This window comes from Streptomyces sp. NWU339, assembly GCF_003143855.1.
In the GTDB taxonomy this organism is placed as follows: Bacteria; Actinomycetota; Actinomycetes; order Streptomycetales; family Streptomycetaceae; genus Streptomyces.
The window spans coordinates 1-55,304 of sequence record NZ_QFRK01000049.1 but is presented as its reverse complement, the minus strand read 5'-3'; the positions used below and the strand labels follow the sequence as shown (position 1 = coordinate 55,304).

39 protein-coding genes are annotated in these 55,304 nt (G+C 70.4%); 12 read left to right on the top strand and 27 right to left on the bottom strand.

Translation table 11 applies throughout. The features are described 5' to 3' along the window. The 3 genes from DIZ27_RS35690 to DIZ27_RS35680 all read right to left on the bottom strand — a co-directional run. The coding region (locus DIZ27_RS35690; protein ID WP_146229049.1) for an FAD-binding oxidoreductase at window positions 1-1,351 on the bottom strand (1,351 nt) is incomplete at its 3' end. 28 nt (window positions 1,352-1,379) lie between these two features. Beyond that, complete coding sequence (locus DIZ27_RS35685) at window positions 1,380-2,522, bottom strand: enolase C-terminal domain-like protein (protein ID WP_109382566.1); 1,143 nt, start codon at window positions 2,520-2,522, stop codon at window positions 1,380-1,382. Then, complete coding sequence (locus DIZ27_RS35680) at window positions 2,522-2,836, bottom strand: hypothetical protein (protein WP_146229048.1); 315 nt, start codon at window positions 2,834-2,836, stop codon at window positions 2,522-2,524. Before DIZ27_RS35680 ends, DIZ27_RS35685 begins: the two co-directional genes overlap by 1 nt. 135 nt (window positions 2,837-2,971) lie before the next feature. On the opposite strand from DIZ27_RS35680, the gene DIZ27_RS35675 reads away from it, so the two are divergent. Next, complete coding sequence (locus DIZ27_RS35675) at window positions 2,972-4,753, top strand: glycoside hydrolase family 15 protein (RefSeq protein WP_109382564.1); 1,782 nt, start codon at window positions 2,972-2,974, stop codon at window positions 4,751-4,753. On the opposite strand, the gene DIZ27_RS35670 is transcribed toward DIZ27_RS35675, so the two are convergent. Both DIZ27_RS35670 and DIZ27_RS35665 read right to left on the bottom strand, forming a co-directional pair. Beyond that, complete coding sequence (locus DIZ27_RS35670) at window positions 4,725-5,819, bottom strand: SDR family oxidoreductase (RefSeq protein ID WP_109382563.1); 1,095 nt, start codon at window positions 5,817-5,819, stop codon at window positions 4,725-4,727. The genes DIZ27_RS35675 and DIZ27_RS35670 overlap by 29 nt on opposite strands. Further along, window positions 5,816-7,618, bottom strand: coding sequence for a thiamine pyrophosphate-requiring protein (locus DIZ27_RS35665; RefSeq protein WP_109382562.1), 1,803 nt, complete (start codon window positions 7,616-7,618; stop codon window positions 5,816-5,818). Before DIZ27_RS35665 ends, DIZ27_RS35670 begins: the two co-directional genes overlap by 4 nt. Window positions 7,619-7,908: 290 nt before the next feature. Between DIZ27_RS35665 and DIZ27_RS35660 the strand changes: the two genes are divergently transcribed. Continuing rightward, on the top strand, window positions 7,909-8,406 hold the full coding sequence (locus DIZ27_RS35660) for an oxidoreductase (RefSeq protein ID WP_109382561.1): 498 nt from the start codon (window positions 7,909-7,911) through the stop codon (window positions 8,404-8,406). Window positions 8,407-8,440: 34 nt separating this feature from the next. After that, window positions 8,441-10,492, top strand: coding sequence for a molybdopterin-dependent oxidoreductase (locus tag DIZ27_RS35655; protein WP_219933688.1), 2,052 nt, complete (start codon window positions 8,441-8,443; stop codon window positions 10,490-10,492). A gap of 189 nt (window positions 10,493-10,681) precedes the next feature. Here the strand turns inward: DIZ27_RS35655 and DIZ27_RS35640 are convergent, their stop codons facing one another. The 3 genes from DIZ27_RS35640 to hemE all read right to left on the bottom strand — a co-directional run bounded on the left by DIZ27_RS35640 (window position 10,682) and on the right by hemE (window position 13,438). After that, window positions 10,682-11,746: a hypothetical protein gene (locus tag DIZ27_RS35640; protein WP_109382559.1), complete on the bottom strand. Its 1,065-nt coding sequence runs from the start codon at window positions 11,744-11,746 to the stop codon at window positions 10,682-10,684. Window positions 11,747-12,030: 284 nt separating this feature from the next. Next, entirely contained in the window at window positions 12,031-12,252 is a 222-nt protein-coding gene (locus DIZ27_RS35635; protein WP_109382558.1) for a hypothetical protein, read from the bottom strand. Between the two features lie 118 nt (window positions 12,253-12,370). Further along, complete coding sequence (hemE, locus tag DIZ27_RS35630) at window positions 12,371-13,438, bottom strand: uroporphyrinogen decarboxylase (protein WP_109382557.1); 1,068 nt, start codon at window positions 13,436-13,438, stop codon at window positions 12,371-12,373. A gap of 159 nt (window positions 13,439-13,597) precedes the next feature. Here hemE and DIZ27_RS35625 point away from each other — a divergent pair, with 159 nt between their 5' ends. From DIZ27_RS35625 to DIZ27_RS35605, 5 genes are all read left to right on the top strand, one after another. Continuing rightward, window positions 13,598-14,275, top strand: a complete 678-nt coding sequence (locus tag DIZ27_RS35625) for a DUF3000 domain-containing protein (protein WP_109382556.1) — start codon at window positions 13,598-13,600, stop codon at window positions 14,273-14,275. Window positions 14,276-14,544: 269 nt separating this feature from the next. After that, entirely contained in the window at window positions 14,545-15,204 is a 660-nt protein-coding gene (locus DIZ27_RS35620) for a response regulator transcription factor (protein WP_109382555.1), read from the top strand. A 163-nt stretch (window positions 15,205-15,367) separates the two neighbouring features. Then, window positions 15,368-16,666, top strand: a complete 1,299-nt coding sequence (locus DIZ27_RS35615) for a ribonuclease D (RefSeq protein WP_109382554.1) — start codon at window positions 15,368-15,370, stop codon at window positions 16,664-16,666. Between the two features lie 332 nt (window positions 16,667-16,998). Continuing rightward, window positions 16,999-18,216 (top strand): acetyl-CoA C-acyltransferase, encoded by a 1,218-nt coding sequence (locus DIZ27_RS35610; protein WP_109382553.1) that lies wholly within the window; start codon window positions 16,999-17,001, stop codon window positions 18,214-18,216. Then, window positions 18,213-20,342, top strand: coding sequence for a 3-hydroxyacyl-CoA dehydrogenase NAD-binding domain-containing protein (locus tag DIZ27_RS35605; RefSeq protein ID WP_109382552.1), 2,130 nt, complete (start codon window positions 18,213-18,215; stop codon window positions 20,340-20,342). Before DIZ27_RS35610 ends, DIZ27_RS35605 begins: the two co-directional genes overlap by 4 nt. A gap of 166 nt (window positions 20,343-20,508) precedes the next feature. On the opposite strand, the gene DIZ27_RS35600 is transcribed toward DIZ27_RS35605, so the two are convergent. Continuing rightward, window positions 20,509-21,525 carry a hypothetical protein gene (locus DIZ27_RS35600; RefSeq protein ID WP_109382551.1) on the bottom strand — a complete coding sequence of 339 codons (1,017 nt, stop codon included), beginning with the start codon at window positions 21,523-21,525 and terminating at the stop codon, window positions 20,509-20,511. Between the two features lie 68 nt (window positions 21,526-21,593). On the opposite strand from DIZ27_RS35600, the gene DIZ27_RS35595 reads away from it, so the two are divergent. After that, entirely contained in the window at window positions 21,594-21,965 is a 372-nt protein-coding gene (locus DIZ27_RS35595) for an NTP pyrophosphohydrolase (protein ID WP_109382550.1), read from the top strand. A gap of 40 nt (window positions 21,966-22,005) precedes the next feature. Here the strand turns inward: DIZ27_RS35595 and DIZ27_RS35590 are convergent, their stop codons facing one another. The 9 genes from DIZ27_RS35590 to ngcE form a co-directional block, all read right to left on the bottom strand. Next, the gene (locus DIZ27_RS35590; protein WP_109382549.1) at window positions 22,006-23,526 is read right to left on the bottom strand and encodes an amino acid permease; all 1,521 of its coding nucleotides are present in this window, start codon (window positions 23,524-23,526) and stop codon (window positions 22,006-22,008) included. A gap of 149 nt (window positions 23,527-23,675) precedes the next feature. Then, entirely contained in the window at window positions 23,676-25,655 is a 1,980-nt protein-coding gene (dxs, locus tag DIZ27_RS35585; protein ID WP_109382548.1) for a 1-deoxy-D-xylulose-5-phosphate synthase, read from the bottom strand. Window positions 25,656-25,880: 225 nt separating this feature from the next. Then, window positions 25,881-27,170: a sugar ABC transporter permease gene (locus tag DIZ27_RS35580; protein WP_109382547.1), complete on the bottom strand. Its 1,290-nt coding sequence runs from the start codon at window positions 27,168-27,170 to the stop codon at window positions 25,881-25,883. Further along, on the bottom strand, window positions 27,167-27,958 hold the full coding sequence (locus tag DIZ27_RS35575) for an ATP-binding cassette domain-containing protein (protein WP_181383847.1): 792 nt from the start codon (window positions 27,956-27,958) through the stop codon (window positions 27,167-27,169). Before DIZ27_RS35575 ends, DIZ27_RS35580 begins: the two co-directional genes overlap by 4 nt. Before the next feature lie 201 nt (window positions 27,959-28,159). Continuing rightward, window positions 28,160-29,260 (bottom strand): substrate-binding domain-containing protein, encoded by a 1,101-nt coding sequence (locus DIZ27_RS35570; RefSeq protein WP_181383850.1) that lies wholly within the window; start codon window positions 29,258-29,260, stop codon window positions 28,160-28,162. 133 nt (window positions 29,261-29,393) lie between these two features. After that, window positions 29,394-30,605: an ROK family transcriptional regulator gene (locus DIZ27_RS35565; RefSeq protein ID WP_109382544.1), complete on the bottom strand. Its 1,212-nt coding sequence runs from the start codon at window positions 30,603-30,605 to the stop codon at window positions 29,394-29,396. 253 nt (window positions 30,606-30,858) lie between these two features. Continuing rightward, window positions 30,859-31,782 (bottom strand): carbohydrate ABC transporter permease, encoded by a 924-nt coding sequence (locus DIZ27_RS35560; RefSeq protein ID WP_109382543.1) that lies wholly within the window; start codon window positions 31,780-31,782, stop codon window positions 30,859-30,861. A 3-nt stretch (window positions 31,783-31,785) separates the two neighbouring features. Continuing rightward, on the bottom strand, window positions 31,786-32,712 hold the full coding sequence (locus tag DIZ27_RS35555) for a carbohydrate ABC transporter permease (RefSeq protein WP_109382542.1): 927 nt from the start codon (window positions 32,710-32,712) through the stop codon (window positions 31,786-31,788). Window positions 32,713-32,793: 81 nt separating this feature from the next. Beyond that, on the bottom strand, window positions 32,794-34,290 hold the full coding sequence (gene ngcE / locus DIZ27_RS35550) for an N-acetylglucosamine/diacetylchitobiose ABC transporter substrate-binding protein (RefSeq protein WP_109382541.1): 1,497 nt from the start codon (window positions 34,288-34,290) through the stop codon (window positions 32,794-32,796). Between the two features lie 405 nt (window positions 34,291-34,695). Here ngcE and DIZ27_RS35545 point away from each other — a divergent pair, with 405 nt between their 5' ends. After that, window positions 34,696-38,511 (top strand): GH92 family glycosyl hydrolase, encoded by a 3,816-nt coding sequence (locus tag DIZ27_RS35545; protein WP_181383846.1) that lies wholly within the window; start codon window positions 34,696-34,698, stop codon window positions 38,509-38,511. An 86-nt stretch (window positions 38,512-38,597) separates the two neighbouring features. On the opposite strand, the gene DIZ27_RS35540 is transcribed toward DIZ27_RS35545, so the two are convergent. Then, window positions 38,598-39,689, bottom strand: coding sequence for a lytic polysaccharide monooxygenase (locus DIZ27_RS35540; protein WP_109382540.1), 1,092 nt, complete (start codon window positions 39,687-39,689; stop codon window positions 38,598-38,600). Window positions 39,690-39,948: 259 nt separating this feature from the next. Then, the gene (acnA, locus tag DIZ27_RS35535) at window positions 39,949-42,672 is read right to left on the bottom strand and encodes an aconitate hydratase AcnA (protein ID WP_109382539.1); all 2,724 of its coding nucleotides are present in this window, start codon (window positions 42,670-42,672) and stop codon (window positions 39,949-39,951) included. A gap of 377 nt (window positions 42,673-43,049) precedes the next feature. Here acnA and DIZ27_RS35530 point away from each other — a divergent pair, with 377 nt between their 5' ends. Then, window positions 43,050-43,250, top strand: a complete 201-nt coding sequence (locus DIZ27_RS35530) for a DUF4236 domain-containing protein (RefSeq protein WP_181383844.1) — start codon at window positions 43,050-43,052, stop codon at window positions 43,248-43,250. An 82-nt stretch (window positions 43,251-43,332) separates the two neighbouring features. After that, complete coding sequence (locus tag DIZ27_RS35525; RefSeq protein WP_109382537.1) at window positions 43,333-44,862, top strand: UDP-N-acetylglucosamine 1-carboxyvinyltransferase; 1,530 nt, start codon at window positions 43,333-43,335, stop codon at window positions 44,860-44,862. Between the two features lie 242 nt (window positions 44,863-45,104). Here the strand turns inward: DIZ27_RS35525 and DIZ27_RS35520 are convergent, their stop codons facing one another. The 7 genes from DIZ27_RS35520 to benA all read right to left on the bottom strand — a co-directional run bounded on the left by DIZ27_RS35520 (window position 45,105) and on the right by benA (window position 55,074). Beyond that, window positions 45,105-46,421: a benzoate/H(+) symporter BenE family transporter gene (locus DIZ27_RS35520; protein WP_219933687.1), complete on the bottom strand. Its 1,317-nt coding sequence runs from the start codon at window positions 46,419-46,421 to the stop codon at window positions 45,105-45,107. 627 nt (window positions 46,422-47,048) lie between these two features. Next, window positions 47,049-49,862, bottom strand: a complete 2,814-nt coding sequence (locus DIZ27_RS35515; protein ID WP_109382536.1) for a LuxR family transcriptional regulator — start codon at window positions 49,860-49,862, stop codon at window positions 47,049-47,051. Then, the gene (locus DIZ27_RS35510; RefSeq protein WP_109382535.1) at window positions 49,855-51,237 is read right to left on the bottom strand and encodes an MFS transporter; all 1,383 of its coding nucleotides are present in this window, start codon (window positions 51,235-51,237) and stop codon (window positions 49,855-49,857) included. Before DIZ27_RS35510 ends, DIZ27_RS35515 begins: the two co-directional genes overlap by 8 nt. 149 nt (window positions 51,238-51,386) lie before the next feature. Beyond that, entirely contained in the window at window positions 51,387-52,163 is a 777-nt protein-coding gene (benD, locus tag DIZ27_RS35505) for a benzoate diol dehydrogenase BenD (protein WP_109382534.1), read from the bottom strand. Then, a complete protein-coding gene (gene benC, locus DIZ27_RS35500) occupies window positions 52,160-53,191 on the bottom strand; it encodes a benzoate 1,2-dioxygenase electron transfer component BenC (RefSeq protein WP_109382533.1) in 1,032 nt (343 codons plus the stop codon). The genes benD and benC overlap by 4 nt, the downstream gene beginning before the upstream one ends. A gap of 30 nt (window positions 53,192-53,221) precedes the next feature. Beyond that, window positions 53,222-53,728 (bottom strand): benzoate 1,2-dioxygenase small subunit, encoded by a 507-nt coding sequence (benB, locus tag DIZ27_RS35495; protein WP_109382532.1) that lies wholly within the window; start codon window positions 53,726-53,728, stop codon window positions 53,222-53,224. Continuing rightward, a complete protein-coding gene (gene benA / locus DIZ27_RS35490) occupies window positions 53,725-55,074 on the bottom strand; it encodes a benzoate 1,2-dioxygenase large subunit (protein WP_109382531.1) in 1,350 nt (449 codons plus the stop codon). The genes benB and benA overlap by 4 nt, the downstream gene beginning before the upstream one ends. Window positions 55,075-55,304: the final 230 nt, after the last annotated feature.

The following is a 55,304-nucleotide window of genomic DNA, read 5'->3' as shown; positions in this document are numbered from 1 at the left end:
CCTGTGGGCGAKSCGGGACGGCGGAGTCCTCCCAGCCGGGCCAGTGGTCCTTGCCGTCGGGTGGGAACGCGGTCGAGCCGAGACCGCCCTCCCGGATCGCCCACAGGTGCTCGCTGGTGCCGCCCTCCTGTTTGCTCTTGGCGACGCGGATGCGGTCGCGGGCGTACCCCTTGTCGCCCGTGAGCCACTCGATGAACCGGTGGGCCCGGTCGACGGACTCCTCGGTGGTGTCCGCGCCGAACTGGACGACGAGCCAGGCCCCGCCTCCTCGGCGCGGGAGCTCCTTGATGTCCTCGACGTTCATGTTCTGTTCCTGCTGTTCCCGGATGAGCTCGTCGTCCAGGGCCTCCAGACCGATCGGCCGCCACCGCTCGACGATCTCCTCGCAGTGCTCGGCCGCGTCGGCGAGGTCGTCGTACTCCACCACCACGGTGGTGCGCTGCAGCAGGGCGGGGGTGAGCTTGAGGACGGCCCGCAGCACCGTGGCGCAGGTGCTCTCGGTGCCGACCAGGGCGCGGGCGACGTTGAAGCCGCGTTCCGGCAGGAGCTCGTCGAGGTTGTAGCCGGAGACCCGGCGCGGCACCTGCTTCTCCGAGGGGAACCCGGCCCGGATCGCGTCGGCGTACTTGTCCCGCAGGTCGCGCAGCGCGGCGTAGATCTCGCCCTTGCGGCCGCCCGCGGCGATGATCTCGTCGACCCGCTCCTCCTCGTCGACGCCGACCCAGAACCGTGCGCCGTCGTAGGTGACGATCTCCAGGGCCTCGACGTTGTCGCTGGTGCGCGGGCCGGGGCCGTACAGCTGCGACTGCACCGAGTGGATGCCGCAGGAGTTGTTGCCGATGTTGCCGCCGATGACGCACCGGGAGTGGGTGGAGGGGTCGGGTCCGAAGATCAGGCCGTGTTCGCCGGTGTGGCGGTTGAGTTCCTCGTTGATGACGCCCGGTTCGCAGGTGACGAGGCGACGCTCGGGGTCGATCTCGCCGATGGCGGTGAGGTATTTCGAGTGGTCGATGACGACGGCCTCGTTGACCGTCTCGCCGGACAGACTGGTGCCGCCGCCGCGGTTGAGGACGGGGGCGCCGAAGCGGTGGCAGATCCTGTGCACCGCCACGACGTCGTCCGGGGTGCGCGGTACGACGACCCCCACCGGCACCTGCCGGAAGTTGGACGCGTCCTGGGCGTACAGGCCGAGCGTGCCGGTGTCGAAGCGGACCTCGCCCTCGACCGCCTTGTGCAGCGCCCGCTCCAGCTTCCCGACGTCGATGGTCTGCCGGGCGCGCGGCGGTCCCGCGATCCCCGGGTCGGTCTTGGCGGGTACGTCCCGCTCCGTGCCGCGTGTCGCTCTGGCCATGGGTGTCCACTCTCCTCTGCCGTCCTGGTCAGGACGGTCGCGTCCCGTGAACGCGGTAGGGCTCCGCGTCGGCCCACTTGACGTCCAGGCCGATTCCGGGGCGGTCGGTGTCGGGCCGCAGTGCGCCGCCGACGGGCGACAGGGTGCCGTCGAACAACAGGTGCTCGACGCGCACGTGATCATGGAAGTACTCCAGGTGCCGCAGCCGACGCACGGCACAGAAGGCGTGCGCGGACAGCGCGGGGGCGCAGTGCGCGGACAGGTCGAGGTGCCGGGCGGCCGACAGGCCGGCGACCTCCAGCACGCCGGTGACGCCCCCGCACCGGGTGATGTCCGCCTGCAGGCAGTCGACGGCGGGCCCGTCGGTGAGGTTGACGAAGTCCTGGGCGGTGAAGGCGTACTCTCCCGCCGCGATCTCCAGCCGTTCCGGCCCCCGGTCGCGCAGCATCCGCAGCCCTTCGAGATCGGCGGAGGTGACGGGCTCCTCGAACCAGCGCACGTCCCACTCGTCGTGGAACCGCCGCGCCCAGTACAGGGCCTCCTTGCGTGCGAGCGCGCCGTTGGCGTCGGTGAACAGTTCCGGTTCGTCACCGATCGCCTTGCGCACGGCGGTCAGGCGGTCGGCGTCGCGTTCCGGTTGCCGTGAGGTCTTCAGCTTCACCCGCGGGATGCCCTGGCCCACCCAGCCGGCGAGCTGGTCGGTGAGGCGGTCCAGGGGGTAGTTGGTGAAGCCACCGCTCCCGTAGACCGGCACCTGGTCGTGGCAGGCCGGGAGGAGGTGCACCAGCGGAAGGTCCAGCAGCCTGGCCTTGAGGTCCCACAGCGCCACGTCCACGGCGGAGACCGCCATGCTCCCGACGCCGGGACGCCCGGCGTTGCGGATCCGCGCGCCCATCCGCTGCCACAGCGCCGCAGGCGAGGAGGCGGGCTCACCCTTGATCACCGGAGTCAGTTTCGAGTGCACGAACGAGGCGACCGAGGCGTCCCCGTAGGTGTAACCCAGCCCGGTCCTGCCGCCGGCGTGCACCCGGACCAGGACCAGGGTCGTGGAGTCCCACTCCAGGGTGCCGTCCTGCTCCCTGCCCTCGGGACCGTCGGTGGGGACCTCGAAGGCGTGGACGTCGACCGCGTCGACCGTGCACCCCTCCAACGACGTCGTGTCGTCCCGCATCAGTGGCGCCCCGGGAGGTGCCCTGCGTACTCGGTGAGCTCCTGGCGTACGCACTCGGCGGCGCTGTCGAAGCGCTCCGGGCCCGCCTCGGACTCCAGCACCACGGGCCGGTCGAAGGCCGGCTCCCCGCCCCGGGCCGCACCGGTCCTCTTCGGCGCGCCGCGGTGGCCGGGCAGGCCGTTGACGCCCTCACCCGAACAGCCGTACACCCGCTTCGCGCCCCGCTCCTGTGGGCGCCGCGGGACGAAGTCGGCCACCAGCGTCATCGCGTTCTCCTCCGGACGCACCTCTGCCGTCATCAGTAGGTGACCCATGGGCGGGCCGCGTAAACGGTGCCCCCGGTTCTGCCACTCGTGCGGACCGCACGGTGAGTGGTCGGTCCGGGCCGAAGAGCCGCCGGTCGGCGGCGTCACGTTTCCAGCCGGTTCGGTCCGGTTAGGGCCAGTGTCATGAGCTTCCGAGCCCCGGTGCCCGCCGCGACAGGGCACCCCGCCGTCCCGCCCTGGGCCATCCGGGACTACGCCGTGCTGGCCGACGGTGAGCGCGGGGCGCTGGTCGATCCCGAGGGCCGGGTGGTCTGGCTGTGCGCGCCGCGGTGGGACAGCGACGCGGTCTTCAGCGCGCTGATCGCGGGCGCCGGGCACTTCGCGGTGGAACCCGCCGACCGGTGGCACGTGTGGGGCGGTTACTACGAGGAGGGGACCCTCATCCGGGTGAGCCGCTGGGTGACCGCGGACTCCGTGATCGAGTGCCGTGACGCTCTGGCCCTGCCCGCCACGCCGGACCGGCTGGTGCTGCTGCGCCGGATGCGGGTGGAGCGGGGTGAGACGCGACTGCGGCTGAGCCTCGATCCGCGTCCCGGTTTCGGCGCCCACCGTATGACGAACGCCCGACTGGAGGGCGGCGTGTGGACGGCTCAAGGCGACGGACTGCGGCTGTGGCTGCTGGGGGCCCCCGAGGCGGAGTGGGACGGGCAGTCCGGGCTGCGCGGCGAGTTCCGGTTGCGGCGGGGCGAGGAGCACGACCTGGTGCTGGAGCTCGCCTCGGGCCCCACCGGGGGGCGCCTCGAGCCGGGGGAACTGTGGCGGGCGACGGAGCGGGAGTGGCGGCGTGCCGTGCCGGACTGCTCGACGCTCGCCGCACCGCGCGACGCCCGGCACGCGTACGCGGTGCTGCGAGGTCTGACCAGCTCGGCGGGCGGCATGGTCGCCGCCGCCACCACGTCGCTGCCGGAACGGGCCAACACCGGACGCAGCTACGACTACCGCTTCGCCTGGCTGCGCGACCAGTGTTACGCGGGCGTCGCGGTCGCCGCGCACGGACCGCACGAACTGATGGACGGCGCCGTGCGCTTCATCGCCGAACGCGTGCTCGAGGACGGCGAACGGGTCCGGCCCGCCTACACCGTCGACGGTGGGCCGGTGCCCGAGGAGCACGCGCTGCGGCTGCCGGGCTATCCGGGCGGTGGCGACCGGATCGGCAACCGGGCGGCCACCCAGTTCCAGCTCGACACGTTCGGCGAGGCGCTGCAGCTCTTCGCCGCGGCCGCCCGGCACGACCGGCTCACCGCGGAGGCGGAACGCGCGGTGAGCGTGACGGTGGACGCGGTGGAACGCAACTGGCGGCGGCCCGACGCAGGCCTGTGGGAGCTGGAGGACCGGTGGTGGACCCACTCCCGGCTGAGCGTCGTCTCCGGACTGCGGCACATCGCGGACGTGCTGCCCGGCGCGACGGCGCGGCGTTGCACCGAGACCGCCGACGTGATCATGGCCGAGACACTCCGTCGCTGTCTGCGCGCCGACGGCCGCTGGCGCCGGGCCGCCGACGACGACGGAGCCGAGGCCGCCCTGCTGGTGCCACTGGCCCGCGGCTGCCCCTCCGCCGACGACCCCACCAGCGCCGTCACCCGCGCCCACATCGAGGACCGACTGGCCGAGGACGGATACGTGTACCGCTTCGACCACCCCGGCGGTCCTCTGGGCCGGGAGGAGGGCGCCTTCCTGCTGTGCGGGTTCACCATGGCTCTGGCCACGCACCATCTGGGCGACCGCACGGGTGCGTTCCGCTGGTTCGAACGCACCCGGGCGGCCTGCGGGCCGCCCGGGCTGTTCGCGGAGGAGTACGACGTACGGCAGCGTCAGCTGCGCGGCAACCTGCCCCAGGCCTTCGTCCACGCGCTCCTGCTGGAGTGCGCGGTCCGCCTCAACGACGCCTCGACGCTGCCGTTCTGAGCGCGCCCGCCTGAACGCGCCCGCCCACACCGCCGACCACCGCCGCGGCGGCACCGGCCGCGGCGGCGGCCAGCGCGAGCGGCCGGCGGTGGCGGGAGAGCCAGAACTGGAGGCTGCGCGGGTGGGCCTCGTCGTCGAAGACGCCGTGCGCGCCGTAGTCGGCCGGAGCGGTGTCGTCCGGCGGCTTCCAGAGGTTGACCGGCCGCGACGGGTCGACGGGCCGGTCCGTCTGCTGCCCGTCGTAACCGGTCCTGGCCAGGTAGCGGTCCAGCAGCCCGGGGGCGAGCTTCTGCCCGAGCAGGGTGGCGACGGTGGACCCGCCGACCCAGTACTCGCGCCGCTCCGGATGGTCCGCGGCGTACAGGATCGCCTCGGCGGCGACCTCGGGCTGGTAGACGGGCGCCACGGGGCGCGGATGCCGGGGCAGCCGGGTGAGGACCCAGCTGAACTGGGGCGTGTTGAGCCCGGGCATCTGGACCATGGTCACCCGCACCCCGCTGCGGTCGTGCAGCAGTTCGCAGCGCAGCGACGCGGTGAACCCCTGGATGGCGTGCTTGGCCCCGCAGTACACCGCCTGGAGCGGGACGCTGCGCTGGGCCAGGGCCGAACCGACCTGGACGATGGTGCCGCGATCGCGCGGCGTCATGCGCCGCAGAGCGGCCTGGGTGCCGTGCACGAAGCCGAAGTAGGTCACCTCCGTGGCCCGCTTCAGCTCCTCCGGCCTGACCTCCTGGACGGGGGCGAAGACCGTCGTGAAGGCGGCGTTCACCCAGACGTCGATCGGCCCGAGTTCCTCCTCCACCCGGGTCGCGGCGGCGTCCACGGCCTGAGGGTCGGCGACGTCCACGACCAGGGGCAGCGCGCGTCCACCCGCCTGCCGCACCTCGTCGGCCGCCCGTTCCAGGGCGTGCTCGCCCCGCGCGAGCAGGGCCACGGAGCTTCCGCGCGCGCCGAAGGCCCGGGCGGTGGCCCGGCCGACCCCGCCGCTCGCCCCGGTGACGACCACGACGCCCCCGCCCGTCCGGCGGTGCCGTCCGCCGCGCGGGGAGCGCCGCGCGGCGCTCACTTCTTCCCCCGGCCGGGGAGGTGCTCGGCGTACTCGGTGAGCTTCTGGCGTACGCCCTTGGTGGCGATGCCGGTGAGTTCCGGGTCGTGCAGCGCCGCCTTGGCGGCCTTCTTGGCCTGTGTCTTCATGATGTGCGGCGGGATCGGAGCGATCTCCGCGTCGACCTTGAACTCCAGGACCACGGGCCGGTCGGCGGCGAGCGCCTCGTCCCAGGCGGCACCGACCTTCTTGGGGCGGGTGCAGACGATGCCCTTGAGGCCGAGGAGTTCGGCGTAGGCGGCGTAGGGGACGTCGGGGATGGTCTGGGAGCCCGGGTACTTCGGGTCGCCGGCCATGGCGCGCTGCTCCCAGGTGACCTGGTTGAGGTCCTGGTTGTTGAACACGCAGAAGATCAGCGGGGCCGGTCCGGACAGGCGGTCCAGGTACCGCTTGACGGTGATCATCTCGTTCATGCCGTTCATCTGGAACGCGCCGTCCCCGATGAAGGCGATCACCGGCCGGTCCGGGTACGCGAAGCGCGCCGCGATCGCGTACGGCGTCCCCGGGCCCATGGTCGCCAGGGTGCCGGACAGCGAGGCCCGCATGCCGTCGCGGAGCTTGAGGTGGCGTGCCCACCAGTTGGTGCCCGAGCCGGAGTCGGCGGTCAGGATGGCGCCGTCCGGCAGCCGCGGCGAGAGTTCGGCGGCGACGGCCTGGGGGTTGATGGTGTCTCCGAAGTGCTGGTCGGCCCACCGCTCGCACAGGTCGTTCCATTCGACGACGTCCCTCTCGATCTCCTCCCGCCAGGAGCGGTCCTCCTTGCGCTGGAGCATGGGGATCAGGGCGCGCAGGGTCTCCTTGGAGTCACCCACCAGGTGGGCGTCCATGGGATAGCGGATGCCGATCATCCGGCCGTCGATGTCGATCTCCACACCCCGGGCCTGGCCCTCGTCCGGCAGCCACTCCGCGTACGGGAAGCTGCTGCCGATCATGAACAGGGTGTCGCAGCCCTGGATCATGTTGTCGCTGGCCTTGCTGCCCAGCAGCCCGATGGGGCCGGTCACGAACGGCAGGTCGTCCGGCAGCACCTCACGCCCCAGCAGGGCCTTGGCCACGCCGGCCCCCAGCAGCTCCGCGACTTCCACGACCTCGCTCTCCGCCTCCGCGGCGCCCTGGCCGACCAGCATGGCGACCTTCTTGCCGGCGTTGAGGATGTCGGCGGCCTTGCGCAGCTCCCCAAGGTCGGGGAGGACCCGGGGCCGGCTCCAGCCGACGCTGGAGAAGACCGCACCGTGCGTCTTCGGCGGGGAGGGCATGGCGTCCTCCTCCTGCACGTCGTTGGGGATGATGATCGTGGCGACGCCCCGGGTGGTCAGCGCCGTCTTGAAGGCGCGGTCGATGACGTGCCGGGCCTGGCCCGGGTGCACGACCATCTGGCAGAACTCCGACACGTCCGCGAACAGCCGGTCGAGCGCGATCTCCTGCTGGTAGTGGGTGCCCAGCGACAGCCGCTTCTGCTGGCCGACCACCGCCACCACCGGCTGGTGGTCGAGCTTGGCGTCGTACAGACCGTTGAGCAGGTGCACCGCGCCCGGACCGGAGGTCGCCGTGCAGCAGCCGACCTCACCGGTGAACTTCGCGTGCGCGCAGGCCATGAACGCGGCCATCTCCTCGTGCCGCGTCTGGATGAACTCCGGATCGCCGTCGGCCCGGTCGAACGCGCCGAGCAGACCGTTGATGCCGTCGCCCGGATAGCCGTACACCCGCTTCACGCCCCATTCGGACAAGCGCTGGAGCACGTAGTCGGCGACTTGAGTCATGGGACTCTCCTGGGGAGGGATGAAAGACACTTTTGGAGTGCCTTCCCCGAAAGCCTGTGAACCGGACGGCACTCACTCGTTCGGCCGCCCCCGGCAGACGTGCGCGTAGGGCGGGGGAGACCTCCGCGGTGAGCCGGAACGGGTCCGGGACTCGCTCCTGCGCACCGACCAGGAACGGCCGGAGTGCCCTCAGCCGGGGTTACGCCTACGTTGGGTCTCATGCTGGTCACTCACGGATCGCCACCGGTCGGATGCCGGGAGAGCCAGCGCCCGGGCGTCGGTGGTGGACGGTGACGGCCGCGGTGCTGCGGTGGACCGGGGTGGGGAAGGCGGTGTCCTTCTACCGGTACCTCGCCTTCAACCTGCCGGTTCTCACCACACTGTCGGCGCTGGGGCTGCTGCTCGGCTTCGCCGCTGTCCAGTTGTGGACGCTGTTCACCCACCGTGAGGTGCCGGGCTACTTCACCGCGTACCTGGCGCTGCTCGCCGCCGGTTCGGTGCTCGCCGCGGCCGGTGTCGCGCAGGGCTGGGCCGCTCGCGCGGGCGGGCCGCGCCACCGCGGCCGCTTCGCCTGGGCCCTGGGCAGCCTGGTGACGTCGGCTTCCGTCGCGATGTACCTCGTCGGCCGCACTGCGGGGCTTCCGGGTCTCGGGGAGCTGAGGGGACGGTGGGACTACATCCCGGGCACCCTCACGATGGCTCTGGCGGGTCTCTTCGTGGGTCTTCACTTCTCGGTCCTCACCGGACTGAACGTCGCCGCGCCCGACCGCCGTCACTGGCGCGACTGAGCCGGAAGCCGACAGCCCGGACGTGGGAGTTCTCGTGCAGCATTTGGATTACCCCGTGTGGCTGCGGGTCGAGCACTGGCTGAACGTCCTGTTCCTCACGCTGCTCATCCGCAGCGGCATCGAGATCATCGCCACTCACCCCAAGCTCTACTGGCGCAACGACAGCCGGCCGGGCACCGAGTGGGCGCGCTTCACCCGCAAGACCATGCCGAAGGACCGCCTGTACGACACCCTGGACGAGGAGGAGCACTACTCCTCCCTCGTGTCCCTGCCGGGCCACAGGAAGCTGGGGATGGGCAGGCACTGGCACTTCATCAGCGTGATCGGCTGGGTCCTGACCGGCGCCGCCTACTACGTCCTGCTGTTCACGACCGGCCAGTGGCGCCGCTACGTCCCTCAGGACTGGTCACTTTTCTCCACCGCCTGGGACGACCTGCAGACCTACCTCAGCTTCAACCTGCCGCCGCTGCTGCCGGGCGAGCCCCTGGACGCCCTGCAGAAAATCGCGTACGGGGCCGTGATCTTCTTGCTGGCCCCCTTCCAGATCCTCACCGGCGCCGCGCAGTCCCCGGCGGTCGAGGCCCGGTTCCCCTGGTACGTACGGCTGTGGGGCGGACGGCAGGCGGCTCGCAGCCTGCACTTCCTGGGGTTGCTGGCCTTCCTGGGGTTCATCGCCGCCCACCTGACGATGATCGGCCTGTGGGGCTGGTCGGAACTGCACGCACTGATGATCTTCGGTCATGTACAGGACCTGGACTGGGCCGTCGGAGCGTCCCTGGCCGTCCTGGCCGGCATCGTCGCAGTGCACGTCGCGGCCACGGTGGTCAGCCTGAAACGGCCGCGCACCGTGCAACGCGCTCTCGGGGCCGTGATCACACCGGTCCGCCGGGCACTGCTGCGACCACTGAAGTCGACCCAGGCCTACCCGGGCCGCGAGGTGTCCGTCGAGCACCGGGTCAACGGGAAACCGCCGTGTTCCCTCCAGTACAAGACGATGGCGGTGCACGGTTTCGTGGACTGGCGGCTCGAGGTCGGCGGACTGGTGGAACGCCCCATGGTCTTCTCCCTGGAGGACCTGCGCGCGCTGGGCCGGCCGCAGACCCAACAGGTCCTGCACAACTGCGTCCAGGGCTGGTCCAGCATCGCCCGATGGGGCGGAGTACCGCTGCAGACGGTGCTCGACCTGGTGCCCCCCCTGCCCGAGGCGCGTTTCCTGTGCTTCCTGACGATGCAGGACGTCGGGCGCGACGAACCCGGCGCCGAGGGCGCGGGCCAGTTCTACGAGGTCATCGATCTCAGCCTGGCGAAACACCCGCAGTGCATCCTCGCCTACGACATGAACGGCGGACCGCTTCCCATCAAGCACGGCGCGCCGCTGCGGCTGCGGCTGGAGACCCAGGTGGGATTCAAGATGGCAAGTGGATCGACCGGATCGAAGTGGTCTCCGGCTATTCGGCGATCGGCGAAGGCATGGGCGGCTGGCGCGAGGACAACGTCTTCTACGACAAGGACGTGGAGGTCTGATGCCCGGTCCGGCGCGCACCGAGTCGGCCACCGCCGACCGTCCGGGCGGTTCGCGCCACGCAGCCGATGCCCCGGTGCGCGCGGCGGCCCGTCCGGAGATCACACCGCTCGACGAGGAACAGCGCAAGCGGGTCCACCGCGTGCTGCGGCGCCGCGGCGCGGCCTGCCCGCACTGCGGAAACCGCCGGCGTTGGACCGTCGGCGACGCGCTCCACCTGGGGTTCCTCTTCCTCGACGAGGACGAGGACGCCTACATGATCGCGGTGACCTGCCGCCGCCGTGGCTGCCCCCGGCCCCGCACCGGCATCATCGTGCACCGGGCGGACGTCCTGGAACCCTGAGCCCGCGGCGCCCCCGCGGCCCGGTGCCGCTCAACGTCGCCGCTCGCCGTGCAGGCGCGGCGCCGCCAGGCCGAGCCGCTCGGCCAGCGGCGCGACGTCCCGCAGTTCGGCACACAGGTCCGCGAACCGGTTCCGCTCGGCCGGGCCGAGCGCGCCTTGACGGTCGTACTGCACCAGCCTCGGCAGCCGCCCGCTCAGAAACGCTCCCCACCGGATGCTGAAGTCGTAGACGCGGTCGGCGTCCTCGGCCTTCTCGGGGTCCCCGGCCAGCTCACGCAGGTGCCGTACCTGGGTGAACAGCAGGTCCATGTCCGCGGCCGCACCGGGTACGGCTGCGGACTCCGGTTCGCCGCCGCCGGCCGACCGCCTGCGGCGCGCGCTCCACGTACGCAATCCCATGGGTGTGGCACCTACAGACTCGGTTTGGCGACGCTGAGGGCGTACGGAACGCCCCGCATGGTCAGATAGACCCGTTCCGGGCCCACCGTCATGCCCGACAGCGGCGCCTTCCTCACCTCGGTGTCCTTCACCGGGGCCCGGAAGTCGACGCTCTTCACGACGGTGAACCTCCCCTCCGGGAAACCTTCGTAACTGTTCGTCTCCAGCACCACCAGCCGGTCTTCGGTAGCGGCGTAGAGCCGGTCCTCATCGACCGCCAGGCGCAGCACCGGGGCCCCGAGACGGGACTGGGCCACCATCAGGAGCCTCTCCCCGCCGGGTGCCGTGTCGATCGCGACCAGCCGGTCCGTCCCCTTCTCGGCGGCATAGAGCCGACTGACCTTGATCAGGTCGCCGGTGGCCGTCTCCGCCCGGAAGGCGATGTCGGCGGTCTTCTCCACCTCGCCCGCGCCCCCCTTGTAATGGCTCACCCGGTCCGGTCCGACCGTGTGGAACTCGATGAGGCGCCCACGCGCGGCGCCGTCGACCTCGCCCGCCGGACCGAGCCGGACGTCGGTTTGCGTCACGACGGCGGGTTCCTCGCCGGGGGCCGGCTGGACACCCACCCCGGTGACGGTGGAGCCGTCCGCGGACAGCGCCAGCACCACGTCCGCGCCGGAGTCGACGGCGACGAAGGACGGCGCCCTGCCCGCTCGCAGGAACGTCTTCGCCCGCAGCGTCCTGACGTCGACGACGGCGACCTGGTCCGCGTCGGGGCGTGGCGCGTACACCACCTCCCCGCCCGTGGCGCTGGGCGCCAGATTCTCGCCCAGACCGGGGAGAGGACCGGAGAGCACGGTGTGCGCCGTCAGCCGGCCGGACATCACCTTCGGGGTGATCCGGGCGATCCGGGACGCGTCCTCGGCCAGTGCGACGACCGCGTGGGCCTCCTTCGACCAGACCGGCTCCCGCACCGGCGTGTCCAGCCGCAGAACGGCCACCTGCGGCGTCGAGTCCGGCACGGCGTCGGCCGCTGCGCAGCCCGTCGCCGGTGCGGCGACCGCCACGGTGAGGGCCACCGCCTGACCGAAGTCCAACGACCTCTCCCTCCGCACCGTCCGGGCGGCCACCGGATCCGCACGTCACGCGCCTCACGCTCACGACAGCCCGCCGACCCATGCAACCGCGCTCCGGTGCTCCGCGCCAGCCGACCACGGCCGTACGGTCGCTGCTCACGGCGGGCTTCCCGATCCGGATGTCACTGCACGGAGAAGCCATGGCCAAGAACTACGGCCGCCGTGGCTGCGCATGGTGGTCAGGCTGACTCGGATGCCCCGGCGCCCGCGGAGCGGGCTGCCGTACCGGAGGAGCCGTCCACGGGTCAGCCCCGGGCGAACAGCAGCACGCTGCCCACCGCCGGGACCACCCCGACGTGTTGGACGCCGCGGATGCGTTCCTTGAGCACGAAGCGGGCCGGCAGCACCGTTCTGATGGAGTAGAGCGACGCGAGCGGTCCGACGACGGCGAGGCCGCCGTCCCGGACGGCGACGAGACAGAGGACGCTCGCTCCCCTGTCGAGCACCCCGGAGAGCAGGAGGGGCACCGCCGACCGCGAACGCCTCCACCGGGCCTGCTCCGCCGACCTCCTCGGGAGTTCCAGGAAGCGGAGAAGCAGGCGTTCGGTGCCCCTGTGGGTGTGGACGGACTCCGGGCGGGGCCGGTCAGCGGGTGGTGAGGGTGTGGACGTGGTCCACCAGGCGGGTCAGGGCGTCCGGATCGGTGTTCGGCATGACGCCGTGGCCGAGGTTGAAGATGTGGCCCTCGAGGCCCTCCGCCTGGGCCAGGACCTCGCGGGTCTTCGCCTCGACGGCCTCGGTGCCGGCGAACAGCACGGTCGGGTCGAGGTTGCCCTGGAGCGCCTTGCCGGGGCCGATGCGGCGGGCGGCCTCGTCCATGGGGACGCGCCAGTCGACGCCCACGACGTCCGCGCCGGCCTCGCCCATCAGGCCGAGGAGTTCGCCGGTGCCGACACCGAAGTGGATGCGGGGGACGCCGTAACCGGACACCGCGTCGAGGACCTTGGCCGAGGCGGACATCACCGAGCGCCGGTAGTCGGCGGGGGCGAGCGCGCCGGCCCAGGAGTCGAAGAGCTGGACCGCGGAGGCGCCGGCCTCGATCTGCACGGTGAGGAAGGCGGCCGTGATGTCCGCGAGGCGGTCGAGGAGGTCGGCCCAGAGTTCCGGGTCGCCGTACATCATCGCCTTGGCGTTCTCGTAGGTGCGGGACGGGCCGCCCTCGACGAGGTAGCTGGCGAGGGTGAACGGGGCGCCCGCGAAGCCGATCAGCGGGGTGGAGCCCAGCTCGGCGGTCAGCAGGCCGTACGCCTCGGTGACGTAGGAGACGTCCTCCGGGGTGAGGTCGCGCAGCCGGGCCAGGTCGGCGCGGGTGCGGAAGGGCTCCTCGACGACGGGGCCGATGCCGGGCTTGATGTCGAGGTCGATACCGATGGCCTTGAGGGGGACGACGATGTCACTGAAGTAGATCGCCGCGTCGACGTTGTGCCGGCGGACCGGCTGGAGCGTGATCTCGGCGACGAGGTCGGGGCGCATGCAGGAGTCGAGCATCGCGATGCCCTCGCGCACCTTGCGGTACTCCGGCAGTGAGCGGCCCGCCTGCCGCATGAACCACACCGGAGTGTGCGGAACCGGCTCACGCCGGCACGCCTTGAGGAAGGCACTGTCGTACGTCTGGGTCGGCTGCTTGCCCCGGGGGCTGACATTGGCACTCACACCGGCCAGTCTCGCATGGTCCGCCGGCGACCCCGCACCGCAGGCCGTCCGGCGCACGGCGCCCGTGCGCCGCGCCCGGGACGACACGATCCGGACAGCGTGCTGCGCCGTGGGTGTCCTTCCCCGCGCCGGGGCCGCGTTCCCCTTAATCTTCCCCGCATGGCTGCGGCTCAAGGACGATTGTCGGACGGCAAGGGCGGTATGGACGAGGCGAAGAACACCGGGGAGGACCTCGGGCAGGGGGGCGCGGCACCCCCGTTGCCCTTTCGGACGGCCGTCGACGCGATGCGGGACGCGCGGCTGCGACCGCAGATCGAGGTGGAGACCACGCCCGCGCCCACCCGGCTCGCCCCCTACGCGCACGCGCTGGAGGCGGCGGTCGTGGAGGGTGAGCAGGAACTGGCGGACGGCCGGCTGGTGCTGCTGCACGACCCGGCCGGGCACGACGCCTGGCGGGGCGCCTTCCGGCTGGTGACGCTGATCCGTGCGGAACTGGAGCCGGAGATGGCGGCGGATCCGCTGCTGCCGGAGGTGTGCTGGTCCTGGCTGACCGGCGCGTTCTCGGCGCGCGGTCTGACGTACAGCGAGCCGAGCGGCACGGTCACACGGGCGAGTTCGCACTACTTCGGCGGGCTGTCCGAGCGCCCCGCCGCCTCGCAGATCGAGATCCGCGCCTCGTGGACGCCGCGGGAGGGTCTGGGCGGGGTGCCGGACACCGCCACCCACCTGGTCGCCTGGTGCGACCTGCTGGCCCAGGTCGCCGGACTGCCCCCGGCGGCTCCGGGGGACGCGTCGGTGGTGACGCTCCCCCAGCGGAGGGGGCCGCAGTCGCGCTGAGCTTCCCCTCCGGAGCCCTCGACCATCACACCTGTCGATCTCTTTGTCGATACGGCCACTTTCGGAAGCGTTGCGACGCCGACCGAAACCGTTCGATCTTCGAATGATCGACCGCGTGTCCGAATTGCACAGATTGTTACTCACCAGATCGTGATCACTTTCTAAAGGAGACCGGGTTTGGTGCCGAAGACGACTGTGACCTTGAAAGCACGGTTGAGCCCGGCTTCACCCCCACGAGCCGGCCCCGTCCCGCCACCCCAGGAGGCCTGGTGTCCGTTCTCCTCGAGCAGCCCGCAAGCCTGGTCGCCTACCGCCCGAACAAGCCGACCGCCATGGTGGTCGTGGCCGACCCCCGCGTCCGTTCCACCGTCACCCGCCACCTGTGGGCGCTCGGCGTGCGCGACGTGATCGAGGCCTCGTCCATCGCGGAGGCTCGTCCCCGCATCGGCAACCCCCGCGACATCTGCGTCGCCGACGTCCATCTGCCGGACGGTTCCGGCCTCACCCTCCTCTCCGAGACCCGAGCGGCGGGCTGGCCCAACGGCCTCGCCCTGTCCGCCGCCGACGACATCGGCGCCGTGCGCAACGCCCTCGCGGGCGGAGTGAAGGGCTACGTCGTCACCGGCACCCGCACCAACCTCGGGCTCCCCTCCCGTCCCGGAGCCGCTCCCCTCGGTGCCGGTACCCGTCTGCACCGCCGCCCCCCGGGTGCCCCGAGCCACCCGGGCGGCTACCGCGAACTGTCCGGCCGTGAGGTCGAGGTGCTGCGGCTGGTGGCGGAGGGCCAGTCCAACAAGGCCATCGGCGTCTCGATGGGCCTGTCCGCGCTGACCGTCAAGAGCCACCTCGCCCGCATCGCCCGCAAGCTCGGTACGGGCGACCGCGCGGGGATGGTGGCGGTGGCCCTGCGCACGGGCATCATCCACTGACCTCGCCGCCCCGCCGCGTTCCCCGGCAGCCCCCCGCCGTTCCCCTCCGTTCTGCTCCCCCTCTGCCGCACGTTCACCGACCTGACTGGTTTGCGACCCCCCGCTGCCTGCCGACGGAACGTTCCGTCGGCAGGCGCCTTCACGGCATGGCTACTCTTGACAGGTGACCGACGCCCACGACACCGCAGCAGACAGTTCCCTGCGCACCACCGGAGGCGCCCCTCCGGACGACAACGGATCATCTGCTACGGAGGCGCCGACCCCCTTGCTCGAACCGCGCGAGGGCATCCCGCCCGTGATCACGGACGAGGCCGCCCTCGCCGAGGTGACCGCCGCCTTCGCCGCGGGCACCGGTCCGGTCGCCGTCGACGCCGAGCGCGCCTCCGGCTACCGCTACGGCCAGCGCGCCTACCTCGTCCAGCTGCGCCGTGCGGGCGCCGGGTCCGCACTGATCGACCCCGTCGCCTGCCCGGACCTGTCCGGCCTGGGCGAGGCGTTGTCCGACGCCGAGTGGGTGCTGCACGCCGCCACCCAGGACCTGCCCTGTCTGCGCGAGATAGGGATGCTGCCCGGCCGTCTCTTCGACACCGAACTGGCCGGACGCCTGGCCGGCTTCCCCCGGGTCGGCCTCGGCGCGATGGTCGAGAACGTGCTCGGCTTCGTCCTGGAGAAGGGCCACTCCGCCGTCGACTGGTCCACCCGCCCGCTGCCCGAGCCCTGGCTGCGCTACGCCGCCCTCGACGTCGAGCTCCTGGTCGACCTGCGGCACGCCCTGGAGAAGGAACTGGACCGGCAGGGCAAGCTGGAGTGGGCACTGCAGGAGTTCGAGGCGATCGCCTCGGCGCCGCCGCCGGAGCCCCGCAAGGACCCCTGGCGGCGCACCTCCGGCATGCACAAGGTGCGCAGGCGCCGGCAGATGGCCGTCGTCAAGGAGCTGTGGCAGGCCCGGGACCGGATCGCGCAGCGCCGGGACGTCTCCCCCGGCAAGGTGCTCTCCGACGCCGCCATCGTCGAGGCCGCGCTCGCCGTGCCGCCCAACACCCACGCCCTGGCCGCACTGAACGGGTTCGGGCCGCGGGTGGGGCGGCGCCAGCTGGAGCAGTGGCAGGCGGCCGTGGACCGGGCGAGGGCGCTGCCCGAGTCGCAGTTGCCGCAGCCCGGACAGCCGGTGACCGGCCCGCCGCCGCCGCGCGCCTGGGCGGACAAGGACCCGGTGGCCGCCGCCCGGCTCTCCGCGGCCCGCGCGGGGGTGAGCGCGCTCGCCGAGCGGCTGAACATGCCGCAGGAGAACCTGATCGCCCCGGACACGGTGCGCAGGCTGTGCTGGGAGCCCCCGCAGCCCGCCGACCGGGAGTCCGTCGCGGCGGCGCTGGCCGGGTACGGGGCGCGGCCGTGGCAGGTGGAGCAGGTGACCCCGGTGCTGGTCGCCGCACTGGTCTCCGGCGGTTCGGGAGGGATCTGAGCGCCGTCGGCGGCGCCTGTCGCGGGGCGGGTGCGGGGAGAGGACGACCGGGATCGCGCCCGCCGGGCCGGTTTCCCGTGCGCCGGCGGTTTCCAGGGGCCCTCAGAACAGAACAGCGACGTCGAGATCACGCCAAGATCCTCAGAGCGGGTTCACGTCCGCGTCGGCCCCTGTCCTGACACCGCGCGGTGCGACGACTCCGCCAGGAGTGTGAGCTTCGCCGCTCGGTTCCGTGGGGCTGGGCAGCTACATTACCCACAAGTAGCATAGGCTCTGAGCGCGCGCTCAGCGCAACGCAGCAGTGCCATCCCGCACCCTGGAGGAGAGCCATCGTGCCTCGTACCGTCAGGGACGTCGTCTTCGTCGACGGCGTCCGCACCCCGTTCGGCAAGGCGGGCCCCAAGGGCATCTACCACGAGACCCGTGCCGACGACCTCGTCGTGAAGGCGATCCGGGAGCTGCTGCGCCGCAACCCCGGACTCGACCCGAAGAAGATCGACGAGGTCGCGGTCGCCGCGACCACGCAGATCGGCGACCAGGGCCTGACCATCGGCCGTACCGCCGGCATCCTCGCGGGCCTGCCCACCTCGGTTCCGGGCTACTCCATCGACCGCATGTGCGCGGGCGCCCTGACCGCCGTGACCACGGTGGCCGGCTCCGTCGCCTTCGGCGCGTACGACGTCGCCATCGCGGGCGGTGTCGAGCACATGGGCCGCCACCCGATGGGCGAGGGCGTCGACCCCAACCCCCGGTTCGTCTCCGAGAAGCTGGTCGACGAGTCCGCCCTGTTCATGGGCATGACCGCGGAGAACCTGCACGACCGCTACCCGACGATCACCAAGCAGCGCGCCGACGAGTACGCGGTCCGCTCGCAGGAGAAGGCCGCCAAGGCGTACGCCGACGGCAAGATCCAGGCCGACCTGGTACCGGTCTCGGTGCGCCGCACCAACGCCGAGGCGGGCGAGACGGGCTGGGGCCTGGTCACCGCCGACGAGCCGATGCGTCCGGGCACCACCCTGGAGAACCTGGCCGGGCTGAAGACGCCGTTCCGCGTCCACGGCCGGGTCACCGCCGGCAACGCGGCCGGTCTCAACGACGGCGCCACCGCCTCGCTCATCGCCTCTGAGGACTTCGCCCGCGAGAACGACCTCCCGGTGAAGATGCGCCTGGTCTCGTACGCCTTCGCGGGCGTCGAGCCGGAGGTCATGGGCTACGGTCCGATCCCGGCCACGGAGAAGGCGCTCGCCCAGGCGGGCCTGTCCATCTCCGACATCGGCCTGTTCGAGATCAACGAGGCCTTCGCCGTCCAGGTGCTGGCCTTCCTGGAGCACTACGGCATCGCCGACGACGACGCGCGCGTCAACCAGTACGGCGGCGCCATCGCCTTCGGCCACCCGCTGGCCTCCTCCGGCGTCCGGCTGATGACGCAGCTGGCCCGCCAGTTCGAGGAGCAGCCGCACGTCCGCTACGGCCTGACCACCATGTGCGTCGGCTTCGGCATGGGCGCGACGGTCATCTGGGAGAACCCGCACTTCGAGGGGGACAAGTGAGCACCACCGCAGAACTGTTGAAGGGCGCCGCCGCGCTGTTCCCGGACGAGGTCGTCACGACCTCCCACGTACGCCACTTCGAACTGCCCCTGGGCGCGGGCCGCTTCGCGCTCATCACCCTCGACAACGGGCTGGACCACACCAAGCCGACCACCTTCGGCCCCCAGTCGCTGGCGAACCTGGACGCCGCCCTCGACCAGGTCGAGAAGGAGGCCGCGGACGGCGAGATCGTCGGCGTCGGCCTCACCGGCAAGCCGTTCATCTTCGCCGTCGGCGCCGACCTCAAGGGCGTCGAGCTGCTCAAGCGGCACGAGGACGCGCTCGCCATCGGCAAGGGCGGCCACGACGTCTTCAAGCGGCTGTCGAAGCTCGCCGTCCCCACCTTCGCGTACTACAACGGCGCGGCCATGGGCGGCGGCGTCGAGGTCGGCCTGCACTGCTCCTACCGCACGGTGTCCGCGGCCATCCCCGCCTTCTCCCTGCCCGAGGTCTTCCTCGGCCTGGTCCCCGGCTGGGGCGGCTGCGCGCTGCTGCCGAACCTGATCGGCGCGGACAAGGCCGTCTCGGTCATCATCGAGAACAGCCTCAACCAGAACAAGCAGCTCAAGGGCCGGCAGGTCTTCGAACTCGGCATCGCGGACGCGATCTTCGAGGGCGCCGACTTCCTGGAGCAGTCGCTGATCTGGACGGCGGCCGTCCTCAAGGGCGAGATCGTCGTCGACCGTCCGGTGATCGACCGCGGCGAGGCCTGGGACCAGGCCGTCGCCAAGGGCCGCTTCATCGCCGACTCCAAGGTGCACGGCGCGGCCCCGGCCGCCTACCGCGCCCTGGACATCATCGCCGCCGCCAAGAACGGCGACCTCCAGCAGGGCTACGACGCCGAGGACCAGGCGCTCGCCGACCTGATCATGGGCGGTGAACTGCGGTCCGGCCTCTACGCGTTCAACCTGGTGCAGAAGCGCGGCAAGCGCCCGGCCGGCGCCCCGGACAAGAACCTGGCGCGCCCGGTCACCAAGGTCGGTGTCGTCGGCGCCGGTCTGATGGCCTCGCAGCTCGCGCTGCTGTTCCTGCGCCGTCTGGAGGTGCCGGTCGTGCTGACCGACATCGACCAGGAGCGCATCGACAAGGGTGTGGGCTACGTCCACGCCGAGATCGACAAGCTGCTCGGCAAGGGCCGGATCAACCAGGACAAGGCCAACCGCCTCAAGGCGCTGGTCACCGGTGTGCTGGACAAGGCCGAGGGCTTCGCGGACGCGGACTTCGTCATCGAGGCCGTGTTCGAGGAGATGGGCGTCAAGCAGCAGGTGTTCGCGGAGGTCGAGGCGGTCGCCCCGGCGCACGCGATCCTCGCCACCAACACCTCCTCGCTGTCGGTGACGGAGATGGCGTCGAAGCTGAAGCACCCCGAGCGGGTCGTCGGCTTCCACTTCTTCAACCCGGTCGCGATCCTGCCGCTCCTCGAGATCGTCCGCGGCGAGCAGACCGACGACGCCTCGCTGGCGACGGCGTTCGGTGTCGCCAAGAAGCTGAAGAAGACCGCGGTGCTGGTCAAGGACGCCCCGGCGTTCGTCGTGAACCGCATCCTGACCCGCTTCATGGGTGAGATCCAGAACGTCATCGACGAGGGCACCCCGGTCGAGGTCGCCGAGAAGGCGGTCGAGCCGCTCGGTCTGCCGATGTCCCCGCTGGTGCTGCTGGAGCTGGTCGGCCCGGCGATCGGGCTGCACGTGTCCGAGACGCTCAACCGGTCCTTCCCCGAGCGCTTCACGGTCTCCCCGAACCTCAAGGCGGTCGTCGAGGCGGGCAAGCGCGGCTTCTACGTCTACGACAGCGGGAAGCCGGAGCTCGACCCGGAGGTCGCCGCGCTGCTCGAGCAGGGCGACACCGTCCTCACCGAGGAGCAGGTGCGGGCGCGGGTGCTCGACGCGGTGGCGCAGGAGATCGGGCTGATGCTCGACGAGGGTGTCGTCGCCGAGGCGCAGGACATCGACCTGTGCCTGATCACCGGTGCCGGCTGGCCCTTCCACCTGGGCGGCATCACGCCGTACCTGGACCGCGAGGGTGTCTCCGAGCGCGTCAACGGCAAGAGGTTCCTGGCCCCGGGCGTGGCGAGCGTCCCGGCGTGACCGGCCGGCCCTGACAGGGGGCGGGCCGCGCGGTGACGATCCGTGCGGCCCGCCCCTTTTCGTATGGGTTTTCATCACGGGTTCTCGTCACGGGTTCTCGTCACGGGTTCTCGTCACGGGCGCGGCGAGCGGATCGCCGCGCGGTCCGACCGGATGGGCGCCCGGGTCACACCTCGCGCCACGCCGTCAGGGCCAGGCCCGGCTCGTCCTCGCGGCGGGCGAGCCGGAGGGAGCCGGTGGAGCGGGAGACGGTGGCGGCGACGATCTCCTCGTGCTCGTCGAGGGCGAGGGCCACCTCCGCGTCGGCCGGCGACGGAGGGCCGGACTCGGTCCACCGGGCGCCGGACGGCTCCGCCTGCGTGGGGTACGCGGCGAAGGCGATCCTGCCGCTCGCCGAGCGCTGGGCGAGCACCGTGCAGTCGTGACCCGCCACGGCACGGCGCACGGCGCGGACCGGGCCGAGTCCGGCCGCGGTGAGCAGCGGCACCGGTGTGCCGCCGGGACGCCAGGCGCACAGTTCGCCGGACGTGTCGGTGCAGAACAGGGTGGTGTGCTCGGCGGAGGTGGCGAGCGCGCACAGGGTGTCCGGACGGACCGGCAAGTCGGTCTCCTCCGCCCGCACAAGCTGCCCGCCGGGTGTCTCCTGACGCCAGTGCAGGAGGGTGTCCGAGGTCGCCGCGTACAGCTCGATCCGGCCCGACTCGCCGGTCACGGCCGCGAGTTCGCCCTGGACGCCGGCTCCGCCGAGGTCCCGCCAGGGGTCCCAGCCGCCCTTCTCCTTCTGCGCCCGCACGCTCACCCCGCCGCCCTGGTTGCGGACGAAGACGTGCGCGCGGCCCTGGGCGTCGACCGCGACGGCCGGTGTCCCGGTGCGGTCGCCCTTCTGGTCGGGGTGGCCGACGGGGTTCCAGTCGAGGGCGGCGAGCCGGGGCCGGAAGTGGGTGGAGTGCACCAGGCCCGACTGGCCGGACCCGGTGGGCCGCCAGGCGACCAGATGGGCGTAGCCGTCGGCGCCCTGGCCGATCGCCGCTCCCGGACGCAGCTTCTGGTCGCCGCCGACGGTACGGGTCGCCTGCCAGGGACCGCCGGGGGCGAGTTCCGCGCGGCACAGGACGGCGTCGTCCGAGGGCAGATAGACGGTGAGGCGGCCGTCGCGGCCGCGGAGGAGCCAGTCGCCGTTCACCGTTTCACCCTAGGCAAGCCGGTTCGCGGGCGCCTCGGGCGGGGGCCGTTCCGTGGGACTCTGGCCGCATGGACCACAGCGCCGCCCTGCTCGTGATCGTCGATTCCGCGAACGTCTTCGGGTCGGTGCCCGACGGGTGGTGGCGGGACCGCCGGGGCGCCGCGGAGCGGCTGCGGGACCGGCTGGCCTCACGGGGGCTGCCCGACCGTCCGGGGCCGGTGGAGATCGTCCTGGTGGTGGAGGGCGCGGCACGGGGCGTGGAGTCGGTGCCCGGGGTGCGGGTGGAGGCGGCACCGGGCAGCGGCGACGACCGCGTGGTCGACCTGGTGGCCGAGGCGGGTGAGCGCCCGGTCCTGGTCGTCACCGCCGACCGCGAACTGCGCCGCCGGGTGACCGCCCTGGGCGCCACCGTGACCGGCCCTCGGACCGTCCGCCCCTGACCGCCACCGCCGAAGACGGCGGGACCGGGGGCCGTGTGGGTTACCGGAAGGCCGGGCCCTGCGGCTTGCCGGGCCGGCCGCCGACCTCCTCTTCCCGGCCCAGACGGCTGTGGCTCCGGCTGTAGAGGAAGTAGAAGACGAAGCCGAGCGCCATCCAGAGGCCGAACCGGAGCCAGGTCTCGGCGGGCAGGTTCAGCATCAGCCACAGCGAGGCGGCGACCGACAGGATCGGCAGGAACGGCACCCACGGGGTGCGGAAGGCCCGGGGCAGGTCGGGGCGGGTGCGGCGCAGGATGACCACGCCGAGCGCGACGACCACGAAGGCGAACAGCGTGCCGATGTTCACCAGCTCGGCGAGCTCCGACAACGGGGTGAAGCCCGCGACGATCGCGATGATCACACCGAGCAGGATGGTCGGCCGGTACGGGGTCCTGAAGCGGGGGTGGACGCGGGAGAAGAAGCGGGGCAGCAGCCCGTCCCTGCTCATCGCGAAGAACACCCGGGTCTGGCCGAGCAGCAGGATCAGGCAGACCGTGGTCAGACCGATGGCGGCGCCGAAGCTGATGAAGCCCGCGAACCAGGGATGGCCGGTGGCCTTGAACGCGTCCGCGAGCGGGGCGTCCACGGACAGGTCGGTGTAGCGCTGCATTCCGGTGACGACGATCGACACGGCGACGTACAGGACGGTGCAGATGAACAGGGAACCGAGGATGCCGCGCGGCATGTCCCGCTGCGGGTTCCTGGTCTCCTCGGCGGCCGTGGCGACGACGTCGAAGCCGATGAAGGCGAAGAAGACCACCGAGGCCGCCGTGAAGATGCCCATCACGCCGAAGTTGGACGGTGCCCAGCCGATCATCAGCTGGATGAGCGGCGCACGGAGACCTTCACCGGCTGGGACGGCCTGCGCCTTCGGGATGAACGGGTGGTAGTTGCCGGCGGTCACGAAGAAGGAACCGGCGACGATGACGACGAGGACGACGGTCACCTTGATGGCGACGACGACCGAGGTCACCCGGGCGGACAGCTTCATGCCGAGGACGAGGACGCCGGTGAGGACCAGCACCAGTACGGCGGCGAGGATGTCGAAGCCGAAGCCCACGGCGCCGTCCCGGGTGCCGAGCGCCGCGGGCAGATGCCAGCCCACGTTGTCCAGCAGCGAGTGGATGTAGCCGGACCAGCCGACGGCCACCACTGCCGTGCCGAGCGCGAACTCCAGGACCAGGTCCCAGCCGATGATCCACGCGGGCAGTTCCCCGAGGGAGGCGTACGAGAAGGTGTAGGCGGAGCCCGCCACCGGGACGGTGGAGGCGAATTCGGCGTAGCAGAGCGCGGCGAGCGCACAGACGACGCCGGCCACCACGAAGGCCAGGGCCACGGCGGGCCCGGCGTTGTTCTTGGCGACCGTACCGGTGAGCACGAAGATGCCGGTGCCGATGATGACGCCGACGCCGAAGACGGTCAGGTCCAGCGCGGAGAGGGACTTCTTGAGCGCGTGCTCCGGTTCTTCGGTGTCGCGGATGGACTGCTCGACCTTCTTCGTCCGGAAGAGGGTGCTGCTCACAGGTACCTCCCACGCTGCGTCGTCCTCGACATGATCGAGAGGGGGCGTACCTCGTATGCCCCGGCGCGGGCGCCTTCACGCGAACGGGCCGCCCTCGCCACTCTTCACAGTGGCACGGGCGACCCGTTCGGGCGCATCGGCGAAGGGGGTCAGTCGCGGGCCGGTTCCACCGACTCGGCGGCGGCGCGTACGGCGGAGTTCGCGTCGTGTGCGCCGTGCGTGCCGTTCGAGCGGATCCGGGAGGGCGGGAGGCCGCCGTCCAGCTTCGCCACCAGACCGGTGACCTGACGGGCGATGTCGGGAGCGGTGAGCCCGATCTCCGCCAGGACCTCGGCGCGGGAGGCGTGGTCGAGGAAGCGCGGCGGGATGCCGAAGTCGCGCAGCGGTACGTCGACGTCGGCGTCGCGCAGGGCCTGCGCGATCGTCGAGCCGACTCCGCCGACGCGGGAGTTGTCCTCGACGGTGACGACGACCCGGTGCTTCTCGGCGAGCGGGGCCATGGCCTCGTCGACGGGCTTGACCCAGCGCGGGTCGACGACGGTGGTGGAGATGCCCTGCCGGTCGAGCAGGCCGGCGATCTCCAGGCACATCGGGGCGAGGGCGCCCGCGGAGACCAGCAGCACGTCCGGGGTGTCGGTGCCGGGCTCGCGCAGGACGTCCATGCCGCCGACGCGTCCCACGGCCGGCACGGCGGGCCCGACCGCGCCCTTGGAGAAGCGGACCACGGTCGGCGCGTCGGTGACCTCGACGGCCTCGCGCAGCTGGGCGCGGACCTGGTCGGCGTCGCGCGGGGCGGCCAGCCGCAGCCCGGGGACCACCTGGAGGATCGACATGTCCCACATGCCGTTGTGGGAGGCGCCGTCGGTGCCGGTGACACCGGCCCGGTCCAGGACGAAGGTGACGCCGCACTTGTGCAGGGCCACGTCCATCAGCACCTGGTCGAAGGCGCGGTTGAGGAAGGTGGCGTACACGGCGAAGACGGGGTGCACCCCGCCGTGGGCCAGGCCCGCCGCGGAGACCGCGCCGTGCTGCTCGGCGATGCCGACGTCGTAGACACGGTCCGGGAACCGCTTGGCGAACCGGTCGAGGCCGACCGGCTGGAGCATGGCCGCGGTGATGGCGACGACGTCCTCGCGCTCCTCGCCGAGCTTGACCATCTCCTCGCCGAAGACGGACGTCCAGTCGGCACCGGAGCTGGCGATGGGCAGGCCCGTGTCGGGGTGGATCTTGCCGACGGCGTGGAAGCGGTCGGCCTCGTCCGCCAGGGCGGGCTGGTAGCCGCGGCCCTTCTCGGTGAGGCAGTGCACGATCACCGGGCCGCCGAAGCGCTTGGCGCGGGTGAGGGCGGACTCCAGGGCCTCGATGTCGTGGCCGTCGATGGGGCCGACGTACTTCAGCCCGAGGTCCTCGAACATGCCCTGGGGGGCGATGAAGTCCTTCAGGCCCTTCTTGGCGCCGTGCAGGGTGTCGTAGAGGGCCTGGCCGACGACCGGGGTGCGCTCCAGGACCTCCTTGGTGCGGGCCAGGAAGCGCTCGTAGCCGTCGGTGGTGCGCAGGGTCGCCAGGTGGTTGGCGAGGCCGCCGATGGTGGGCGCGTAGGAGCGCTCGTTGTCGTTGACGACGATGACCAGCGGCCGGTCCCGGGCGTCGGCGATGTTGTTCAGCGCCTCCCAGGCCATGCCGCCGGTGAGCGCGCCGTCCCCGATGACGGCGACGACGTGGTCGCCGGTCCGCCTGAGCTGGTTGGCCTTGGCCAGGCCGTCGGCCCAGCCGAGGACGGTGGAGGCGTGGCTGTTCTCGATGACGTCGTGCTCGGACTCGGCCTGCGAGGGGTAGCCGGAGAGGCCGCCCTTCATCTTCAGCCGGGAGAAGTCCTGTCGGCCGGTCAGCAGTTTGTGCACGTAGGACTGGTGGCCGGTGTCCCAGAGCACCTTGTCCCTGGGGGATTCGAAGACGCGGTGCAGGGCGATGGTGAGCTCCACCACACCCAGGTTGGGGCCGAGATGGCCGCCGGTCTTGGAGACCGCGTCGACCAGGAAGGTCCGGATCTCCTCGGCCAGCTGGCTCAGCTCCTCCGCGGTGAGCCGGTCCAGATCGCGCGGTCCCCTGATACGGGTCAGCAGCGGCACCCGTGCCTCCTTGCAGTAGAGCTGATCGAGCTGTTGCCGGGCTCGACGAGTCTAATGTTCCGCTCCGGCGGTCGGCGTCCGGGCCGTGCGTCATGCCTCACGCGGTCCGGCTCCGCCCAGGCCCGGAGCGCCCTGGGCCAGGCCCTGTGCCAAGCCGTGGACACGGCTGTGCCCGGTACCGCAGGGGCACCGGGCACAACACCGCGGAAACGGTACGCCTGATCGCTAGGCGCGGCCCGCGGTCTTCTGCGTCTTGCGGGTGATCGCGTCGATGACGACGGTCGCCAGCAGCACGCCACCGGTGATCATGTACTGCACCGGCGAGGCGATGCCCTCGAGGGCGAGGCCGTACTGGATGGAGACGATCACCAGGACACCGAGGAGCGCGTTCCAGGTGCGGCCCCGGCCGCCGAAGAGGGACGTGCCGCCGATCACGGCCGCGGCGATGACGTTCATCAGGAACTCACCGGTGCCCGCGCCCTGGTTGGCGGAGGCGATCTTCGAGGCGACGAAGAGGCCGCCGATCGCGGCGAAGGTGCCGGCGATCGCGAAGACCGAGATCCGGACCATCTCCACGTTGATACCGGCACGGCGGGACGCCTCGACGCTGCCGCCGAGCGCGAAGACCTTGCGGCCGTAGGCGGTGCGGCGGAGCAGGAAGTCGGTGAACACCAGCACCGCGAGGAAGATCACCACGGCGAGCGGCAGGCCCTTGTGCTGGTTGTAGACGATCGCCACGGCGAAGGAGACGACGGCCAGCAGCACCGTGCGCACGATGATGTCGTTCAGCGGGCGCGAGGGGATACCGGCGGCCTCGCGGCGGCGGTTGCCCAGGAACGCGGTGAGGAAGTACCCGACGACGGCCACGAGGGCGAGGCCGTAGGCGGCCGCGACGTCGGTGAAGTAGTAGCTGGTGAACTTGCCGACGATGCCTTCGCTGTCCAGGTTGATGGTGCCGTTGCTGCCGAGTATCTGCAGCATGAAGCCCTGCCAGAACAGCAGACCGGCCAGCGTCACGGCGAAGGCGGGGACGCCGATGCGGGCGAAGACGAAGCCGTGGATGGCGCCGGCCGCCGTGCCGGTGAGGATGGCCAGCACCAGGGCCAGCCACTCGTTCATCCCGTGGGTGACGCTCAGCACCGCGAAGGCGGCGCCCGCGACACCGCTGACCGAGCCGACCGACAGGTCGATCTCGCCGAGCAGCAGGACGAAGACGATACCGACGGCGATCATGCCCGTGCCGACCATGGCGACGGACATGTCGGAGAAGTTGCCGGCGGTGAGGAAGTTGGAGTTCAGGCCGGTGAAGATGGCCCAGATGATCACCAGGCCGATGATGACGGGGACGGACCCGAGGTCGCCGGCCTTCATCTTCCGCTTGAACTCGCCGATGTAGCCGGCGAAGCCCTGTTCGCGGACCAGCAGCCGGGGGTCGACGGCGGTGACCGCCGCGGCGGCCGCCTCGGTGTTCTCGACCGTGTCGGCGGCGGGCGTCGAGGTCTTTTCGGTGCTCACTTGCTGACCTCCCCATTGGTGCGCGCCGCACGGCGGGTCACGGCGTTCTCCGTGGCGCCGGTGATGGCGGAGATGATCTCTTCCTGAGAGGTCGACTTGACCTCGAAGGTGCCGTTGTTGCGCCCGAGGCGCAGTACGGCGACCTTGTCCGCGACGGCCTTGACGTCGGCCATGTTGTGGCTGATGAGGATGACCGCGTGGCCCCGCTCGCGCAGCCGCTCGACCAGGTCGAGGACCTGCGCGGTCTGCTCGACGCCGAGGGCGGCGGTCGGTTCGTCGAGGATCACCAGCTTGGGCTCACCGAGCATGGACCGGGCGATGGCCACGACCTGGCGCTGACCGCCGGAGAGCGAGGCGATCGGGATCCGGACGCTGGGGATGCGGATCGACAGGGTGTCGAGGAGCTCGCGGGAGCGGCGCTCCATCTCCACCTCGTCCAGGACACCGCGCTTGCGGATCTCCCGGCCCAGGTAGAGGTTGCCGACGACGTCGATGTTGTCGCACAGCGCGAGGTCCTGGTAGACCGTCGCGATGCCCAGGTTCTGGGCGTCGTGCGGCTTGTTGATCTGGACGGCCTTGCCGTCCCACTCGATGACGCCCTCATCGATGGGGTGCACGCCGGCGATCGTCTTGACCAGCGTGGACTTACCGGCGCCGTTGTCGCCGACCAGGGCGACCACCTCACCGGCGCGGACCTCAAGCTCTACGTCGGTGAGCGCCTGGACGGCACCGAAACGCTTGGAGACCCCGCGCAACGCCAGCACGGGCGTAGCGGACACGTGAACCATCTCCTTCGCCGCCTGACCCGGCGGGAGGTTGTGCAGAACGACTGGGTGGGGGGTGGGGGGACACCCGCGGGGTGTTCCGACCGGCGCCCCGCGTAGCTTGCGGGGCTGGTGTGTGCGGGGCGCCGGCGGAGTTCGCGGCAGTCCGTCCCGTACGGGAGCCCGGTGCGGACTCCCGTACATCTCATGGGACTTCGGGACTGCTTACTTCAGACCGAGCTTGTCGCAGGCGGCCTTGTACTTGCCCGTGCAGATCTCCTCGACGGTGTAGACGCCGTCCTTGATCACGGTGTCGTTGATGTTCTCCTGGGTCAGCGACACGACCGGGACGAGCACGGAGGGCACACCCTTGGTGGTGGGGCTGTCGACCGTGTCCTTGGCGACGGAGTCGAGCGACTTGCCCTGGGCGAGCGCGACGGCCATCTCCGCGGCGGCCTCGGCCTCCGGGGCGTACGGCTTGTAGACGCTCATGAACTGCTCACCCGTCACGATGCGCTGCACGCCCGCGAGTTCGGCGTCCTGGCCGGTGACCGGGACCTTGATGCCGGCGGCCTTCAGGGCGGTGATGATGCCGCCCGCCATGCCGTCGTTGGCGGAGTAGACACCGACGATCTTGTCCTTGCCGAGGGCGGAGATGGCGCCCTCCATGTTGGCGTTGGCGTTCTCCGGCTTCCACTCCTTGGTGTCGTACTCGCGGCCGACCTTGACCTTGCCGTCGAGGGCGGCGTGCGCGCCCTCCTTGAACTGGGCGGCGTTCGGGTCGGTGGAGGAGCCGTTCATCATGACGATCTGGCCCTTCTTGGCCTTGTCGCCCAGCGCCTCGAGCAGGGCCTCGCCCTGCGTCTTGCCGACGGTCACGTTGTCGAACGAGGTGTAAGCGTCGATCGGGCCCTCGGCCAGGCGGTCGTAGGCCACGACCGGGATGCCGGCCTCCTTGGCCTTCTTCACCGAACCGGCGATGGCCTTGGCGTCCACCGCGTCCAGGATCAGCACGTCGACCTTGTTGGTCACCATCGTGTCGACCTGCTGGTTCTGCAGGCTGGCGTCCTGCTTGGCGTTGGCGTAGACGACCTCGGCCTTGTTGTTCGTGAGCTCCTTGACCTTCTTCTCGATCAAGGGCTTGTCGAACTTCTCGTACCGCGCGGTCTGGTTCTCCGGCAGGAGCAGGCCGACCTTGATGGCGTCGCCCTTCTTGGCCGCGGAGTCGCTCGCTTCGCTCTTGTCGCCGGACTCGGCGGCGCTGCCGCAAGCGGCGAGAGAGACGGCCATCGCACCGGCGGCGATGGCGACGGCGGTACGACGCATACGCGTGTTCACTTCAGAAACCTCCCTGACGAGGCCGCGACGGTGCGGCCGAGGTGGCTGGAAGTCAACTCGGCCACACGTGCGACGTCAAGAAGTAAATCCTTAACGAGATGGCAACGGTGCCATCCGTTCTCTAAGTGAAGGCAGGAGAGGCCGCGGTGAGGGTCCCGGTGGCCGTGCCGTCCAACAGGGTGGAATCGCCCATTTCACCCAACGCGAGGGCGAGCGCGCCCAGCACCTCCGCACGGCCCCCGAGTGCCCCGGGGAGAACGGAGAGTTGACGCGCCGCGCTGGGAATCGCGTAGCGGCCGACGGACTCCCTTATCGGCGCGAGCACCAACTCACCGGCCTCGGCGAGGTCGCCGCCCAGCACGACCCTGCTCGGGTTCAACAGGTTGCAGAGATTGGCGACTCCACTGCCGATGTGACGACCGACGTCGGCGATCACCCTACGGCAGCCGGGATCACCCTCGCGCGCCAGCCGTACGACGCCTTCCATCGTCAAGTCCGCGCCGTGGCTGGGCTGGAGCAGCGGAAGCACATAGCGGGCCGCCGCGAACGTCTCCAGGCAGCCGCGGTTGCCGCAACGGCAGACCGGGCCCGACTCGTCGAGCGTGATGTGTCCGATCTCTCCCGCCGTGCCGCCGGGTCCGCGGTAGATCCTCCCGCTGATCACCAGTCCGGCGCCGACACCGCTGGCGACCTTGATGTACGCGAGGTCGCGCACGCCCCGGCCGCTGCCCCAGACCATCTCGCCGAGGGCGCCGAGGTTCGCGTCGTTGTCCACGTGCACGGGCACGCCGAGCCGCCCCCGCAGCTCCTCGGCGGGCTTGGTGCCGGTCCAGCCGGGCAGGATCGCGGTCGAGCCCAGGGTGCCGGACTCCACGTCGATCGGACCGGGTACGCCGAGGCCGACCCCGGCGACCTTGGCACGGTCCACCCCGGTCGCCTCGATCAGCCGGCTGACCAGCTGCTCCGCCCGGTCGAAGCCCTGCGTCGAGGAGGCGTCCACGTCCAGTGGCTCGGACTCCTCGGCCAGCACCTGGTGGGCGAGGTTCCCGATGGCCACCCGCAGATGGGCGTGCCCGAAGTCCACCCCTATGACGATCCCGGCGTCCCCGCTGAGCGAGACGCTGCGGGCCCGGCGGCCGCCCGCCGAAGTGGGCGTGACCTCGACCGTCCCGCCTTCCCTCAGTTCCCGGACGATATTGGACACCGTCGCCGCGGACAGGCCCGTCGTCCTCGCGATCTCGGCCTGGGTGAGGGAGCCGGCCAGCCGTACCGCTCGAACGACCCGTTCCAGATTGGCTCGGTGCAGCGACGACTGCGACCCCGGAGTCTCCACGACGACCTCCTGCGCGCGGGGCCGCTTCGATGAGGCCCCATTCCGTGTCCAACTAGTGAACTCTAAGATGAGCTGTTCCGGTCGCCTCCCGTCAAGAGGTTGAACCGTTTCCGAGTACTTGCACACGCCGGCACCCGCCGCTCCCAGGGACGGGTACGGCGGGTGCGTGAGCAAATTCAGAGGGTGACTTCAGAGGGTCCCCGGGGGCGCTCCCCGAGGCGTCCGCAGGGCTGCCCCGGAAGGACCCGGAACGTCATTTCAGGGCGCCCGCGGTGAGGCCCTGCACGACCTGGCGCTGGAAGACGACGTACGCGGCGAGCACCGGGAGCATCGCCATCACGAGGCCGGCGAAGAGGCCGGACCAGTCCCCCTTGTAGCCCTGGCTGACGGCCAGTTGCACCAGGCCCTGGGTGAGGACGTGCTTGTCCTCGTCGGTGTTGAGCACGGTGGGCAGCATGTACTGGTTCCACTGGCCCAGGAAGTTGAAGATGCCCACGCTGATCAGGCCCGGCTTGGCCATCGGGAGCATGATCTGGAAGAACGTCCTGGTGTGCGAGGCCCCGTCCACGAACGCGGCCTCCGCCACGGTGCTGGGCAGGGTCCGGAAGAACGCGGTCAGGAAGAACACCGTGAACGGCAGCGAGTACGCGATGTAGACCAGGATCAGCCCGTGGATCGTGTTCAGCAGGCCCATGTTGTTGACGACGTAGAACAGCGGGACCAGGGCGAGCATGATCGGGAAGCTCATGCCGCCGATGAACAGGTAGTAGATGAACCGGTTGCCCGGGAACTCGAAGCGGGCCAGCACATAGGCGGCCATCGAGCCGAGCACCAGCGTGCCGATGAGTGAACCGCCCACCACCAGGACGGTGTTGAGGAAGTACTCGCTCATATGGGCCTGGGTCCAGGCCCGCGACCAGTTCTCGAAGTGGAGCTTGTCCGGCAGCGACCAGGGCGAGCCGAAGATGGAGGCGTCGTCCTTGAAGGACGTCATCACCGCCCACACCAGCGGCAGGGCCACCATGATCGCCCAGATCACGAGGATGCCGTGGGAGAAGACGTTGAGGACGCCGCCCGTCTTCTCCTCCCTGGGGGGCGCGCCGCCGGGGCTGTCGGCCTTGGTGACGGTGGCACCGGACTCGGCCGGTACCGGGGCGGGGGTCTCGGTCGTCTTCATGGATCAGTACTCCAGCCGCTCGCGCCGCCCCAGCTTCATCACGACGGCGGCGAAGGCCAGCGTGACGACGAGCAGGGCGACACCGATGGTGGTGGCGTAGGCGGCCTGACCGTCACGGAACGCCTTCTGGTACACGTACAGGACCATGACGGTGGTCGAGTAGTCGGGACCGCCGGGCCCGGTCGTCATGATGTGCACGACCGCGAACGATTCGGCGCCCAGGGCGAGGATGCCCATGTAGACCCAGCCGGACTGCACGGTGTCCCACAGCAGCGGCAGGGTGATGCGGAAGAAGGTGGTGATCCGGTTGGCGCCGTCGAGCAGCGCCGCCTCGTAGAGGTCCATCGGGATGGACGCCATACCGGCGGAGAAGAGGACCACGAAGAAGCCGACCGTGGACCAGACGATCACCGCCATGACGGCCCACAGGGCGAGGTCCGGATCGCCCAGCCAGAGCGGCTGGACGTCGTCGAGCCCGACCGCCCGCAGGAAGGAGTTGATCGCACCGCTGTCCGGGTTGTACGCGAACGCGAACAGCAGGGCGACGATCGCGATCGACAGGACCTGCGGGAAGAAGTAGACGATCTTGTAGAACGCGGAGCCTCGGACCCCGGAGATCACCGGTCCGCCGCGGCGCCGCCGGCCGCCCACGTTGATCATGAAGGAGAGGAACAGCGCCAGACCGATCGTCACCACCGGTACCAGCAGGGCGAACAGCAGACTGTGCTGCAACGACTTCCAGAAGATCTCGTCGTCCAGCATGCGTGCGTAGTTGTCGAACCCCACCATCGTGAAATCGGGGCTCAGACCGGTCCAGTCCGTGAACGAGTAGTAGATCGACTGGATGAACGGCCAGACGACGAAGAGCGCGTACAGCCCCAGGGGAACCGCCAGGAACCCCACGATGAACCGGTACTTGCCGTGCTGCATTGCTGGTGACCCCGTTCTGCGCGCGGGCGCCGCCAGGGCCGGCCCGGCACGGGGTGCCGGTCAGGCCCTGGCGACGGATTCTCACTGGTGCTTGTAGTGCTTGATCGACGAGTCCTTGGCCGCCGCGTCGGCGAAGCCCTGGATCTTCTTGATGGTCTCGGCCGGGGTCGCGCGGCCGGCCATCATCTCGCCGAGCCCGGAGACGCCGATCTTCTCCTTCTGGAGCTGCACGTACCAGTCCTGGATGCGCGGGTTCACCACGTTCTCGCCGGCCTTGTCGAGCGCGGCGACACCGGCCTTCAGGCCCGGGGTGAGTTCGATGCCGTCGGTGCCGCCGTTGTACGCGGTCAGCGACTTCACCTTGCTGGTGAAGTTCTTCGAGGACGCCTCGCTGAGCATGATGCGCATCTGCTCCATGCCGCCGGCGCCGTTCTTCGCCTTGGCCGGCACCACGAAGGGCTCGCCGCCGGAGGCCCAGATGGTGCCGAAGGGCAGCTTGTCGGAGGAGTCGAGTCCGGTGGGCGCGGAGACGGCCAGGTCGAAGTCGGCGGGGATGACCTTCGCCGACTCGTTCTCCACCCAGGAGCCGTTCGGGATGAACAGCGCCTTGCCCTGGGCCCAGGCGGTCTGCGACTGGACGTGGTCCAGGCCCGGGGTGCCCTTGAGGACGTAGCCCTTCTGCTGGAGCTCGTAGTAGGCCTCGAAGCACGCCTTGACGGCGGGGTGCTTCCAGGCGTTCGGCTCCAGGTTGTCGATGGCGTCGAGCACCTCGCGCCCGCCGACCTTGCCGATCATCGGGTAGAGCGAGAAGGGGACGTAGTACGGGTACTTGCCCGCGTACGTCCAGCCCGCCATGCCCTTCTTCTTGGCCTTCGCGCAGACCGCGAGCATCTGGTCCCAGGTCTCGGGGTACTGCTCGTCGAGCGAGTCCAGGGCCTTCTGCGAGTACCAGACGCCGTAGACCGTGTAGGCGTAGTACAGGATCCAGACCTGCTCGCCGTCGAACTGGCCCATCTCCACGATGCCGGGGCGCAGCGTGTCGCGGACCTTCTTGGCCGGGTCGTCGTAGGAGGGGGCGTCCAGCAGCGGGGTGAGGTCGGCGAGCTGCTTCTTGCCGACCAGGACGCCCATGTCCATCTGTTCGGCACCGGAGTTGTCGATGAGGTCGGGCGGGTTGCCCTGGTTGAACCGCGGCTGCAGGGTGGACTGGATCTTCTGGGTGGCGGAGAACTTGACCGTCGCCCCGGAGAATGCCTTCTCGTAGACCTTGACCGCGTCCTCGGCGTACTCCTTGCCGAAACCGCCGTCGAACAGGACGAACTCCATCTGCGCGGTGTCGTTGACGCCGAGCGGGTTCTGCTCGGTCTTCTTGCCCGCCTTGGCCTTGTCCTGGTCCTCCCCGCCGCCGCTGGCGCACGCGGACAGGAAACCCATCGCGGGTACGGAGATCAGGCCGAGCGCCGCGGACCGCTTGATCAGGTCGCGGCGGCCGACTCCGGTGCTGTGGTGGCCGAAAGTGCCGTGGGTACGCGTGCCGTGGTCACGGGTGCCGTCGTTCTCGGCGGAAGTGGATCCCATGCTCAAGTCCTCGCCTTCTCCAGGACTCAGGCGGTGAACCGGATCCTTCCCGGCACCGCGTTCGGGTCAAGCTGGGTCGTGCAGGAAGTGCGGCCGGTGCCGGTGGCACCAGTGGTACGGGACGTCTGCTGTTCGAGGTGCTGTGAGGATGCCCCGGAGTGCCGACAGGTATAGTCCACTTCCCTCCGACGGAGCAAGATCGAACACAAGGTTCACCACCGGTCTTTTCCGAGTTGAGACCTGGCGGAAAAACGAGCGGTCGTCACGTTCCGCGGCGGAAGAATCCCTGCCCCCGGACGCGAACGCCGCAGCCAACACCCTTGACACCATTCGCCACTTGGCCCACTACTGGTGCTTGCGCAGCAATTCTGACAACGTTGTCCAGCGCAGGGAGGGTGCTCGCGCATGCAGCACGGAGTTCGGCACAGAGTTCGGCTCAGATGGGGTCCGGCGGTCGTCGCGACGACCGCCTTCGCCGTGGCCGCGGCCTCACCGGGCGTCGCGGTCGCCCTGCCCGGGGCCCCGGCCAAGGCCGACCGGGAGTTCGCTTCGTCGTTCGAGCCGGGGGAGCCCGCCCCCGACTGGCTGAACACGGTCGACACCGCACCGGGCGGCGAGAAGCGCGCCTCGGGCGTCGACGGCGGCTACAGCAGCGGCATTCCGGGCAATGTCACCGACCATGTCACGGAGGTGCGCGCCAGCGCGGAGAACACCGGCGGCGGGGAGGTGAAGGAGAACCTGGTCGACGGTGAGCCGAGCACCAAATGGCTGGCCTTCGAGTCCACCGGCTGGGCGGAGTTCGACCTGGACAAGCCGGTGCGGGCCGTCCGTTACGCCCTCACCTCGGCCAACGACCACGCCGAACGCGACCCGCGGGACTGGACCTTGAAGGGTTCGGCCGACGGCGAGGACTGGAAGACTCTCGACACCCGTTCGGGTGAGTCCTTCCCGGAGCGGTTCCAGACGAAGATCTACGCCCTCGAAGCCTCCGCCGTCGCCGAGTACCGGCACTTCCGCATCGAGTTCACCAAGAACCAGAGCGGCGGCATCCTCCAGCTGGCCGACGTCCAGTTCTCCACCGGCGACAGCGAGGCGCCCGTCCCGCAGGACATGCTCTCGCTGGTCGACCGCGGCCCGAGCGGCTCCCCGACGGCGAAGTCGGGCGCCGGGTTCACCGGAAAGCGTGCACTGCGCTACGCCGGACGGCACACCGCCGACGGGCGGGCGTACTCGTACAACAAGGTCTTCGACGTCGATGTGGCGGTCGGCCGGGACACCCGACTGGCCTACCGCGTCTTCCCGTCCATGGCGGACGGCGACCTCGATTACGACGCCACCCACGTCTCCGTGGACCTGGCCTTCACCGACGGCACCTACCTGAGCGACCTGCGCGCCACCGACCAGCATGGCTTCCCGCTGACCCCGCGCGGGCAGGGCTCCTCGAAGGTCCTGTACGTCAACCAGTGGAACAACGTGACCTCCCGGATCGGCTCGGTCGCGGCCGGCAAGACCGTCGACCGGATCCTGGTGGCGTACGACTCCCCCAAGGGTCCCGCCAAGTTCCGCGGCTGGCTGGACGACATCTCGCTGACGACGGTGAAACCCGAACGGCCCAAGGCCCACCTGTCCGACTACGCGGTGACGACCCGGGGCACCAACTCCAGCGGCGGCTTCTCCCGCGGCAACAACTTCCCGGCGACGGCCGTGCCGCACGGCTTCAACTTCTGGACCCCGGTCACCAACGCCGGCTCGCTGAGCTGGCTGTACGACTACGCGCGCGGCAACAACGCGGACAACCTGCCGACGATCCAGGCGTTCAGCGCGAGCCACGAGCCGAGCCCCTGGATGGGCGACCGGCAGACCTTCCAGGTGCTGCCCTCCGCCGCGTCCGGCACCCCGGCCCTCGGCCGGGAGGAACGCGAACTGGCCTTCCGGCACGAGAACGAGACCGCGCGGCCGTACTACTACGGGGTGCGGTTCGAGAACGGCCAGAAAGCCGAGATCGCGCCGGCCGACCACGCGGCGGTCATGCGCTTCACCTACCCCGGCGACGACGCGAGCGTCCTGTTCGACAACGTCACCGACCAGGCCGGCCTGACCCTCGACAAGGAGAACGGCACCTTCACCGGCTACTCGGACGTCAAGTCCGGACTGTCCACGGGCGCCACCCGGCTGTTCGTGTACGGCGAGTTCGACAAGAAGGTCACCGGCGGCAGCACGAGCGGCGTCAAGGGCCATCTGCGGTTCGACGCGGGCAAGGACCGTACGGTCACCCTGCGCCTGGCCACCTCCCTGATCAGCGTCGACCAGGCGAAGGACAACCTGCGCCAGGAGATCCCCGCGGGCCGGTCCTTCGAGGCCGTCAGGAAGAGCGCCCAGCGGCAGTGGGACGGGCTGCTCGGCAGGGTCGAGGTCGAGGGCGCCACCCCGGACCAGCTGACCACGCTCTACTCCAGCCTGTACCGGCTGTACCTGTACCCGAACTCCGGCTTCGAGAAGGTCGACGGCACCTACAAGTACGCCTCGCCGTTCTCGAAGATGCCCGGGCCCGACACCCCGACGCACACCGGTGCGAAGATCGTCGAGGGCAAGGTGTACGTCAACAACGGCTTCTGGGACACCTACCGGACCACCTGGCCCGCCTACTCCTTCCTGACCCCCTCCAAGGCGGGTGAGCTGGTCGACGGGTTCGTCCAGCACTACAAGGACGGCGGCTGGACCTCCCGTTGGTCCTCCCCCGGCTACGCCGACCTGATGACCGGCACCTCCTCCGACGTCGCGTTCGCGGACGCCTACGTCAAGGGCGTGGACTTCGACGCGGAAGCGGCGTACGACGCGGCGGTGAAGAACGCCACCGTGGTGCCCCCGTCGTCCGGTGTGGGCCGCAAGGGCATGGCGACCTCGCCGTTCCTCGGCTACACCGGCACCGAGACGCACGAGGGCCTGTCGTGGGCGCTGGAGGGCTACCTCAACGACTACGGCATCGCGAAGATGGGCGAGGCCCTCTACGAGAAGACCGGCGACAAGCGCTACGAGGAGGAGTCCGCCTACTTCCTCGACCGCGCCCAGGAGTACGTCAACCTGTTCGACTCCGAGGCCGGTTTCTTCCAGGGGAAGGACACCAAGGGCGACTGGCGCGTCGAGTCCTCGAAGTACGACCCGCGGGTCTGGGGGTACGACTACACCGAGACGAACGGCTGGGGCTACGCCTTCACCGCCCCGCAGGACAGCCGCGGCCTGGCCAACCTGTACGACGGCCGGGGCGGCCTCGCGGACAAGCTCGACGAGTACCTGGCCACCCCGGAGACGGCCTCCCCCGAGTTCGTCGGCTCCTACGGCGGAGTCATCCACGAGATGACCGAGGCGCGGGACGTCCGGATGGGCATGTACGGGCACTCCAACCAGGTCGCCCACCACGCCCTGTACATGTACGACGCGGCCGGACAGCCCTGGAAGACCCAGAAGAACGTCCGGGAGGTGCTGTCCCGGCTCTACACCGGCAGCGAGATCGGGCAGGGGTACCACGGCGACGAGGACAACGGCGAGCAGTCGGCCTGGTACCTGTTCTCCTCGCTCGGCTTCTACCCGCTGGTGATGGGCAGCGGCGAGTACGCCATCGGCTCCCCGCTGTTCACGAAGGCGACCGTGCACCTGGAGAACGGCCGCGAACTGGTCGTCAAGGCGCCGAAGAACAGCGCGAAGAACGTCTACGTGCAGGGTCTGAAGGTCAACGGCAAGCGCTGGAACTCCACTTCGCTCCCCCACTCGCTGATCGCGAAGGGCGGCGTCCTGGAGTTCGACATGGGCCCGCGGCCGTCGACGTGGGGCACCGGCAAGGACGCGGCGCCGGTGTCGATCACCCAGGACGGCAAGGTGCCCGCGCCCCGCAAGGACGTGCTGAAGGGCGAGGGCGCCCTGTTCGACGACACGTCGGCGACCGGCGCCACGGTGTCCACGGTCGACCTGCCCGTGACCGGGGAGACGAAGGCGGCGCAGTACACGCTGACGTCCTCGGACGCCGCCGAGGCGCCCACGGGCTGGGTACTGCAGGGGTCTTCGGACGGCCGGACGTGGAAGGACCTGGACGAGCGGGCGGACGAGTCCTTCCGCTGGGACCGGCAGACCCGGGCCTTCTCGGTCGACAGGCCGAAGGCCTACGGCCACTACCGGCTGGTGCTGACCGATGAGTCGGCGCTGACGGAGGTGGAACTGCTGAGCTGAGCCGGGCCCGGCCGAGCTGAGCCGGCCGCGCGCAGGAAGCGGGTCCGGGCCGTGGTGGCCCGGACCCGCTTCGTGGTGCATCGGGTTCAGCCGACCCGGCAGGGCAGGGTCGTCGTGCTGTCGCCGCCGGAGCCGGAGACGACGTAGCCGAAGGTGACACTCTTCCCCGGGGCCAGCGCGCCGTTGTAGTCGGCGTTGTGGACCATGACGTGCTGGCCCTGGTAGGTGGCGTTGCCGCTCCACAGACTGTCGATCCGCTGACCGGCCGGGAGGGTCCAGTCGACCATCCAGCCGAGCATGGGGACGTTCCCGCTGTTGGTGACGGTCACCTGGGACTGGTAGCCGCCGTTCCAACTACCCGTCGTGCTGCGGGTGGCGGTGCACTGGCCGGGAACCGGCTCGGTCGGGGGGTTGCCGGGCTGCTTGATCCCGGTCACCTCGCCGTTGCCGCCGTCGAAGACGACGTCGGAGCAGGAGTAGAAGGTCTCCGCGCTGTCCGACCGCTGCCAGACCATGTAGACGATGTGGCGGCCCGACTTGCCCTCCGGAAGCTTCCCGGTCCAGGAGTAGTTGGCCTCGACGGTGCCCGGGGACCCGTTGAGCGGCGGGTGGTCGACGGAGAGGAAGGGCCGCTTCTCCATGTCGTTCCAGGTGAGGGTCCGGGTCGGGTCGAAGCCGTCCTTGGTGATGTAGACGTAGAACCAACCCGGGTGCGCAGCCCAGGCATTGTAGGAGAAGTCGACGGTCGCACCCGAGGTGAGGTGGGTGAGCGGCCAGTCGTCACGCGGCTGGTTGAAGCCGGTGAAGCCGGTGTTGCCGCCGCTGCACAGCTGCCCGTCCGGCACGAAGCCCTCGGTGCGGCCGGCGCCGTCGGAGCGCAGTACGGAGAACCAGTTGTAGAACGGCGTGGTGCCGCTGACCTGTGCGGCGGCCTTGCACGCCGGGTTGACCGGTTTGATCTCACCGGTGTCGGTCAGCCCGTCCTGCCAGCACAGGAAGGTCCGGCTGGCGGGCTTCATGGGAGTGCCGTGCGCCTCCGCCTCGCCGCCCGTCGTCATGATCAGGCCGACGGCCGGGAGGGTGGCGAGCAGGGAGACCAGGACGAGGAAGAGGGCTCTGGTGCGGGTGGGGAGGGTCGATCGGGGAGCGACAGCGCGCCCCGTGATTGTCGAGATCATGACACACCTGTCCGTCGCTGCGGTACGGGTCGTGCGCATGGGTGCATGGGGGCGAGCGAGACGGGAGCGCGCCCGCGGCGGGTTCCGGTCCGCCGAAAAGGTGGGAGCGCTCCCATCCCACTCGTCAGGAAGGTAGCGCCGTACGCTCCGGTTGTAAACGGCTGACGCAGTGAGGGCCGCACCCCCGACGGACGGGGATGCGGCCCTCAACTACCTTGCGGTACCGCTTGCTTGCTGATCAGGTCACTTGCTGATCAGGTCACTTGCTGATCAGGCTGCGCAGCACGTACTGCAGGATGCCGCCGTTGCGGTAGTAGTCCGCCTCGCCGGGGGTGTCGATGCGGACGACACCGTCGAACTCGACGCCGGTGTCGGTGGTGACCTTCACCGTGCGGGGGATGGCGCCGTCGTTGAGCTCGGTGACGCCGGTGATGGAGAAGGTCTCCTCGCCGGTCAGGCCGAGCGTCTCGGCGGTGTGGCCCTCGGGGAACTGGAGCGGCAGCACGCCCATGCCGATGAGGTTCGAGCGGTGGATGCGCTCGTACGACTCGGCGATGACGGCCTTGACGCCGAGCAGCGCGGTGCCCTTGGCGGCCCAGTCGCGGGACGAGCCGGAGCCGTACTCCTTGCCGGCCAGGACGACCAGCGGGACGCCCTGGTCGATGTAGTTGCGCGAGGCGTCGTAGATGAACGACACCGGCCCGCCGTCCTGCGTGAAGTCGCGGGTGTAACCGCCCTCGGTGCCCGGCGCGATCTGGTTGCGCAGGCGGATGTTGGCGAACGTACCGCGGATCATGACCTCGTGGTTGCCACGGCGGGAGCCGTAGCTGTTGAAGTCGCGGCGCTCGACGCCGTGCTCCGTGAGGTACTTGCCGGCCGGGGTGTCGGCCTTGATGGCGCCGGCCGGGGAGATGTGGTCGGTGGTGACCGAGTCGCCCAGCTTGGCCAGGACGCGGGCGCCGGCGATGTCCTCGACCGGGGCCGGCTCCATGCCCATGCCCTCGAAGTACGGGGGCTTGCGGACGTAGGTGGACTCGGCGTCCCACTCGAAGGTGTTGCCGGTCGGGATCGGCAGCGCCTGCCACTGGGCGTCACCGGCGAAGACGTCGGAGTAGGACTTGGAGAACATGTCCTCGCCGATGGTGTTGGCGACGACGTCGTTGACCTCGGCCTCGGTCGGCCAGATGTCCTTGAGGAAGACCGGGTTGCCGTCCTGGTCCAGGCCCAGGGACTCGCGGGTGATGTCCACCTTCATCGAACCGGCGATGGCGTAGGCCACGACCAGCGGCGGGGACGCCAGGTAGTTCATCTTGACGTCGGGGTTGATCCGGCCCTCGAAGTTGCGGTTGCCGGAGAGCACCGAGGTGACGGCGAGGTCGTGCTCGTTGACCGCCTTGGAGACCTCCTCCGGCAGCGGGCCGGAGTTGCCGATGCAGGTGGTGCAGCCGTAGCCGACGAGGTTGAAGCCGACCTTGTCGAGGTACGGGGTCAGGCCCGCCTTGTCGAAGTAGTCGGTGACGACCTTGGAGCCCGGGGCGAGGGTGGTCTTGACCCACGGCTTGCGGGTCAGGCCCTTCTCGACCGCCTTCTTGGCCACCAGGGCGGCGGCGACCATGACGTACGGGTTGGAGGTGTTGGTGCAGGAGGTGATCGCGGCGACGGTGACGTGACCGTGGTCGAGCTCGTACTCCGTGCCGTCGGCGGCGGTGACCTTCACCTTGTGGCTGGGGGCGCCGTCGGAGATGGCCGGCGCGTCGGAGGCCGGGAAGGACTCCTTGCTGGCCTCGTCGACGTCGCCGCCGTCCTTGACGTAGTTGCGCACGTCCTGGGCGAACTGGGCCTTCGCGTCGGCGAGGACGATGCGGTCCTGCGGACGCTTCGGACCGGCGATGGAGGGCACGACCGTGGCCAGGTCCAGCTCGAGCTTCTCGGAGAAGTCCGGCTCGGCCTTCGGGTCCAGCCAGAGGCCCTGCTCCTTGGCGTACGCCTCGACGAGCGCGACCTGCTGGTCGCTGCGGCCGGTCAGGCGCAGGTAGTTCAGCGTCTCGTCGTCGATCGGGAAGATGGCGGCGGTGGAGCCGAACTCCGGCGACATGTTGCCGATGGTGGCGCGGTTGGCCAGGCTCGTCGCGGCAACGCCCTCGCCGTAGAACTCGACGAACTTGCCGACGACGCCGTGCTTGCGCAGCATCTCGGTGATGGTCAGCACCAGGTCGGTGGCGGTGGTGCCGGGCTTGAGCTCACCGGTCAGCTTGAAGCCGACGACGCGCGGGATCAGCATGGAGACCGGCTGGCCGAGCATGGCGGCCTCGGCCTCGATGCCGCCGACGCCCCAGCCGAGGACGCCGAGGCCGTTGACCATGGTGGTGTGCGAGTCGGTGCCGACCAGGGTGTCGGGGTAGGCCTTGCCGTCGCGGGTCATGACGACACGGGCCAGGTGCTCGATGTTCACCTGGTGGACGATGCCGGTGCCGGGCGGGACGACCTTGAACTCGTCGAAGGCGGTCTGGCCCCAGCGCAGGAACTGGTAGCGCTCCTTGTTGCGGCCGTACTCCAGGTCGACGTTCACCTTGAAGGCGTCGCTGGTGCCGAACTTGTCGGCGATGACGGAGTGGTCGATGACCAGCTCGGCCGGGGCCAGCGGGTTGATCTTCGCCGGGTCGCCGCCGAGCTCCTTGACGGCCTCGCGCATGGTGGCGAGGTCCACGACACAGGGAACACCGGTGAAGTCCTGCATGATCACACGGGCCGGGGTGTACTGGATCTCCTGCGACGGCTGGGCCTGGGAGTCCCAGGAGCCGAGCGCTCGGATGTGGTCGGCGGTGATGTTCGCGCCGTCCTCGGTACGGAGCAGGTTCTCCAGCAGCACCTTCAGGCTGTAGGGAAGGCGCGCGGAGCCCTCGACCTTGTCCAGCCGGAAAATCTCGTACGACTCGTCGCCCACCTGCAGCGTGCTGCGGGCGTCGAAGCTGTTCGCCGACACGACAGTCTCCTTCATTGATGTACGCGTACCACCACACCGCAAACCGTGTGCGGCTACCGCCGCGTGGTGCCGCCACCCACGTCTCGACCGATCCGCTAAGGTAAGGCTAAGTTAGGTACCCCTTACCAGGGTGGCGGCTGCGGTGCACCTCGGCAGATATCTCGATGTCGAGATAACTCTAGTACACCGCGGCCGAATGGTCATGCGTGGGCCCGCCCACGGCACCCGGATACCGCCCCCCGGGTACCCCATTCCCGACCCTCTCCTCATTCCCGACCCTTCTCCCCTCGACCCCGCCATCACCGGCCCCGGACGGGGTATGCGCACCGGGACGGCGCCGCGAACCCGGCGCCGTGAACCCAGGGAGGGAGGCAGGGATGCCGCTCACGTTCCGCAAGAGCTTCAGGATCTTTCCGGGGGTGCGGCTGAACATCAACAAGCGCTCCTGGTCCATCACCACCGGCGGGAGGCGCGGCCCGCGCCACACCACGAGCAGCACGGGGCGTCATACGACATCGGTGGATTTGCCCGGACCTTTCGGATGGCGGCGCACGCGCAGCACCCGCCGCACCAGGTAGTATTGACGTCATATCACCCGAATGGCCCCACTCAAGAGGCCCCCAGGAGGCGCCATCTCATATCTGAGATAGCCTCAGCCTCATGTCAGACGACTACCTCGTACGCATCGGCAAGCTCATCCGCGACGCCCGGCAACACCGCGGCTGGACACAGGCACAGCTGGCGGAGGCTCTCGGCACCAGCCAGAGCGCCGTCAACCGCATCGAGCGCGGCAACCAGAACATCAGTCTTGAGATGATCGCCCGCATCGGTGAAGCACTCGACAGCGAGATCGTCTCTCTGGGCTACGCCGGCCCCATGCATCTGCGGGTCGTCGGCGGCCGCCGCCTCTCGGGCGCCATCGATGTGAAGACGAGCAAGAACGCGTGCGTGGCACTGCTGTGCGCCTCCCTGCTCAACCGGGGCCGCACGGTGCTGCGCCGCGTCGCCCGCATCGAGGAGGTGTACCGCCTCCTGGAGGTGCTGGGCTCCATCGGCGTCCGCACCCGGTGGATCAACGACGGCGTCGACCTGGAGATCGTGCCGCCCGCCACGCTGGACCTGGACTCCATCGACGCGGACGCGGCCCGCCGCACTCGCTCGATCATCATGTTCCTCGGCCCGCTGCTGCACCGCCAGGACCGCTTCATGCTGCCGTACGCGGGCGGCTGCGACCTCGGTACCCGCACCGTCGAGCCGCACATGATCGCGCTGCGCCGGTTCGGCCTGGAGATCGCCGCGACCGAGGGGCAGTACCACGCGGTGGTGGACCGCGCCGTGCGCCCGGACCGGCCGATCGTGCTGACCGAACGCGGGGACACGGTCACCGAGAACGCGCTGCTGGCCGCCGCCCGGCACGACGGCGTCACCGTCATACGCAACGCCTCCTCCAACTACATGGTCCAGGACCTGTGTTTCTTCCTGGAAGCGCTGGGCGTCAGGGTCGAGGGCATCGGCACCACCACGCTCACCGTGCACGGCATGCACACCATCGACGTCGACGTGGACTACTCCCCGTCCGAGGACCCGGTCGAGGCGATGAGCCTGCTCGCCGCGGCCGTCGTCACCGAGTCCGAACTGACGGTGCGCCGGGTGCCGATCGAGTTCCTGGAGATCGAGCTCGCGGTCCTGGAGGAGATGGGCCTCGACCACGACCGCACCCCCGAGTACGTCGCCGACAACGGCCGCACCCGGCTGGTCGACCTCACGGTCCGGCCCTCCAAGCTGGAGGCGCCGATCGACAAGATCCACCCGATGCCGTTCCCGGGCCTGAACATCGACAACGTCCCGTTCTTCGCGGCGATCGCGGCGGTCGCGCAGGGCCAGACCCTCATCCACGACTGGGTCTACGACAACCGCGCCATCTACCTGACCGACCTCAACCGCCTCGGCGGCCGCCTCCAACTCCTGGACCCCCACCGTGTCCTGGTCGAGGGCCCCACCCGCTGGCGCGCCGCCGAAATGATGTGCCCCCCGGCCCTGCGCCCCGCCGTGGTCGTCCTCCTGGCGATGATGGCCGCCGAGGGCACCTCGGTGCTCCGCAACGTCTACGTCATCAACCGGGGTTACGAGGACCTGGCGGAGCGACTGAACTCGGTCGGGGCCCAGATCGAGATCTTCCGGGACATCTGAATCTCCGCCGCACAGATGCCGCCGCGCCCTGTCTGACCTGCGTGAATGCGGGTCAGGAAGAGGTGCGGCGGCACCTGTGGGACTTCTCTGGGACTTTGGGCCCGGGCGGAGACTACGGCGGCTGTCCAGACCTGTCCCGGCCGGCCCGGGGCTATGCGAAGATCGCCTCGATGGCGGCGCTTCCCCGTGCGCCCGCGTGAGGCAGGAATCCGAACGGGGGCAGCGGTCGTGGGCTCCGGCGATCAGCCGCTCGTAGGCGGCGCGGTCGTCGCCCGCCGGAAGTCGGCCGGTTCCAGCAGCCGGCTGACCAGCAGCCCGGCAAGCAGGCCCCAGAACGCCGACCCGATGTTCAGGAGTTGAACGTCCGCGACCGTGACAAGGAAGCTCACGAGCGCGCCGAAGGTGCATCTGGAGCTGAACGCCGCCGTGAACGCGGACCTGAGTGCCGGGAGCATCGCCAGACCTCCGAGGGCCGCGACGAATGCCTCCGGCATCGCCGTCATCATCCGTACGAAGCCCGGGGCCAAGAGTCCGAAGACGACGGCCAGAAAACCACAGAGAATGCCCGAGGTGTACTGCCTCGTGCGCCGGCCGGACGCGGTCAGCAGGGCGTTCGTGGGACCGGTGAGGCATGTGGACACGGCTCCCACGACGGAGGCGAGGAGGGACCAGACGCCACAGGCCACCGTGGCGATGTTCATCGGCGGCCGATGGCCGGCGGCGGTCAGTACTGCCATGCCCTGACCGTTCTGCACCACAAGCACGGTGATGGCCAACGGCACCACCAGTTCCAGCATCGCGCCCGAGGACCACTGCGGTGCCTGGACCACCGGCGCCGCCAGCCAGCCCGCGCCGGGCACCGCCCGAACGTCCCCGGCGACGACGACGGCCACGGCGCCCACGAGCAGTGCGCCGAGCACCGGCGGCATCCAGCGGCCGACATTCGCAGGCGCACTGAGCAGCAGGAACGCGGCCACCATCGGCACGGCAAGGACGGCCTGTCCCTCCACCGCCCGCACCAGATCCGTACCGAACTTGAGGAAGACCCCGGCGACCATCGCCATCACGATCGGCATCGGCAGCCAGGACATGACACGGCGCACGGAGCCGGTCAGTCCGAGGAAGAGGATCAGCACGCCGGTGACGACGTACGCACCGATGACTTCCGGCCACGTCAGATGGTTCAGGGACGTCCCGACCACCACGGTTCCGGGGATGGTCCAGAAGAACGCCAGCGGCTGACGGTAGAGCCAGCAGGCAAGCATGGTCAGCAGACCGTTGAGGAAGAACACGCCGAAGATCCACGAGGCGATCTCGGCCTGTGAGAGCCCGCCGCGGGTGCCTTCGGCCAGAATCACGGCGACCGGTCCGGTCATCGAGAAGACCGCCGCGACGACACCGTTCGCCGCATACAGGGCACCGAAGTCCTCGGCGACGCGCCGCGGTCCCGGCGGAGGCCAGACGGGACGTTCGAAGCGGTGCTCACCGTCCTTCCGCTGCGGCAGGGCCGAGCGGCCGGCGACCTCGGCACGGGTGGTGGGGGCGGAGTCGGACGGCACAGTTCTCCTCACTCTCGCTGCTCGCCTTCCAGAAACGTCCTGGACGGCGGGACTCCGACGCGCCGGATCCGACACTCGTCCTTCCTCCGGCGCCGGGCGCTCGCCAATGCCCGTGCAATGGCGCGGAGTTCGGTACGGATCGGAACGTGTTGCGCGCCGACGGCCGACTGACGAGCGTGGCACAGGGCGTGTTCCGGCCGCATCCGACAAAACCCCAGGTTCGCCCCGGAGGACCAGGGCGCCGAGTGGACGCAGGACGAAGGAGACCCCGAAGGTGGCGATGAGCGACGGGGCCCCTCCTCGGCGGGGAAGGCGTCAGCGTCGAGTTCGACGCTGACGCCTTCCCCGCCGCCCCTCGCCATGCCGGATCCGTCGCCGTCGGGTTGCGATCGCGCATGGCCCGATCCCGTGCCGGTGGCGCACGACCTCTACTCGCTCGTACTGCCTGCGGCGTTCTTGACACCGTCAGGGCCGGATGCGGGATTCCCTCACCCGCGGGCCATGGCACCGGCCATGTGGGAGGGGAGGCGGTTGCCCGACTCCGGCAGTGAGTTCACGTGCCGCCGTCGGTTCACCCCGATTCCGTCAGTGGACCGCACCGGGATCGACGGACGAGCCGCTCGACGGTCAGTCCTGCGCCGACATCTCCCGGAAGCGGGCCGCCAGCTCGCTGCGCGAGCGGATGCCGAGCTTGGAGTAGACGTGCGTCAGGTGGTACTGGACGGTCTTGACGGAGATGAAGAGCTCCAGGGCTGCCTGCTGGTTGGTGGCGCCGTCCGCGACCAGGCGGGCGACGGCCTGTTCCTGCGGGGTGAGGCGGGCCAGGCCGGGGGTGAGACGGGCGGTGTGCAGGCCGCCGGCCTTGAGTTCGCGGTCGCAGCGCTCGACGTAGGTGCGGGCGCCGAGCGCGACGTAGGCGTCGCGGGCGTTCTTCAGGACGGTGTCGGCCTCGCGGCGCTTGCCGGCGCGGCGCAGGGTCTGGCCATAGGCGAAGTTCACCCGGGCGCGGTCGTAGGGGAGGGGGAGATGTTCGAGGTGGGCGAGGGCCTGCTCGAACTCCTTGCGGGCGGTGTCGATGTCGCCCCGGGCTGCGGTGAGTCGGCCGCGGGCCAGGCCGAGGCGGGCCATGGCGGAGCGGCGGACACGACGGGCGGCCAGGTCCTCGTGCGGTGCGAGGAAGGTCTCGGCTTCGTCGAGGCAGCCGGTCATCACCAGGGCGTTGGCGTACACGTCGGACCAGGGCCAGAAGCCCGGCTCGTCCACCGACAGCCGCTGGGACAGGTGGACGAGCGGTGACAGGGCTTCCACGACGCGTTCGTAGTCGCCGCGCGCCTCGGCGACCTGGGCTCGGGCCAGGCAGGAGGGGACCAGCATGACCTCGTAGTGATGCAGGGCGGCGTGGGCCTCGCCCACGTGGTGCTCTGCGGCCTCCCAGTCGCCCCTGAGGGCGTGGACCTGCGCCCCCGTCCAGTGGACCAGCGGACGGCACAGCTCGATGCGCACCTCGGCAAGGTGGACGGCGGCCCGCTGCACGGTCTCCAGGGCCTCCGGCCAGGCGCCGAGTGCGAACTGGGTGCGGGCCAGCCAGCCCTGCGCCCACAGGGAGATACGGGTGGAGCCCATCCGGTAGCCCGTGGGCACGGCCGCTTCGAGCCTGCGACGGGCGTCCTCCGGGGCGTCCAGGGCGACGTCCACCCAGCCGCGGCCGAGCTGGAAGCGCTGGGACTGCGCGCCGCCGGGAAGTTCGGCGGCGGCCGTCTCGTAGGCGGCCAGCGCTTCGTCGGGCCGCCCCATCGCGGCCAGGCCGAGCCCGAGCACCGCCTGTGACTCGATGGCCGAGGGGTCGTCGGGGTCCGCCAGCTCGATGGCCCGGCGGGCCCAGGCGACGAGGTCGCGGCCGTCGAAGCGGCCGAGTGCATGCAGGACGCGCCGCTGGCAGATCCTGGCCATCAGGTCGGTGTGCCGCGCCGACTCGCAGCGTTCCCAGGCCTGGGCCAGGAAGGCGTCGGCCTCGACCGGACGACCGCGCATGATGGCCAGGTAACCGAGGACCGCACCCCGCAGGATGTCCGCGGGGAAGCTCTCCAGTTCCGCGGCGAACGCCGTGGCCTGTGGCACGTCGCCGGCGCCGATCATCGCGTCGACGGCGCGCAGCAGCCGGTCCTCCCGTACGGCTAGCACGGTGCTCAGGCGGCCGGCCCGCACCAGGGTGTCGGCCACGGTGGACCACTCGCCGGCGGAGGCGCGTTCGGCGGCGTACGCGTCGAGTTCGTCGGCCAGCGCGTCGTCCGCCGTGCTGGTGGCGGCGACCCGGTGCACAAGCCGACTGCCGCGGTCCGCGGTGACCTCGACGGCGCGGTGGTGCAACTCGGCACGGTGGGTGAGCGGGATACCGGTGAGGACGGCAGCCCGGACCAAAGGATGCGTGAAGGACAGCTGGGCGCGTCCGGGGTCGATGGTGACGGTGAGCAGCCCTGCCGCTCGTGCTTCGTCGACCGCGGGCAGGGCGTCGGCGACGCCGGTCAGCTCGGTGGCCTCGGCGAGCGAGGCGTCGTCGCCGAGGACGGAGCACGCCTGAACCAGCTGACGGGCGCTCTCACCGCATTGGGCGAGCCGGTGACGGACGGCCGCGGCGTAGCGGGCGGGCGCGGGCAGTTCGGGCCGCCAGTCGTGCCAGGTCTCGCGGGGCAGTTCGCGCAGCAGCTGCGTGAGGTGGCGGGGGTTGCCCAGTGTGTGGCGGCACAGGTGGCGGGCTGCGGGCAGGTCCAAGGCGAGTCCGTGGACCTCGCAGGCGAGCGTCCGGACGTCCTCGGCGGTCAGTGGCCCGGGCCGTACGGCGGCGTCCTGGCAGCCGTCGAGGAACTCCAGGGTCCGCAGAGCCGACAGCGGCAGCTCCTCGTGCGCTCTGCGCATGTCGTACAGCTCGTACGGTTCGTCCCGCGCGATCAGGAGGACGAGCACCCGCTCGTTCGCCATCCGGCGCACCGTCGACCGGATGGCGCGCAGGCTCTCCGCGTCGGCCCAGTGGGCGTCGTCGACGATCACCACCAGTGGCTCCGTCTCCTGCGCGGTCGTCCACTGGCGGAGCAGAATCCGGGAGGTGCCGAGGACGGCGTCCGGGGCCGTGGGGTCGGGCGGAAAGGTGCCGCTGCCGGTGCCGTTTCCGCAGGCGCGGACGAGCTGGTCGGCGACGCCGAGCGGCAGGTCCGACTCCCACGCGACCCCGGTGACGCGCAGGACCCGCGGCGAGGCCCCTGCGGCTTGGACGCGCTCGGTCTCGAGGGCCTGCTCCACCAGGGCCGTCTTGCCGATGCCCGCCGGTCCCTCGACCAGCACCAGGACCGGATTTCCCGAGAAGGCGGAAGTGATCGAGCGGGTCAGCGCGGCGGCCTCGCCGGCCCGCCCGATCAGGCTTCGCTGCAGCTCAGGGCGGTCATTCATGGGCGAGCACGCTAGCACCGTCGGCGCCCGGTGACGCGGGGGCGCCGGTGGTCGCCGTGGAGAGGGCCGGTTCGGCTGCCCGGCGGGGGACGAGGCAGGTCACCAGGGTGCCGAGGACGGCGACGCCGGCGAAGACGTAGAAGGCGTCGCGCGGGGAGAGGCCCGAGCTCATGAGCGCCCCGCCCACGAGGGGGCCGCCGATGCCGCCGAGTCGGCCGAATCCGGCGCACCAGGCGACGCCGGCCGCGCGGGCCACGGTGTCGTAGTAGGTGGAGACGAAGCCGTAGATGAGGACCTGGGTGCCGATGGTACCGACACCGGCGACGGCGACCAGGGCCAGCAGGACACCGAGCGGCATCCCGAGGGTGAGCAGGCAGAGGGACACGGCGGCCAGCACGAACGTCGTGGCGATCACCGGCCGCGGGCCGAGTCGGTCGGCGGACCGGGAGGCGATCAGGCCGCCGACGATGGCACCGCCGTTCAGGGTGAGCAGGAAGAGAAGGGAGTAGGACTTTCCGAAGCCGCTCTGTCCCATGATCTCGGGAAGCCAGGTGTTCAAAGCGTAGGTGAGCAGCAGGCCCGAGCAGCTCATGAGGCCGAGCAGGAAGGTGGCCCAGGCATAGCGACGGGTGGCGAGGGCGGCGAAGCCCACCTTGGCCTTCTTGTGGTTCTCCTCCTGGGTTGTCCCGACTGAGTCGGGCAGCGGCACGCCGGTGCGCTCGGCAACGTCACGGGCGCGTGCCGCGTCCCCGCAAGCCAGAAGCCACTTCGGCGACTCGGGCAGCCGCAGCACGGCGAACGGAAGGAGCAGCACGAGGGGCGCGGCGCCGAAGAGGAACAGCAGACGCCAGCCGTCGCCCCCGGGTGCGAGCAGCGCCAGCAGGGCCGCGAGCACGCCCCCGGCGGGGATCCCGCTGTAGACGATCGCGTTGTACACGTTGCGGCGGTGGGGCGGGGCGAACTCGGCGATCAGGGCGCCGGCGGTGGCCACGAGCGCGCCCACCCCGATGCCGGTGAGGAAGCGCAGGACGCCGAAGACGGTCATGTCGGTGGCGAACGCGCTCAGCCCCATGGCGACCGAGAACCATGCGATACCGGCCAGCATGACGCGGCGCCGCCCGATGTGGTCGCCGATGGCGCCCGCGAGCAGAGCGCCGACCATGACGCCGATGAGCGCGTAACTGCCGAGGGCACCGGCCTCGGTGGGCGTGAGGTGCCCGATCTGGCTCGGGTCGCGGAGGAGGACGGGGACGACCGTGCCGTAGACGACGAGGTCGTAGCCGTCGAAGACGAGGGTGGCAGCGGTGAGGGCGACGATCCAGCGCAGGGTGGCGCGGTGCCGTGGATCGGTGGTTCTGAGCTGCGGAGTGTTCATCGGGGGACCCCGTGTTCGTGTGAGTGGACGGGTGGTGTCCCCGCTGCCCGGCCACGAGAGGGGGGAGGAGGCCGGGCAGCGGCGCGTGGAGAGGTGATCTGCATCAATCGGGTGGGGGGTAGCAAGGTGCGGGGGGGTGGGAGTGACGGTCAGCCGAGGTCGCCGCCGGCCACGGGGAGCACCGTGCCGGTGATGTAGGACGCTTCGTCGGAGGCGAGGAAACAGATCGCCGCGGCCTGCTCGTCGAGCGTGCCGTAGCGCTTCAGCAGGGAGGAGGCGAGGGTCTGGTCGATGTGGGCCTGGACCCACTCCTTCTCCCGGTCGCTCCGCGGCGCGGGCGTGCCCCGGGAGATGCGGCGTGGGGGTGCCTCCGTGCCGCCCGGTGCTGTCGCGACCACACGGATTCCGGCGTCGGCGCACTCGAAGGCGAGCGACGCGGTGAGCGCGTTGATGCCGCCCTTGGCCGCGGAGTACGGGATGCGGTGGATGCCGCGGGTCGCGCACGAGGAGACGTTGACGATCACGCCGTGTCCTTGCCCCGTCATGGTCGGCAGCACCGCACGGCAGGACCACAGGGTGGTCATCAGCGAGCGGGTGATCTCCGCCTGGATCTCCTCGGCCGTGAACTCGGTGAACGGTTTGAAGTTGATCGCGCCGCCCACGTTGTTGACCAGGACGTCGATCCGGCCGTGGTGCCTCCGCGCGGCGGTGATCGCCTCCTCCGCCCCGGTGTACGACTCCAGGTCGGCGGTGATGGCCTGTGCGCCCAGTTCGGCGGCCGCCCCGTGGACGAGTTCGGACCGGTCGACGAGGGTCAGCCGGGCGGACTCGGCGGCCAGTCGGCGGGCGACCGCGAGGCCGATGCCCTGGGCCGCGCCGGTGACCACGACGTTCTTTCCGGTGAACCGCTCGACATGCACGCTCACGCCGCCTCCGCCGTGGTGCGTACGGTGGCCGGGGTGAACTTCTCGTAGTGGAAGCTCGCGGGGATCACGCCGAGGGAGGCGATGTGACCGCGTACGGCCTCGACCATGGCGGGCGGGCCGCACAGGTAGACGTCCACGTCACCGTCGTGCAGCGTTCCGGCGTCCATCAGCCCGGTGACGAAGCCCTTGTTGCGGGCGGTGCTGGAGGCGTCGGCGACACAGTGGTCGAAGGTGAAGCCGGGGATGACCTCCGCGTAGTCGCCCAACGTGTCCAGATGGACGAGGTCCTGGTCGGTGGTGACGCCGTAGAGCAGGTGGACCGGGTGGGTCGGCGGCTGCTGGGCCATCCGTTCCAGCATCGACAACAGGGGCGCGAGGCCGGTGCCGCCCGCCAGCAGCAGGCTGGGGCGGGAGAGCTCGCGCAGGTAGAAGCTGCCCATCGGGCCGGTGAACTCGATGCGGTCGCCGACCTTGGCCCGCTCGGTGAGGTAGCCGGACATCACACCGTCCGGGACGATGCGCACCAGGAACGAGATCTGCCGCTGGGCGGGACCGGAGCTGAAGGAGTACGAGCGGGCCTGGTCGGTGCCGGGCACGGCGATGTTGACGTACTGGCCGGGCAGGAAGTCGAGGCCCTCCCGGTTGTCGACGTCGAGCGTGAACTCCACCGTGGTGGCGGAGAGCCGCCTGAGGTCGGCCACGGTCGCGGCGAACGCGGCCGGGCCGGTCTTCGCGGCGGCCGAGGAGGAGGGAACGCGCAGCACGAGGTCGCTGTGCGGGGTCATCTGGCAGGGCAGGCAGTAGCCGGCTGCCGCCTCGTCGTCGGTCAGGGCTTCGTCGATGTAGTCGCCTCCGTCGTAACTGCCCGACTCGCACAGTGATTTGCAGGTACCGCAGGCGCCGTCACGGCAGTCGAGAGGGATGTTGATCCGGGCCTTGTAGGAGGCCTCGGCGACGGTCTCGTCGGGGCGGCACTCGATGAAGCGGGTGATGCCGTCCTCGAAGTTCAGGGCGACCTGGAAGGACATGCGGGAGCTCATTTCAGCGGTCTCGGGGGCTCAGACGTGGTAGATGTCGACGACGTGGTGCACGTAGTCGTTCTTCAGGACGACCTTCTTGCGCGTGATGAGCGGCTCGGGCCCCGACAGGTCGAGGGTGTAGTACGACGTGCCGAAGTACGTGTCGACGGCCTGGTAGCGGTAGTAGAGCGTGAACCAGTTGAAGCGCACGTCCACCGTGTCGCCGTCGCGGCCGGCGACCTCGACGTTGGTGATGTTGTGACCGGTGCGCGGCTCGGGCAGGCTGGTCGCGCTGGAGCGGTCGGTGCGGATGCGGAAGACGCGGTCCTCCAGGCCGGCCCGGCTCGGGTAGTAGATCAGGGAGACCTCGCGCTGCGGGTCGCGGGTGAGCTCGTCGTCGTCAGCCCAGGCCGGCATCCAGAACTCGGCGTCCGGGTGGTAGCACTCCAGCCACTTCTCGAACTCGCGGTCGTCCAGGTACCGGGCCTCGCGGTAGAGGAACTGCCGGATCCCCTCCAGCGTGGACTGTTCGGTCGCCGTGGTCACTTCGCCTCCTCCAGGGCCTTGCGCAGGGTGTCGAGCCAGTAGCCGTGCTGGATGGGGTAGAGGCCCTCGTCCTCGGTGCGCACGCCGCTGGCGATCGGGTTGATGCCGATCTTCTTGGCGTCCTCGTCGGGTCCGTCGATCTGGTGTACGGCGCCACGGCTGAGGTCGTTCCAGGGCATGGACTCGGCGAGGTAGGTCTTCTGGCAGGAGCGGAACTCCTCCAGGTCGTCCGGGGTGGCCATGCCGGTGGCGTTGAAGAAGTCCTCGTACTGCCGGATGCGGAGCGCGCGGGCCTCGGCCGGCTCGCCCTTGGGGGCGATGCAGTAGATGGTGACCTCGGTCTTGTCGACGGAGATGGGTCGGAAGTGCCGGATCTGCGAGCTGAACTGGTCCATCAGGTACACGTTGGGGTACAGGCACAGATTGCGGGAGACGCCGATCATCCAGTCGGCCCGCTCGGGGCCGACCCGCTCCGCCAGTTCGTCGCGCTTGTCGTGGAGGGGCCGGTTGGCGGGGTCGAGCCACTTGGTCCACAGCAGCAGGTGGCCGTGGTCGAAGGAGTAGAAGCCGCCCTTCTGCTTGGACCAGCCGCCCGCGTCCATCGTCTTCGTGTCGTTCTTCGACTCGCCGGAGGTGCGGCGGGCCTGGGTGGCGGCGTAGTTCCAGTGGGTGGCGGAGACGTGGTAGCCGTCGGCGCCGTTCTCCGCCTGCAGCTTCCAGTTGCCGTCGTAGTAGTACGTGGAGGAGCCGCGCAGCACCTCCAGGCCCTCCGGCGACTGGTCGACGATCATGTCGATGACGACCGCCGCGTCCCCCAGGTGTTCGGTGAGCGGCTTGACGTCCGGGTTCAGGCTGCCGAACAGGAACCCGCGGTAGGACTCGAAGCGGGCGACCTTCTTCAGGTCGTGCGAGCCGTCGGTGTTGAACTGCTCCGGGTAGCCGGCCTCCCGCGGGTCCTTCACCTTCAGCAGCCGACCGTTGTTGCTGAACGTCCAGCCGTGGAAGGGGCAGGTGAAGGTGGTGCGGTTGTCCGTCTTGCGGCGGCAGAGCATCGCGCCGCGGTGGCTGCACGCGTTGATCAGGCAGTGCAACTCGCCCTTTTTGTCACGGGAGATGACGACGGGCTGACGGCCGATGTACGTCGTGAAGTAGTCGCCGGCCTCGGGGACCTGACTCTCGTGCGCGAGGTAGACCCAGTTCCCCTCGAAGATGTGCTTCATCTCGAGCTCGAAGAGCTCCTCGTCGGTGAAGACACTGCGTCGGACCCGGTACACACCGCTGTCCGGGTCCTCCACGAGGGCGTCTTCGAGGATGGTCCGCGCACGGCTGAAGCAGGGACTTTGCAAGGTTGCGGGTTGGGTGAGGTTGCCCGGTGATGGGCTGCCATGTCGCTTTATGGAGCCCGGATGCAGGTGCAGGCACGGCCTCGTTGATCATGTGAGTGTCGAGTTCACGTAACCACAACCGAAGACCGTGCCTGCTGTCTCATCTTCTCCTATGCCGTCGGGCCTGGAGCAACTGGCCCGTACCCCGTCACCGCAGCCGCTGCCCGACGCGGTGTGCCTCGCCCGCTTCC

Bases quoted from the DNA above. Each gene is read 5' to 3' on its own strand.
- benC (WP_109382533.1), bottom strand. From the start codon at position 53,191: ATGTCCTTCCAGGTCGCCCTGAACTTCGAGGACGGCATCACCCGCTTC.
- DIZ27_RS35545 (WP_181383846.1), top strand. From the start codon at position 34,696: ATGCAGCACGGAGTTCGGCACAGAGTTCGGCTCAGATGGGGTCCGGCG.
- DIZ27_RS35665 (WP_109382562.1), bottom strand. From the start codon at position 7,618: ATGACTCAAGTCGCCGACTACGTGCTCCAGCGCTTGTCCGAATGGGGC.
- ngcE (WP_109382541.1), bottom strand. From the start codon at position 34,290: ATGGGATCCACTTCCGCCGAGAACGACGGCACCCGTGACCACGGCACG.
- DIZ27_RS35595 (WP_109382550.1), top strand. From the start codon at position 21,594: ATGGACCACAGCGCCGCCCTGCTCGTGATCGTCGATTCCGCGAACGTC.
- DIZ27_RS35685 (WP_109382566.1), bottom strand. From the start codon at position 2,522: ATGCGGGACGACACGACGTCGTTGGAGGGGTGCACGGTCGACGCGGTC.
- DIZ27_RS35575 (WP_181383847.1), bottom strand. From the start codon at position 27,958: ATGGTTCACGTGTCCGCTACGCCCGTGCTGGCGTTGCGCGGGGTCTCC.
- DIZ27_RS35560 (WP_109382543.1), bottom strand. From the start codon at position 31,782: ATGAAGACGACCGAGACCCCCGCCCCGGTACCGGCCGAGTCCGGTGCC.
- DIZ27_RS35540 (WP_109382540.1), bottom strand. From the start codon at position 39,689: ATGATCTCGACAATCACGGGGCGCGCTGTCGCTCCCCGATCGACCCTC.
- DIZ27_RS35555 (WP_109382542.1), bottom strand. From the start codon at position 32,712: ATGCAGCACGGCAAGTACCGGTTCATCGTGGGGTTCCTGGCGGTTCCC.
- DIZ27_RS35680 (WP_146229048.1), bottom strand. From the start codon at position 2,836: ATGGGTCACCTACTGATGACGGCAGAGGTGCGTCCGGAGGAGAACGCG.
- DIZ27_RS35530 (WP_181383844.1), top strand. From the start codon at position 43,050: ATGCCGCTCACGTTCCGCAAGAGCTTCAGGATCTTTCCGGGGGTGCGG.
- DIZ27_RS35510 (WP_109382535.1), bottom strand. From the start codon at position 51,237: ATGAACACTCCGCAGCTCAGAACCACCGATCCACGGCACCGCGCCACC.
- DIZ27_RS35570 (WP_181383850.1), bottom strand. From the start codon at position 29,260: ATGCGTCGTACCGCCGTCGCCATCGCCGCCGGTGCGATGGCCGTCTCT.
- DIZ27_RS35675 (WP_109382564.1), top strand. From the start codon at position 2,972: ATGAGCTTCCGAGCCCCGGTGCCCGCCGCGACAGGGCACCCCGCCGTC.
- DIZ27_RS35525 (WP_109382537.1), top strand. From the start codon at position 43,333: ATGTCAGACGACTACCTCGTACGCATCGGCAAGCTCATCCGCGACGCC.
- DIZ27_RS35515 (WP_109382536.1), bottom strand. From the start codon at position 49,862: ATGAATGACCGCCCTGAGCTGCAGCGAAGCCTGATCGGGCGGGCCGGC.
- DIZ27_RS35625 (WP_109382556.1), top strand. From the start codon at position 13,598: ATGGCTGCGGCTCAAGGACGATTGTCGGACGGCAAGGGCGGTATGGAC.